This window comes from Candidatus Poriferisocius sp. (genome assembly GCF_965208355.1).
Taxonomy (GTDB): Bacteria; Actinomycetota; Acidimicrobiia; order Acidimicrobiales; family Bin134; genus Poriferisocius.
The window spans coordinates 1,548,336-1,606,006 of sequence record NZ_CBDBOM010000003.1 but is presented as its reverse complement, the minus strand read 5'-3'; the positions used below and the strand labels follow the sequence as shown (position 1 = coordinate 1,606,006).

The following is a 57,671-nucleotide window of genomic DNA, read 5'->3' as shown; positions in this document are numbered from 1 at the left end:
AGCTCGTCGATGTCGCCTTCCTCAAACTCTTCGTCCGGGATCTCTTCGTGTTCGTCAGGGTCTGTCATGCTCCCCTGCTACCTCCTCAGGCAAACCGATCAGCGCGGATCATAGACACCCTCACACCGGCCATGTGCGGACTTACCCGCAGAATTTTCTTCTCGCCCGAATTCAGCTCTCGGGCTCACGCCCGTTCTCGTACTTGGCGCCGCTCCTCAGCACGGCGCTCAGCATCAAGTCGCCCGAGCGGTGGCTCCTCGCTGAGGTCCACAAATCTCATCATTTCTGCCACTGCGACATGGCCGGCCTCATCGCGGATCAATCGCCACATCTCCTGACCGATTCCTCGGTAGACCGAGTGGCCTTGAGGAGTGGTGCGCAACTCGATCAAGTGCATCGCCGCCCGAGCGTTGATGCTCATGGCGAATCGAACCTTGTAGGCAAAGCTCACCGCATAGGAAGCCTGTTCGGGAAAATCCCGGTTCAGCAGGTCATACAAAGCAGCCGACCGATCCATGACCTCATCGAACACCGGAGTACAACCCGCGGCTCCCACCGACTCGGGACGGGTAAAGCCGTGTAGTGGGGTGAGTTTCTGCCACTCCAATGTCAGCATGCGATGGCGTTGCAAGTCCCGGAAGGCGCCATAGTCCGCCAGAACGTCAAACCGGTAGAAAGTTCGCTCCAAGGCCCGGCCCGGCTTATGGCGACGGTTGCTCCGATCACCCACATAGGCGCGCACCACCGAGAGGCGATCTTCGACCCCCATCGCCTCAACCTCCCGCTCCAGCTGTTCTTCAGGCAGATGGGTATAGGGATAGAGCATGGATGCCACCATCTTCTTTTCAGCATCAGGGTCGTAATCCACCAGCCGCACGGTCGGAGCGTTGTCAACCGGCAGGTCGGCCGGGAGCAGGTAGTCAACCACACTCTCCATCGACTCTTGGACGTCGCCCATATAGCGGGTCCATGCCACCCCCCGATCCTCCAGATCCACCCGCTTCAGGAAGGAGGGAATGACCTTGCGCAGCTCGTTCAGCATCATGTCGGCATAAGCCTGGACTTCGGGAAGCTCGTGAGCCCGCATCCGCAGCAGCAGCAGCTCATAGGACTGGCCCGTGCCATAAATGCCCACGTTGGAGACGGTTGCCGCCGGCAGCACGCCTCTGACCGAATCCAGTGCTTTAGCCCGAACCGCTTGGCGAAAAGCGAAATCAGAGGATTCTGAATCCCTTGGGGTGTGTTGGCGGAAGAATTCGGAGAGGGCGGGCAGGAGTTGGCCGTAGGCCTCGAACATCCGATCCATGTCTCCTACGTAGCGGCCCGACAAAGGTGACTCTCCGACCTCGGGATCGCGGTAATACCGATAGCGGCCGCCGATACGGGCCAGGTAGTCGATGTACCGGGTGGATTGCTCCAAGTACGACATCAGCCGACCCCACTCCAGCACCTTCGTCAGGATGTTTGAGGCTTGCTCGCAGGCCAGGTGGACGCCCCCCAACTGGGCCACCGAGTCGTCCCCATACTCAAAGAAGACCCTGTCGTACAGTTCTTCGGCTCGCCGAAGGCCCACAGTGGCGTCAATGGTCACATCCCCGCTGATGTCCAGCTCACCGACGAACTCGTCCAAGAACAGCCGCCGCAGCGACTTCGCCGAGCGGCTGTAACGGGCGAACAGCGCTCCTTTGACCACCTCCGGCAGGTTCACCAAGGCGAACACCGGCTGGTCGAGGTTGGTGAAGTACCGGCGGAGAATGTCCTCCTCGTCGACAGTGAATTGCTCGGCGACGTATTGGGTCATTGCCGGCTTTGGCCCAGTTCGTCGGCCGCCCGGTCCAGGGCCTCGGGATCAAGCCAAAGATCGGCGACCGTCATAGCCATGATCTTCGCCCCGTCGAGCACCGCCTGGTCGCCACTCTGCGATTTCGCATAGTGGGCGAATTCCGGCGAATGAATGGGCACATGATCAGGGGCCACCTTGATCATGGGATGGATCGACGGCACGGCGTAACTGACATTGCCCATATCGGTGCTGCCGACTACTGCATGAGATGATTGGGGCTCGCTCACAACTCGCCCGGTGGACATCGCATTCTGGGCGTAGAGGTCCAACACCACCTGGTTGTCGATCATGTCGGCATAGATTGGCGCCCTGCACTGGCATTCTATGCCAACTCCGGCCGCGGTCGCGCCGGCCTCCAGACAAGCCACCACTCTTTCTCGCAGCTCAGCGAGGCTGTCGAGCTTCGGGGATCGGACGTACCACTCCGCGGCGGCATCGTGAGGCACAATGTTCGGCTTGTCCCCGGCCCGAGTGAAGATGCCGTGGATACGCTCGTCCGGTCGGATGTGCTGACGGAGCGCGGCCACGTTCATATATCCCAGCACCGCGCCGTCCAGCGCATTGTGGCCCTTGTGGGGCGCGGCTGACGCGTGAGCTGATTGTCCGGTGTAGGTCACCTCCAGTTGCTCCACTGCGATGGCGGTCATCGTGGTGAGTTCGTGATTGGCAGGATGCACCATCATGGCCGCGCTGACCCCTTCAAATGCCCCCCGCTCCAACAAGTAGCACTTGCCTCCGCCGCCCTCTTCTGCGGGGGTGCCGACAATGCTGACGCGTCCTCCTAGCTGGTCGGCCAGGGTGGCTGCCGCCAGACCGGCTCCTAGGCCGGCGGCGGCTATCACGTTGTGGCCGCAGGCGTGTCCGATCTCGGGCAGAGCGTCGTATTCGCAGATCACCGCAATATGAGGTCCGCCGCGGCCAGCTCTGGCTACAAAGGCTGTGTCCAGGTCGTAGGCCGACCGCTCGACTTCAAGGCCTTCGTCTTCCAAGACGGTGCAGAGGATGTCGTGGGCGGCATGTTCCTCAAAGCAGAGTTCAGGGTTCTCGTGGATCTGGTGGGAGACGCTAAGCAGACGGGCTGCTCGAGCATCCACCTCCGAGGCCATCTGCTGCTTGGCCACATCGGGTGTCACGGAGCGAATGCTAGTGGCCTTCTAGGTCCCCATTGCGTATCTGCCCGTGCGGTGTTCAGACCACCACGGTGAGAGCGGACGGCTCCACCCGCATCGATAATTTGGAGGCCCGCAGGACCGGCTCCCCGTCCAACTCCACCATCAGCGGCCGCTGGAACTCGACCTGGAACGCGCCGGTACGATGGCCGCGAATCTGGGGATGGGGCAAGTGTTCACCGGTGCCGACCCGTCGCAATGCTCGCAGTCGGTCTCCTGTGGACAAGTGCCCGTGGGAGATGTCCAGCAGCCCATCGCCCGGGTGGGCTTTGGGACCTAGATTCCAGGTCCCTCGCCAAGCTGCATTCATAGCCACAAGGGCTTCGCCACCCCAACCCTTCCTGCGGGCAACAAGATGGGCGCAGAACCAGAACAGGCGACCGTCTAGCAATACCGCTCCCAGATCCACCTCGAACCGCCACGCCTCCGGTGAGCGAATTGCGTCGGCATCGCCCCTGCCTCCAAGGGTGCGGCACAAATCGCCGCCCAGCAGTCCAAGTTCGGGTAGCGGACGGTTGGTCCGGCGGGCCTCCTCTACCAGCCTTCGAGCCTCGGCATCGCTGTCAACTAGCACGCCGCTGGGTCCCAAGCCGCCGGTGTCGCCCCAGTCCTCCCCTCGACGGATTGGCATGCCGCTCAGTCTTCACCGAGAGAACCAGCCGGTGATGCCTCAAGGGCACTGTCGTCAGCCTCGTCGGATGTCTCGCGTCGAGCGCGACGGTCGCGCAGCCAGCCGATGACGATTGCCGCCTCGTAGAACAGGTACATGGGCACCGACAGCACCATCAGCGTGAACGGGTCTCCGCTGGGGGTTATCACCGCCACGAGGGCCACAATTCCGACAATGGCGAAACGCCGCCACCGTACGAGCTGCCGGTAGTGGATGATTCCCGCGAACTGCAAGAACACCAGCAGTATGGGGAACTCGAAGCCGATACCGAACGCGGCCATCATCTTGATCACGAACGACAGGTACTTGGCCGGCGAAAATCCGGTAACCAAGTCCTCGCCTCCAATGGTGGCCAGAAACTTGAGCGCTCGGGGAATGCTCCAGTAGGCCAAGCCGGCGCCAAGAGCGAACAAAAGGGCCCCAACCACGGTAAAAGCGGCCGCGTGGCGGCGTTCACGGGGATAGAGGCCGGGCTGCACAAACCTCCACACTTGCCAGAGAATCACTGGAATTGCCAGAGTCAACCCGCCATAGCCCGCGACGGTTAGCCGTACGGAGAATGGCTCCAGCGGATCAAGCACCAATAGCTCGCATCCTCCGAAGAGATTCTGTCGGGCGGCCTCCTCGGCCACGGCCTGTTCGGGAACGATGTCGCAATAGGGCTGGACCATCAAGTCCAGGATCTGGGGATAGAGCACCCAGCAGGCCACAGCCCCAGCCACTACCGCCAAGATGCACTTGATGAGCCTCAAGCGCAACTCCACAAGATGCTCCATCAAGGGCATAGTCCCGTCGCTTGAACGGGCGCGGCCCTTCTCCGCGTCGCTCACGGACTGCTTCGTGGTTGTTCAGAGGCCAGTGTTTGTCCCGGCTCGCTTTCCTCGCCGCCGGTCTTCTTGCCCTCTTCGACGGCAATCTGGCCTCGTCGGCGGGCCTCCTCCTCAATCGGCTCATCCAGGGCATTCTGCAACTCCTGCTGGAACCCCGTGGATATCTTGCGCACTTGTCGGATGACGTTGCCTATCTGGCGGGCCGCTCCGGGCAACTTGTCAGGTCCCAAAACAACAAGGGCCACCACGACTATCACCGCGATTTCAGCCCATCCGAGGTTGCCCACGCCCAGAGGCTACCGCTCCACTTGCTTTCTGAGGTTGTCCGAGCCGGAGGCAGCAACCAATGATGAAGGCGTGCCTCCCCGGATCTCTCCGCTTCGAATCCCGCCCATGGGATTCGCCCATCGGGGCGCTCGAGCCCACGAACGGGAAAACACCCTGGCTGCCTTCTCACTTGCCTTGGAGATGGGGGCTGCCGGCCTGGAGAGCGATGCCTGGGTGACCGCCGACGGCCAGGCGGTGCTCGACCATGACGGCCTGGTTCGCTCATCCCGTTGGCGTCGAAAGCGTCTTGTCTCCGATTGCCACCGCGACGAACTGCCCGACCACATCCCCGCCCTGGATGATCTGTTCATGGAGTGCGGCACCAACTTCGAGTTATCGCTCGACTTGAAGGATCCCGAGGCTGCATCGGCGGTGGTCGACAGTGTGGACGCGGCCGCCGCCGACGCCGGCGTGGCCCTCCGAGAGCGACTGTGGTTGTGCCACCCCGATGTCGACACCCTGGTCCTTCTGCGGAAGCAATGGCCCGACGTTCGCCTTTGCAATTCCACCCGGCTGAGTCGCATGGACGGTGGTCCAGAGCGGCGGGCTGCGGTGTTGGCCGAATCCGGGATCGACTCGGTGAATCTCCATCAAACCGACTGGACCGGTGGCCTGGTCACATTGTTCCACCGTTTTGGAATTCTGTGCTTCGGATGGGATGCGCAACAGCCCCGGGTGCTCAACGAATTGCTGGATATGGGTATCGACGGGGTCTATAGCGACCATGTCGATCGAATGAGAGGGGCGCTGGATAGCTGGTACCCTGACCGGTGATGAGCGATCACGCCACCTATTCAGGGGACTTGGCCACTCTGAACAAGGAACCCGTCGTTTTTGACGGCGTAGTGTTCAAATACGGCAACGGGCACATCGCTCTTTCTGGCATTAGCTGCCAATTCAAGCACGGAACCTCCACCGCTCTGGTAGGTGCCAACGGATCGGGCAAGACCACGCTGCTCCGAGTGATGTGCGGGCTGGCCCAGCCAACGCAGGGGACGCTCACCCCGGATCCCTCCAAGAAGACCATCGCCCTGGTGGCGCAACAGCACGGACAACGGGCTTGGATGCCTCTGACAGTGGCCAACGTTCTGCGCATGTCCCGATTCCGGGACCGAGGCTTGGTTAAGCGCTTCAGCGCGGCCGATCGGGTTCTTATCGAGGATTCGGCCGAGCGGCTCGAGGTGGCAGACCTGAAGAATCACCAGTTCCAAGAGTTGTCTGGAGGCCAGCGCCAGCGGGTCATGGTTGCCCAAGCATTGGCCCACGACGCTGACGTGCTGTTGATGGACGAGCCCATCACCGGCTTGGACATGCCCAGCCAAGAGACGATTCTCCGCATCATTGATGAGGAGCGCCAACGGGGCCGCATCGTGGTCATATCCACTCATCACATGGACGAAGCCGAGCTCTGCGACCAAGTGCTCCTCTTGGCTAATCGGATGGTCGCGGCAGGTGCACCCGGCGAGGTGCTCACCAACCAGAATCTCCAAGAAGCCTTCGGTCTCCGCATGGCCCACGGCGACGAAGACGACTGTGTTTTCCACGGAGAGCACGACAGCCACGAGGGCAGTGTTCCCCACGTGTTCAACGACCACGGCCACGGTCACGAGCACTTCGACCGTTAGTGGTCCGTCAGTAGCTACAGGCGCCCGAAGTCGGTCATCGGCCAAAGCCGCAGGAAGGCGTGACCGACAATGAGGTCCTCCGAGATCGGGCCGAACGTGCGGCTATCGGTGGAGTTGGGCCGGTTGTCGCCCATGACGAATACCTCTCCCGCCCCTATCAGACATCCATCATCCACGATCGCCGCGCACCCTGAGGGCATCTTGCCATTGGTTATTCCCGAAGAACTCAGATAGGGCTCATGGAGTCGCCGCCCGTCGATATACACATCCCCCTCGACAAAGGCGATGACCTCGCCGGGCAGGGCAATGACCCTCTTGATGAGATCGTCTTCTTGTCGGCCGCTGACTCCTCGGGGCCTCTCGAACACCACTAGGTCCCCGCGGTCGACATCGCCGATGTCGTAGCCCAGCTTGTTGACCAAGACCCGGTCGCCGTTGCCCAACGTGGGCTCCATGGAGGTGAACCGTATGTAGTAGGCCTGGAAGAGCACAGAGCGAAGCACCAGTGCCAGTACCAGTGCACCAGCCAAGACGGCCACCCATTCCGCAATGACACGGGCGGTGGACTTCTCCTTCTTTACGTCCGTCTCGCCGTCGTCTCCGTCACCAGGTGGCAACAGGGCTTCCGGGGACACCGGCTGTTCCGGCTGGTCGATGCTCATCGCCCTAATGTCCCCTAGCGGTACCTGGCCATCACCCGCTGGGCGGCAATTCGGGTTTGTTCAGGGGCAACCGGAGGCTCAGTACTCCGCAACTCAGCCTGGCGCCCGAGTTGCAGCAACAGCCGCTCAAGACGGCTGATTTGGCTCACTGGCATAGTGGCATCGATCTCCCCGGTGTCCAGGGCTACCTGTTCCTCGGTCGGGTACTTCTCAATGGCCCAAGAAGTACCCGGAGCCAGACGAAGCACAACCCGGGGGTCGCTCGAACGGGCCTCGAAGGCCGCCGGCTTTTGCGTCTCGTCAGGCACGTCGAAGAAGGCATCCAGAGCTTCGAGCGATCTGATCCGGTCGATGCGGAACACCCGAACGCCCCCGGCCTGCTGGCAGTGGCCCTGCACATACCAATTGCCCATCTCTGAGAAGACCCGGTACGGGTGGATGTCGCGATCGGACTCCTGTCCTCTACCGAAGCTGAAGTAGCGGATTCGAACTTGTCGGCGATCGGCGACCGCGGCCAGAAGGGGCTCAACCCACTCCTCAGCGGACTCCCCCAGGCTCACAGCCAAGTCCTCCCCTACGCTCACCCCCAGCCCTGCGGTCAGCTTGGCCAATCCCCGGCTCAACGGACCATCGGGATCGGCCCCCGACAGCAAGGCCTCTCCGGCCCCAATCAGCCCGAGGGCCTGGCCGGGCGTCAGCCGCAATGGGCGGGAGAAGTAGTCGGCGTTGCTGATTGCCACCCAACCGCCATTTTCCTCTTCATCCAACCCCATCACATATATCAGCTCGTCTGGTGTGAAGGGGTAGAGCCCCACCACGAACAGCACCCTCACCAAGTCCTCCCTCAGCTCGGCTTCGGGGTAGTCGAACCGCTGAGAAATCTCGGCCAGCTCCGCTCCGCCCTGGGACATCACCCAGGGAACAAGCTCCAGCATTCTGCGCAGCCGGTCCCCCGCACTCAATCGGCTCATCGGCTCAGTTCCTCGAGCCAGTCCACCATGGCGGTACGCAATTCCGGGGGGCCGACGATCTCGGCGTGGTCAAGGAACTCCAATACCAGCGACCGGAAGGCATCTTGACTGCGAACCACCACCTCGAACACCGCCGACCCGTCGTCGTCTTTGTCCAACGGCTCTTGTCCAAGGCGCCGGGCGGCCCACACGGCCTGTTCCGGGTCGACCCGAAGGCAGGCAATGACTGGCGCGTCGGACCCGAATTTCCACGGCTGGATCGGCACCCAACCAGGAGTGTCCTCAGGTTGCTCAAAGCCACCGGGCTGTCCCAGGGTCACATCACTTTCGATTCGGTCTACCCGGAAGGTGCGTTTGTCGTCGCGCGCCTGGTCGTGGCCGACCACATACCAGTGGCCTTGATCGAAGGCCAGGGTCCACGGTTCCACATCACGCATTTGCCCGCCATAGGCGAACTCGACCACCCGCTGTTCGGTGACACCTTGGAATAGGTCAGCCAATGCAGGATGCACCGGCACCGCGGCCAACTCGGCCTCGGTCCCCTCCCCTACTCTCCCGCCCAGCTTCCATAAGGCCTCTGATCCCGAGACCCCGTCGAATCGGACCGCGGTGGCTGCCCGGTGTAGAGCAGCAAGCTCATCGGCCTCGAAGTCCATCTCGGGAAGCGAGTAATCCTGCTTGCGAATTCGGTATCCCCAGGTCTCCCGTTCTTGACCGGGCACCGGGCCGGAAATCACCGGTATTCCGGCGTCGGCTAACTCATTCATGTCCCGATGAAAGGCCCTCTTGGCCGCCGCTCCGTTCTCCGGATAACCAGCCGAGTCGACTCCGCGGGAGATTCCCACCCTCTTGTGGATTTCCTCTATGGAGAGAAAGCGAGGCGTGTCAATCAGTGCGGCAATGAGTCGAAGCAACCGCTCCAGCCTGACTTGCTCCGGTTTCCTCCTGGAACTGGCAGCCATCAGAGCAACGCGGAGATCACAGGGATTCGATCAGCTTTTCCACCCGCTCGTCGTAGGCTCGGAACGGGTCTTTGCACAGGACAGTTCGCTGGGCCTGGTCATTCAACTTCAGGTGTACCCAGTCCACGGTGTAATCCCGTTTGCGCTCTTTGGCCCTCCGAATGAACTCTCCCCTAAGACGGGCCCTGGTAGTGGCCGGCGGGTTCTCCACCGCGTGGCTGATCTCGTCGTCCACGCATACCCGCTCGGCCATGCCCCGATTCTGCATCCGATAGAAGAGGCTGCGCGACCGGTTCACATCGTGGTATTGGAGATCCAGCAGGGCCACCCGAGGGTCGCTGAGCCTCAGGTCGTGGCGCTCCCGGTAGGCCTCAACCAGGTGGAATTTCATCACCCAGTCGCATTCCCGGCTGAGGCCGAGCGGATCAACGGCAATCTGGGTCAGGCAGTGCTCCCACATTTGCAGAGACTGCTTGTCTTGTGGCTCCAGTTCGCGACTTTCGGCGTATTTGAGGGCCCGGTCGAGGTACTCCGATTGAATCTCCAACGCACTGACCTCACGACCGCTGGCCAGGCGTATCCGCCGGGTGCAAGTCGGGTCATGGCTGATCTCCCTTATGGCCCTAATGGGGTTGTCCAGGGTCATATCCCGTAGTGCTACCGAGGGATCCTCGAGCATTCGCAACAGAATGCTGGTCGCGCCAGCCTTCAAGAATGTGGCGTACTCGCTCATATTCGAATCCCCCACGATCACATGCAACCGCCGGTAGCGCTCGGCGTCGGCATGGGGCTCGTCGCGGGTGTTGATGATGGGTCGGGATCGGGTGGTTGCGCTGGAGACGCCCTCCCAAATGTGCTCGGCCCTCTGACTCATGCAGTAGGTGGCCCCTCGGGCGGTCTGGAGCACCTTGCCCGCTCCGGCGTAGATCTGGCGGCTGACCAGGAACGGGATGAGCACCTCGGCATATTCGGAGAAATCATCCCGTCGGCTGGTGAGGTAGTTCTCATGGCAGCCATAGCTGTTTCCAGCCGAATCGGTGTTGTTCTTGAACAGGTAGATGTCCCCTTGTATCCCCTCTTCTCGGAGCCGCTGTTCTGCACTCTCGATAAGCGTCTCCAGAATGCGCTCGCCGGCCTTGTCGTGGGCCACCAGGTCGTACACTGAGTCGCACTCCGGCGTGGCGTATTCGGGATGCGAGCCCACGTCCAGGTACAGCCGGGCCCCGTTTACCAAGAAGACGTTGCTGCTGCGCCCCCAAGACACGACCCGGCGGAACAAGTACCGAGCCACCTCATCAGGGCTCAACCGGCGGTGGCCGCGAAGCGCGCACGTAACCCCGTATTCGTTCTCGATCCCGAAGATCCGCCGCTCCATGCCTAACCATTCCCCTTGCCGGAAGCTCGCCGTACCATCAGCCCAACAGCCCAGCCAGCTCGTCGCCTTCGATTCTCTGGAACGCCCGCCGCCCGGTCTCCCGCACCAAGATGGCCACCTCCAAGTCGTCGGCTTCCAGCGACCGTTCCTCCCCGGCAAGGGCCGACGCCGCGGCTTGAACCCCGTCGCCGACTTCCCAGTCCTGGTCGTAGGTCTGTCCCAGCCTCTCGGCGATGGAATCGGCCTCTCCCCCCAACACTGTGTAACCGGACTCGTCGTTCACGGTGCCGTCGTAGAGCACGTGGAACATCTGATCCCCATCGGGTTCGGTCGCCACCTCGGCCACCAGAATCTCCACTTCCATCGGCTTCATCTCGTGGGTGAAGGTCTGGCCCAGAACTTGGGCGTATTGGTTGGCCAGGCTCCGGGCGTCCACATCCTCGCGGCTGTAGGTGTAGCCCTTGAGGTCGGCGTGGCGCACGCCGGCGATGCGGAGTTGGTCGAACTCGTTGTATCGGCCCACACCGGCGAACGCAATGCGGTCGTATATCTCACTGACCTTGCGCAGGGTATTGGAGCGGTTCTCGGCGCAGATCAAGATGCCGTCGCGAACACTGAGCGCGGTCAGTGCCCGGCCCCGGGCAATGCCCTTGCGGGCGAAGTCGGCCCGATCCTTCATCAACTGCTCGGGCGCCACATAGAAGGGCATCGTCACTGCGACTCACCTCCCCGGTTCTCCAGACTGGCCAGCAGATCACGAAATCGGGCTTCGACGTCGGCATCGGCCACCCGTTGGAAGCCGTCGGCACCGATGACCGCCACCACCGGATATATCCCTCTCACCAAATCAGGACCGCCGGTAGCCGAGTCCTCCTCCGCGGTGCGGAACAGAGCCGAAACAGCCAAGTCGATCATCTCGTCGGCATCGGCGTCGGATCGGTAGCCCAGCTTGATCACTGTCCCCGCGTGGAGGCTCCCCGAGCCCCCCACGGCATACTCCCGCTCTTCGTAGCGGCCGCCGGTGACGTCGTACTGGAACAAGCGACCAGCTTCGCGGCTGGTGTCATAGCCCGCGAAGAGCGGGACCACCGCAAACCCCTGCATCGCCGCTGGAAGGTTGTTCCTTACCATCATGCCTAGCTGGTTAGCCTTGCCGTCCAGGCTTAGAGCCTTTCCTTCCACCTTCTCATAGTGCTCAAGCTGCAACTGGAACAGCCGAACCATCTCCATGGCGGGCCCAGCGGCACCGGCGATGGCCACTCCGGAGTAGTGATCGGCCGGGAATACCTTCTCGATGGTCCGGTGGCTGATGAGGTGTCCGGCGGTCGCCCGGCGGTCTCCGGCCATTACCACCCCCTGTTGGCAGCGAATGGCAACCACCGTGGTGGCATGGGCAATGGCCGTATCGGCAGCCGGGATGGCGGGCACTGGCGGGACCAGCCCTGTAGACCGCAGCAACTCCGCAAAGTTGGGGCCGGGGTCGCCCCCGGCTTCAAAGAGGGGCAACGTCACAGTTTGCAGACTACCGCTACTGTCCGCCCTTTTGGATATATGACTTCACGAAGTCCTCGGCGTTTGATTCCAACACTTCGTCGATCTCGTCCAGGAGCTCGTCGAGCTCGGCCTTCAACTCTTCGCCTTGTCCCGAAGTTGCGGGGGCGTCTTCAACCTCCGACTCCTCTCTTTGAGGTGCCGGCTTTTTGATCTGTTCTCGTTCTGCCATCTCATCCCTCTGGTACCCGGATGCGTGCCGATCACGATATCGCGCCCATCGCGAAGCGAGGACAATTTGTGGAGCTAGTGGTGTGTCGCAGGTTTAGCGGGAACCTGGTTCTCGCAGCCGGAACAACAGCTCGCTGGCGGAATCGCAATCAGCCAGGAGTTGGCCAACGTGGTCGACCGTCCCTCGGGTGGGCTCCATCATGGGAACCCGTCGCAGCGGTTCGTCGCCTACGTCGAACACAATGGAGTCCCAATTCGCCGCCACAATGCTGGGAGACCACCGTTTGAGGCACTGGCCTCGGAAGTAGGCCCGGGTATCTGTCGGCGGATCGGAGATAGCCGACCGGGCATCATCGGCGGAAATAAGCGATTCCAACCCCACTCGGGCTGCCACCGATCTCTCCGGTCGCAAGTCGTGGTACTGAAGGTCGAGAGCAGCCAGCCGGGAATCGTCGGGCCGCAGCCCGTGGCGCTGCGACAACCCCTGAATCAACCGATACTTGGCCACCCAGTCAAGCTGGCTGGCCAAGCTCATCGGATCGGCCTCCAACGAGGCCAGTACCTGCTCCCACCGGTCGATCACCATTTCTCCCACCGGGCCGCCCACTGCATCCAGCCCATGGCTGTCGGCGTACTTTCGAGCCTGGTCCAAGAGGTCCCATTGGATCTCCAGGGCGGTGGCGGAAGTTCCGTCGGCCAGTTCCAGGGGCTTGGTCAGGCTCACGTCGTAGGACACTTGCCGCATGGCCTGAACTGGAGCGCGAAAGCGGAACTCCCGGGGCAAGACGTTGTCCTCGACCATGGCCAGGACGATCGCGGAGGTCCCCACCTTGAGAAAGGTGGCCACCTCCGACATGTTGGCATCGCCGGTGATGACGTGCAGACGGCGGTAGTGCCGGGCGTCGGCGTGGGGCTCGTCCCGGGTGTTGATGATGGGCCGCTTGAGGGTGGTCTCCAGGCCAACCTCCTCCTCGAAGAAGTCGGCCCGCTGGGTGATCTGAAACGGCACCTCGGCAGTCGTGAGTCCGGGGGCCTCCGATCCGACCTTGCCCGACCCAGTGAAGATCTGACGGGTCACCAAGTGCGCGGTGGCATGAACCACGATCTGGAAGAAAGGCGTGGTGCGAGCCATGAGGTAGTTCTCATGGCACCCATAGCTGTTGCCTTTGCCATCCGAGTTGTTCTTGTAGACCACAAGCTCCTGGCCTTGGGGCAAGACTTGGGCGGCTGCCTCCATTGAGCGGATCAAGATCAGTTCGCCGGCTTTGTCGAAGCGGGTCACGTCCAAGGCGTTGCTGCATTCGGGAGTAGAGAGCTCGGGGTGGGCATGGTCCACGTAGTACCGGGCGCCGTTGGTCAGCACGGCATTCACCAGGTGCGTCTCTATTTCGGGGGCCAGCGATCCCAGTGGAGCAATGCCCCGGATGTCGTTGCCGGGCATCTCGTCTTCGAAGTCCCAGTTCACTCCGGCTGCTGGTCCTCCCTCTCCGGTGCGCTCCACCTCCGAGAGATAGGAGTTGATGAGCAGGGAGGAAGCCGAGATTGGGTTTGCATCCTCGGTGCCGGTATGGGCGATCCCGAACTCGGTCTCAATACCGCAGATCTTTGGAACCGCCATGCTCGGCACGCTACATGACTTGAGCGGGGCACCACATGACCTGGGCAGTATGACTTGGGAACCCAGTCAGGCGGTTCCCCAGATCAGAGATATTGGCCGGGGCCTATTGCCTCGATGGAGCGACCGCCCTGACTTGACTCCTCGTCGGAGAGCAGCGTGCGGACAAACACGATCCGCTCTCCCTTCTTGCCCGAGATCTTGGCCCAGTCGTCGGGGTTCGTGGTGTTGGGCAGATCTTCGTGCTCCCGGTACTCCTGGTGAACCGAGTCCAAGAGGTCGTTGATGTGAATTCCCGGGGATCCGCCCGCCAGCAGTCGCTTGATGGCCAATTTCTTGGCCCGCCGAACCACATTCTCGATCATGGCTCCCGAGGCGAAGTCCTTGAAATACATGATCTCCTTGTCACCGTTCTGGTAGGTGACCTCCAAGAACTGGTTGCGCTCCTCTTCCAAGAACATCTCGGCCACTGCCTGCTCGACCATGGCCTGGATGGCCTTGTCCGGATCGCCGCCGCCCAGTCCCTCTACCATTTCGGCCGAAATGGGCAGATCGGAGGTGAGATAGCGGGAGAAGATGGCGCAAGCCGCATCGGCGTCGGGACGCTGAATCTTGATCTTCACATCCAGGCGTCCGGGCCTCAGAATGGCCGGGTCGATAAGGTCCTCACGGTTGGACGCCCCGATGACAATCACGTTCTTCAGAGCTTCGACACCATCAATCTCAGCCAGAAGCTGAGGCACCACAGTGGATTCCATATCAGAGCTGATTCCGGTGCCCCGGGTGCGGAACAACGACTCCATCTCGTCGAAGAACACAATCACTGGCCAGCCCTCAGCCGACTTCTCCCGGGCCCGTTGGAACACCAACCTGATCTGGCGCTCAGTCTCTCCCACGTATTTGTTGAGCAGCTCCGGACCCTTGATGTTCAAGAAATAGGAACGCGCCTCTCGGTCGGAGCTGATTTCTGCCACCTTGCTGGCCAATGAGTTGGCAACCGCCTTGGCGATCAGGGTCTTGCCGCAACCCGGCGGGCCGTACAGCAGGATGCCCTTCGGGGCGGGCAGCTGGTACTCGGCAAATAGATCATGGTGTACGAAAGGAAGCTCGACTGCGTCGGTAATCTGCTCGATTTGCTCGTCAAGTCCACCAACCTGCTCATAGGTGATGTCGGGCACTTCTTCCAGCACCAGATCTTCCACCTCGGGCCGGGGCAGGCGCTCGACCAACAGGCCCGACCGGGAGTCCATTAGCGCGGTGTCCCCGCTCTTGAGGGGTTGGTCGATCAGCTCAGTGGCCAACTCCACCACTCGCTCCTCATCGGCCCGGCCGACAATGAGGGCCCGCAGACCGCCGGGCAGCAGCTCCTTTATGGTCACCACCTCGCCGGTTCCATCGCCTACCCGAGACAGAACGACATTCAGCGATTCATTCAACACCACCTCTTGTCCCCGGTTCAGCTCCTCCGACTCGATCTCCGGATGGAGGGCAACCCGCATCTTGCGGCCCCCGGAGAACACGTCAACCGTGCCGTCGTCATTGCGGCCCAGCAGCGTCCCATAGGCCGATGGCGGCTGGGTGAGCTTGTCCACTTCGTCTCGAAGGGCGGAAATATGCTCTCGGGCTTCCCGAAGTGTGTAGGTGAGCTTTTCGTTCTGAGAGACGGCTTTGGCCAATTGCCCCTTGGTCTCCAGCAGCCGCTCCTCTAGGGTGCGGACTCGCTTCGGCGCGTCCTGGAGCCGCTGGCGAAGGGTCGCCACCTCCTCTTGCAGCGCCTCCAGCTGCTCTGTCGGGGGGATATCCTCCTGCGGCCCTTCCGTTGCCGATGCCGCGTCGCCGTCTGCCATACCAGCCCGACTTTACACGTACTAGACCGCATTGCCGACGCAAGTTCCCGGCCGGACTCTTTCCCACCCAGGCAATTTTCTGCTGCGTGGGCGGAGATCGACTGTGCGTCGGTTACACTGAGAGCGCACCCAGCGTCTACCATGCTTGCCGTCCACTGTCAGTCAGGAAAGGGCCCCAGCACCGATGCAAATGAAGGTCTGGATCGATCAAGATCTCTGCACTGGTGACGGTCTCTGTGAAGAGATCGCTCCCGATGTCTTCACTCTGCTGGACGACGGTCTCGCCTATGTGAAAGAGGGCGACAAGGTTTTCAGCGAGCCAGGGGGAGTCGACGGACTGGCCATCGTCCCCGAAGGCCAAGAAGAGGCCACCATAGAGTCGGCTGAAGAATGCCCGGGAGAGTGCATATTCATCGAGGTATAAGCCTCGCGTTGTAGTCCTCGGAGTCAGCCCGCGAGGCGTCGAGCCGAGGTAATAAAGCCGGTGTGGCCCACCATTCGATGCTCAGGTCTGACCGCGTCGCCCCTGACGTGCCAGTCACGGTGGAGAACTTCCACGGTGGACACCGAAGCCCAGGGTCCGGGCTCGCAGGCTTCCCGCAGCTGTACCGCCTGCACGATGCTTGGCGTGTAGGCCACCAAGATGCCGCCGGGGTTCAAGGAGCTCGCCGCATGGGGCACCACCTGCCACGGTTCGGGCAAGTCCAGCACGACACGGTCCAGCCCTTCGGCGCCGATTCCCTGATAGCAGTCCCGTATCTCCACTTTGTAGCGGTCAACAGCCTCCGAGCCGAGAAAACTGGTCACGTTCTCGATGGCCCGTTGGGCGAAGTCCTCTCTGATTTCGTAGCCCTGCACCAACGCGCCGGCTCGCAACAGGCTCAGAGACAACGCTCCTGAGCCCACTCCCGACTCCAGCACTCGGGCGCCGGGATACACATCGGCCTGCATGAGGATGGCCGCGCTGTCCTTGGGATACACCACCTGTGCCCCCCGAGGCATCTTCAGCACGTAGTCGCGCAGGGTGGGGCGCCAAACAGTCAATTCGGCATTGCGGGTCGTCCGCACCTGCATGCCCTCGGTGCCGCCGATCAATTCGTCGTGGGCCACCAACCCCGCGTGGGTATGGAAATCCCGGCCCTCAACCAAATTGGTGAGATAACGGCGGCCCTTTCGGTCGGTGAGCAGGACAAGCTCGCCGGCCCTGAGCAACCGGCTCACTGTGAATCGTCGGGCAGATGGGAGATGTGGATGCTCTCACCGGGGCGGAGCTCCTCAACAAGAACAGTTCGCAGCCGACGGGTATTCGCCACCCGGTTCAACAGGCGGAGACCCCAGGCAATTCCCCCCAAGATGAGCCATCCCCGACTACCTCCCATGATGCCGCGCCTGATGGCTTGTCGGCGCAGGTATCCCAAAGGATCGGGCATGTCTGTTCAGACCCGGCGAACTTCGACCACAGTCCGGCTAGCGCGGCCGCGCCTGCGCCCCAACCAGAAAGCCACCGCCGCCAGTACCACGAGAGCTACCATTCCCGCACCCAGAACCGGGGTGCGAGCCGTTTCCGCAGTATGGTCGAAGCCCCCCTTCAGCTCTTCGAACTTGTCTCTGATGTCGTCCCGATCGATTGGACCGCGGTCCAAATTCCAATCACTCACGAGCGGTCTCCCTTCGAGAGCCGAGCTCTGACTACAAACGCCGCGGCCAGCACCGCTACGACACCGGCGAGCACCACCACATAGGGCAAGGCGCTCATGTTGCCGTCGAAGACACCAGATGCCTCAGTTTGGAGCAGGCGCAATCCGCCAATGACCAAAAAGATGAGTCCGATGCCGATGCTCAACGCGCCCAGCAGCCCGAGTTTCAGCGTCTTGCCGAGGCGCGTCAGCGGCGTCAGGATCTCCTGTCGGGCGTATCCGATCAACAGGTCCTTTAGCTCTTCGACCACCTTCTTTGGCGAATTGCCCCTCTTAGCGGCTGTTGAACGCTTCGACAATTGTCCTCCCGCGAGTTCTTCCGGCAAGTAGCCAGCCTACCCCGGTGGTATCCGCTACCCCATTTCGATTCTGGCTCGAATGATCTCTTCAGCAACAGTCAGGGAATCCCCCAACAGATCCAAACGGCGAGCAGCGTTCGCGGCCGTCAAAAGCCCCTGGCGGTCAAGTGGACCCATAGGAGACAGAGACGCGAGCTGCCAGACGGCGGTCAAAGGGTCATTAGACACCTCGAAGGTCGCCGGAGGACCGGGAACTCCCAATTCGGACTGCAAGGCCAGTACCCGGCGCCATGAAGCCACCACGGAGGGCAGACCAGCATCCATTTCGGCCCCCTCGTCGTAGCCGAGTTCATCATCAGGCCAGTCTTGTACCTCGGCCCGGGGATAGGGATCATCCTCCAGCCACCGGGAGACCCGAATGCGCCGGGTGCCTTCGGCCACCAGACCCCACCGACCATCGGGGAACTCCTGGGAATCGACAATTCTGGCCATAGTTCCGGCGTCTGTTCGGATGTCTCCACCACCTACCTCGCTGCCCCGCTCTATGAGCACCACCCCGAACTCCCGGTCACCGTCCAGGCAGTCTTTCGTCATCTGCCGGTAGCGGGGTTCGAAGACGTGGATGGGCACCACCATGGTGGGCAACAGCACCATGCCCAGCGGAAACATCGGCATTGGGGCAGCAGTCGTCATTCTCTCAGTACCGGTTGACCCGATCAGCCGGAGCGGAGCGGTTCTAGCTGGATATCGTCAAGGCTCGGCTTGGATTCGAGGGAGGCCAAATGGGTGACGATGCGACCTTCCAGTTCTCTGAGGGTCCGATTGTCCTGCACGCCTTGTTGGTTGGCGATGAATGCGAACGTCAACTCCTGGCCTCGGCCGATGTCGATATAGCCGACCATCGCGGTGGCGTTCGACGAGCCGCCTGAAAAGGCTCTGATCCGCCCGGGATTCTCGACCCCTGCAAATCGGCTCTGAAGCGAGGGGTCCTCAGCAGCGGTGGGCAGCAATTCATGGAAGAAGGGACTGAACTCTTCGCTGTCGAGCAGCGCAGTGAACACCGGGCAGGTCGCGACATTGGCCGGATCTAGGCCAGAGCCATCGAACTGGAGCAGTTGGAACTCTTCGACATCAACCCCGATACCCGCAAGGACGGTCTCCACAGCCCGAGACCCGGCCCGCGTGCTGCCCAATCCAGAGGTCACCTGACCGATCTCCTTGAGCAGCAGCTCAGTGGTCTCGATATCTCGATTGTCGAGAATCTGCTGGTAGTGATCCGATAGGGGGGCCGACTTGATGGTGGCCAAGACATAGACCTCTTCCTCGTCGGGGACTGCCTCAGAACGGGGACTGCGGCGAATGACCACGTCTCGGGCTTCCAGCATGTCATCGAAGAGGGCGGCGGCGTAGAACGGCGGATTCTCAGCGGCCTGGTAGCCGACTGCTTCTTCCGGAGCATCCTCGACCACTTCTTCGCCCTCCCCGGCCGGATCCGGAACTGGGAACTGCACCCAACCGTCATCGAATTGAAGAGCCAGAAGGGTGCCGATGTTCTCCGATGCGACCAGGCTCTCCGGCCAGGTGCCAACGTAGAGAAGATCGTCATAACGAGTGGCGTCGCCCACTACGGCTCCAGTCACCAAGGCCAAGCCATCGTCAACCAGTTGCTGGGCCAGATTCTCGACCGTGGTGTGGAGTCGGTTTTCACCCGGCTCCAATGTGGCCGCGAACTCTGGGGTCAACAGCAAAGGATCTCCCCCGCCGACCAGATAGATGTCGCCGTTAACTACGCCGCCTTCCATCGGAACGACCGACAGCACGGAGGTGGAAAAAGCGTGATCGGGTCCGAGCTCCCGTTGAGCGGTGGCCAAAGTGAGCAGGAGAAAGGCCTCAGTTGGCATCACCTGGATGCTCGCGTTGCTCTCGTAAAACGCAGGGCCTCGGTCGTCGAGGGTCACGTGGACACAGGCCGACGAAGGCGCAGTTGCCATCAGTTCGTCCAGGGTGTCAAAGAAATCAGGCTTGGTCAGCGACGGAGCCAGCAGCGGGGTGAGTCGGCGGGTGGAGACGAGAGGGGTGCCGACGCCCGGTGGCACTGAGTCATCGGTGGCCACCTCGCCCAAATTCTCGTGAAGCTGATCGTTGAGGTAGTTGGAGCCGAATAACGCCGCGAAGGCCACTGCAAGCAGCAGAACAGGCATAACGATTCGACGCACTGCGGTCATCCTAGGTGCCGTCTGCGCCACCGGGCGTGCCACCACAAGTGGTGCAGGGCTCGCACGGCGCGGTCGGCGGAAGGAAAGCAATAGCGGCTCTCAGCAGCCATTGTGGCCGGGCCGGCATTGCCCGGTTGGGTGACGGCCAATTCGGTGGCAGCCAATATTGGTTTGCCGGTCCGCCGGGAGGCTTCGGCCGCGGCTGCTGCAAAACGGCCGTCTTGGCGCTCGTGGTACTCGCATATGCGGGCTAGATCAGCTGACTCGAAAAACGGGCCCGAACGCAGATGGGACGCGGTATTGGCTTGGATGCCCATGCCGAGATAGATCACCGCGTCGACCTCCGGGTGGTCGGCCACCAGATTGATGGCTTCCGGGATGGTGTCGCGGCTCTCGCCTCCGGCCAGGTCGATCGGATTGTTGCGGCTCCAGCGGGGCGGGACGAGGCCGTCAATGGCCGATTCCAAGTCGGCGGGCAGGGAGATCAGCTCCAATCCCGAATTGGAAACCGCGTCGGCCGCTATCACTCCCCACCCGCCTGCGCTGGAGAGCACCAGGGTGCGGGGGCCTGTCGGCAAAGGCTGGGTGGCAAACGCAGCCACCGCGTCGTAGGCCTCCTCGATGGTGGCGGCTCTGATTGCTCCGCATTGGCGAACCATGCCGTCGAATACCCGGTCGTCGGTGGCCAGTGCCCCGGTGTGGCTGGCCGCGGCCTGAGCTCCCCGCGGGGTAATTCCCCCTTTGACTAGGACAACGGGCTTGGCCTCGGCCGCCTCCCGGATGGCCCCCGCGAATTGCCGGCCGTCGCCAACACCTTCGACATAGGCGGCCATCGCCTTGGTGAAGGGGTCCTTGGCGAACCAGCCTAGATAGTCAACCACTCCCACCATTGCGGCATTGCCCGCGCTCACTGCTCGGCTGATGCCCACCCCGCTATGGACGGCATAATTCATGAAGGCCGATACCAAATTGCCTGATTGGCTGGCCACGGCGATGGGACCAGGAGGCGGCACTGGGGCCACTATCTGGGCCGCGAGTTTGGCCGGAGTGGAGATCAACCCTTGGCCGTTGGGCCCGGCTACAACCATTCCCAGCGAATCAGCCAGCTCGATCAACTGCTCTTCCGCTTGGGCTCCCTCTGCCCCCGCCTCTCGGAATCCTCCAGAGGCAATGAATGCCGCGCCGATTCCCCGGTCTGCCGCCGACCTCAAAATGTCGGGGCACGTAGAGGGCGGAGTGCAGACCATCACCAGATCGGCAGCTCCGTCTGGCACCTCATCGACCGAGGACAAGGTGTTGATCCCCAGAATGGTCGGCTGATCAGGGTTGGTCGCGAATATTCGCCCGCTGAATCCGCCTGCCAGCACGTTGTGGAGGGCCACGAAGCCAAACTTCCCGGGGTGAGTGGAGGCTCCGGCCACCACAATTCCTCGGGGATTGAAAAGGAGGTCAAACGGGGTCGAAGTCATGGAGCGCTCATCACGACCAAGCCATCGACCGCCACGGGTCGGCCATCTCGAATCACCAGGGGATTAACGTCGATGGCCTCGATCTCGTCCTCGCAGCCGGCCTGAGCCAGACCAAACAGGGTGGTTACCAGAGCATCTCGGTCTACTGCCGGCTCGCCCCGCAGTGGAGCCAGAAGAGCAGGCGCGCCCAAGTCCTCGATCATGTCTTGACAATCGGCTTTGCTCACCGGCAGAAGCCGGAACACCACTTCCCCCACCGCTTCGGTCAGCACTCCGCCCAAGCCGAGCATGAGCGCGGTCCCGAACTGCTCGGTGCGAACCACCCCGGCAATAAGCTCCCGGTGCCCTTCGACCATTTCCGATATCAGCAAGCTCACCTCTCCGTCTTCTTCGGTGGCCAGGGCCAGCAGTTCCTCGGCCGCAGACCGCACTGTTTCGGGTCTGTCCAGCCCCAAACGCACCAGCCCTCTCTCGCTCTTGTGGGCCAGCGTCGGACCGCACAGCTTCACTACTACCGAGCCCCCGATTTCCGCCGCTGCATTCACCGCTGCTTCCACTGAATGGGCCAGCGTGTCTCGGCTGATCTCAACACCGTGGCTGGCCAGCAACCGCTTAGACTCGAATTCCGACAACACCCCCATCCCGCCCAAGCTATCTTCCAACACCCGGTTCGCTCACTCCGGCCACCGCCCAATACCCTGACCTGCAGGGGGATCTGTTGGGGCAGTACCGTTGAGCGGGCCTCAACCTCATGTAACCCCCGTCCGTCCTCTAGGGTCACACTCGTGGCTGCCGCAATCGGCGGTCGTGCCTGACTCGTTGGGAGTTCAATCAGTGCAGTTTGTGATCGCGATCGTGGTAGGAATCGCTCTCACCCAGTTGGCCAATCTGGCCACGACGGTGTACCTGCACCGGGATTTGGCCCATAAGGCTGTGCAGCTCCATCCCGCGCTTCGCAGCACCTTCAAGGTGTTTTTGTGGATGGCCACCGGCATCTCCGCTCGACAATGGGCCGCAGTCCACCGCAAGCACCATGCATACACCGACGCCCCTGAAGACCCCCACTCCCCCGCCCGGCTGGGCTGGCTGCGGGTTCAGCTCACAAACGCCGCCCTCTACCGGAGATCGGCTCGCGATCCCCTCACCACGGAGCGCTACGCCAAGGACATCCCGGTTACCAAGCCCGATCGTTGGCTGCTCAACCGCGGGATTATCGGATTGGTCCTGGGTATAGCCATCCTCGTTTGGTGGCTGGGCGTACTGCCCGGCATCGTGGCCGTGGTGGTCCACACCGTGGGCTATATCGGACTGGGAGGCTCGGTGAACGGAGTGGCTCACACATTCGGTCGCCGACCATTCGACAACAGCGCCACCAATGTCACCTGGCTGGCGTGGCTCACCTGCGGTGAGGGATACCACAACAATCACCATGCCGCGCCAACGTCGGCCCGCTTCGCTCGCCGCTGGCATGATTTCGACCTGGGCTGGTGGTTCATCAGCGTGGCCAGCATGCTGGGATTGGCTCGAATCCGCCACGCCGACGTTGACACCCTGGCCGCTCGTACCACCACCTCAGTCCAGGTTTGATCCCGGATTTACTCCGGGGTGATGTAACATAGCGTTTTTTCCGCTGCCAGCGCCTCCTGCCGGGCTAGCGTGCAGGTAGTGAGCAGGTATGGGGCCGCTTTGTCGGAGCATCCCGATTCGGCCAGCGCCGTTGGCGAGGTGCTTGGTGAGATACTCGAGGCAGTAGGCCCTTCTCCTGATTTGGCCGTGGTGTTCACCTCTGCGTCACACCGCGAGGCAATCAGCGAGGTGGCTGACGCAATACACCAGGTGCTGACCCCGTCGGCCCTTGTCGGGGCCACCGCGATTTCGGTGATCGGCGGGCCTCTCGAGGTGGAAGAGCGTCCAGCCGTGTCCCTGTGGGCTGCTTCCCAGTGCCCTGCCCAATCGGTTCGGCTCGAAGCGGTTCGAGGCCCTGACGGCTGGGCCGTGGGAGGGATGCCGGCCAACGCCGCAGGAACCCTCCTAGTGCTCCCCGACCCCTTCACCTTTCCCAGCGATGCCCTTCTGAACACGGGCAGTGAGACGACGGTAGTGGGAGGGCTGGCTTCGGCTGCCGGCCGACCGGGAGGCAACCGCCTGATCCTGGGTCGGCAGGTCTTCGATGACGGCGCGGTGGGGGTTCTCCTCGATCCCCAAGTCGAAGTTCGCACCGTCGTTTCCCAGGGTTGCCGTCCCATAGGCCAGCCGTTCACGATCACCAAGTCGGAGGGCAATATCGTCTCTGAGATGGGGGGCCGACCGGCGGTAGACCGCCTGCGGGAAATTCTGCTGGGGTTGGATGATGCCGAGCGGGCGCTGGTGTCGAAGGGCCTGCACATCGGAATCGTCATCGACGAGCACAAGTCCGAGTTCGATAGGGGGGATTTCCTGATCCGCGGACTGATCGGCGCTGACGAGGACTCCGGAGCGCTAGCCGTGGGCGATTCTCTGGAAGTGGGGACCACGGTCCAATTCCAAGTCCGGGATGCGGCCACCGCCGACGAAGATCTCCGCGAGCTTATGGCCGATGCCTCGGCTGCATCCGCTCTGGTGTTCACCTGCAATGGCCGGGGCACCCATTTGTTCGAAGGGCCTGACCACGACGCTGCCGTGGTCTTTGAAGCCCTGCAAAGAGCACCCGTGGCGGGAATGTTCTGCGCCGGCGAACTCGGCCCGATTGGCGGCCGCAATTTCCTTCACGGGTTCACCGCTTCGGTGGTGCTGTTCCCATGACCACCTGAAAGGATCGATACTTCTATGGCTGCGTTTCCCGCTGCTCTCGAAGCCCAAGGCATCAGCGTCATCCGCGGTCTGGCCATGGACGCGCCCCACCAAGCCCGCTCCGGGCATCAGGGAACGGCCATGGCCATGGCACCGCTGGCCCACGTCCTCTGGACCCGCATCATGCGCTACGACGCTGACGACCCGGGGTGGCCCGACCGAGACCGTTTCGTGCTCAGCGCCGGTCATGCGTCCATCCTCTTGTACACCATGCTCCACCTGACTGGTCAAGGACTGTCCCTCGACGACCTGCGGGACTTCCGCCAATGGGGCAGTCGCACTCCCGGACACCCCGAAACCGGCCACACCGCGGGCGTTGAAGTCACGACCGGCCCGCTTGGGCAGGGCATAGCCAACGCGGTGGGAATGGCGGTTGCCGAGCGCTGGCTGCGCCACCGATTCGGGACCGAGGTCTGCGACCACCGAGTGTTTGCCCTGTGCAGCGACGGCGACCTCTCCGAGGGAATCAGCCATGAGGCTTCCTCGCTGGCCGGCCATCAGCGACTTGACCGGCTGACCTGCATATACGACGACAACCGGATAACTATCGACGGATCCACCGATCTCTCCCTGTCCGACGACGCCGCCCAGCGATTTGCCGCTTATGGCTGGCACGTTGTGAATCTGGGAGAAGCGGCCGAAGACCTCGACTCCCTCGAAGCCGGGATCCGCACCGCTATGGCGGTTGACGACGCTCCGTCCCTGATCATTGTGCGCAGCCACGTCGCCTATCCCTCCCCCGGGCAGACCGACAACCACGAAGCCCATGGCTACTCGCTGTTCGAAGAGGAGATTGCCGCCACCAAGGCAGTCATGGGATTGCCGGCGGACGAGTCGTTCTATGTTCCTGCCGACGTGGTCGACGCCTACCGGGCTTCCGGCCGCCGGGGCGCTCACGAGAGAACCTCGTGGCAGCAGCGGATTGAGGCCCTAGGTCCCCAACGCTCGGAGTTCGAGGCCTGCCTGGCTGGCCGAGGCCTGCCTGGCTGGGAGAACAAGCTGCCGTCTTGGCCAGCGGGTGAGTCGGTTGCCACCCGCAAGGCCAGCTCCGCGTGCCTCAACGCCATGGCCGACGTGGTCCCTGGCCTGGTGGCGGGGGGAGCTGACCTCACCGGTAATACCGGCACCAACCTCGCCGACACCGAGCCGCTGAACTCAGCCCATCCTGCGGGACGCCAGCTCTACTTCGGCATTCGAGAGCATGCCATGGGCGCCCTGCTCAACGGGGCCGCCCTGCATGGTGGCTTGGTGCCGGTAGGCGGGACATTCCTGGTGTTCAGCGACTACATGCGGCCCGCAGTTCGCCTGGCCGCGCTGTCGGGGGCCCACAGCATCTTCGTCTGGAGCCACGACTCGGTGGGCGTGGGCGAGGACGGCCCCACTCACCAGCCGATCGAGCAGGTCATGTCGCTGAGAGCCATACCCGGCCTGCGAGTATTTCGCCCGGCTGACGGCAACGAGGTAGCCCAGGCATGGCGGCTGGCCGTCGATAACGACGGCCCCAGCGCCATGATCCTCACTCGCCAGAATGTGCCCACCCTGGAAGGTTCCTCGGCCTCCGACGGAGTAGCCCGAGGCGCCTATACCCTGGCGGACTGCTCTGAACCCGATGTGATTCTGGTAGGCACGGGCAGCGAGGTGTCGGTTTGCGTGGACGCGGCCACTGCTCTGAGCCAGCAGGGCATTGCCGCCCGAGTGGTCTCCATGCCCTGCTGGGAACTGTTCGCTGAGCAAGATCCGACCTATCGAGACGCCGTGCTGCCGGCCAGCGTGCCCAAGCTGTCGGTGGAAGCCGGGGTGACGCTGGGCTGGGAGCGGTGGGTGGACCTTCCCGTCGGCATCGACCGTTTCGGAGCATCGGCTCCTGGGTCGGTCGTGCTGGACAAGCTGGGCATGAATCCGGCCAATGTCGCCGCACAGGCTATGTCGCTGGTCAACAGCAAGGAGTAACGACAATGAGCAGTCTCCATGACTTGTATCGCGACTACGGGCAGAGCCCATGGCTGGACAATCTGCGCCGTGATTGGATCAACAACGGAGAGCTCTCCCGTTGGGTAGAGCGGGGAGTTCGAGGACTGACCTCCAATCCCAGCATTTTCCAGAAGGCCATGACCTCGGGAGACGAATACGACGAGCAGTTCTCCAGGCTGTTGGCCGATGGCATGAGTGTTGCCGATGCCTACTGGGAACTGGTTCTGACCGACATTGGCGGCGCGCTCGACGCGCTGGCCCCAGTGCATGAGGAAAGCGACGGGATTGACGGTTTCGTTTCCGTGGAAGTCGATCCGAAGCTTGCCCGCGACACCGACAGCACCCTGGCCGCGGCCCGAGCCCTCAACCAGCGCGTTGACCGTTCCAATCTATATGTGAAGATCCCCGGAACGGCTGAGGGTTTGCCCGCCATTCAATCCATGACCGCCGAGGGTCGAAGCGTCAACGTGACCCTGCTGTTCTCCTTGTCCCGCTATGCCGACGTCATCGAGGCCTACCTCTGCGGCTTAGAGGAATGCGAGGGCGATCTGTCTGCGGTGTCTGGGGTGGCGTCGTTTTTCATTAGTCGCACTGATACCGAGGTAGACCGCCGACTCGAGGCCATCGGAACCCCCGAAGCCCTGGCTCTGCGGGGCCAAACCGCGGTGGCCCAAGGCCAAGTGGCCTATCAAATCTTCAACCAGAAGTTCTCAGGCCCCCGCTGGGAGGCCCTGGAGGCACGGGGAGCGCGCGTCCAAAGGCCCCTGTGGGCTTCCACTTCCACCAAGAACCCGGCTTATCCTGACACCCTCTATGTCGACCAGCTCATCGGACCCGACACCGTGAATACACTGCCCGATGCCACCCTGGAGGCGTTCTTGGACCATGGCGAGCTGGCCCGCACCGTGGATGCCGACCCAGCCACTGCCCAAGCGGTCCTGGATAGAGTCACCGACGTGGGTGTGGATCTGGAGGCAGTGGCCCACCGCCTGGAAGACGAAGGAGTGTCGGCTTTCGTGAAGTCGTTCGATGACTTGATCGAGAGCCTGACCGCCACCGCTGACCGATTGATGGAAGGCCAAGTCGCTGAAGCCCAGCGTCGTGACCATTTGAAGGGCAATCAGTGACCATCGCCGATCAGGGCAGCCGGGACTTGTTGGAGCTGGACCTGGCCGAGCTGATGGCCCGAGCCCGGTCGATTCGCGATCGGGCCCACGGGTCGCGGGTCACCTATTCCCCCAAGGTGTTCATCCCCCTAACCATGCTTTGCCGCGACAAGTGCGGCTATTGCACCTTCGCCCAACCGCCCGCCCGCCTGGAGTCGCCCTATCTGAGCGACCACGAAGTGATGGCCATCGCGGAGGCCGGAGCAGCTGCCGGCTGCCATGAGGCTCTATTCACCCTGGGTGAGCGCCCTGAGTTGCGCTATCCGGACGCGGCAAAATGGCTTACTCGTCACGGCTTCGAGTCCACGGTGGACTATTTGGCCCACGCCACCCGACTGGTGGTGGAGAAATCCGGGTTGCTGCCCCACGCCAACGCCGGTGCGCTCTATCCCGAGGAACTGGCCCTTCTCCGCAAGACCGCGCCGTCACAGGGGATGATGCTCGAGACGCTGGCCGATCTGGACTGTCACCGGGGATCGCCCGATAAAACCGCCGAGCGGCGTCTGGCCACCCTTGACGCCGCAGGAGAGCTGGCCATCCCGTTCACCACGGGCATCCTGGTGGGCATAGGAGAGACCCGGGTTGACCGCGTCGACGCCCTTGAGGCCATCGCCGAGTCGCATCGGCGCTGGGGCCATGTCCAAGAAGTCATCGTCCAGAATTTCTTGCCCAAGCCGGGCACGGCCATGCACAGCGCCCCGGCCTGCCCGTCTGAGGAGTACTTGGAGGCCATCGCTCTTGCCCGCCTGATCCTTCCCGAGGGAATCCATCTCCAAGCACCTCCCAACTTGTCCGACGATTTCGGCCAGTTGCTGGACGCGGGCATCGACGACTGGGGCGGCGTATCCCCGGTCACCGCCGATCATGTGAACCCCGAGTGCCCGTGGCCGGCCGTCGACCGCTTGGCCGCAGTCACTGAGGCCAAGGGGTTCACTCTCGCACCCCGCTTGACTGTGTACCCGGAGTACGCCCTCGATCAGGATCGTTGGCTCGATGCAGACATGAGGTTCCCGGTGCTCGACCGCAGCGACGCCGAAGGGCTGGGTCGCCCGAACGACGGCGGCTGGTACTCCGGGGCCGACGCCGCGCCTCCTATCCTGTTGGCCCCACCGAACCAAAACGGCTCTGCCAGCGGCCTCGCCATCGCCAACGGAGCGGTAGGTGAAGTGCTGGCTGGGGTGCGCTCTGGCCAAGAGGTGGGAGTGGGCGAGATCGTCACCCTTTTCAGCGCTCGGGGGCCCGAGGTGCGAGCGGTCGCCTCGCTGGCCGACGAACTGCGCCAGGCCGCGGTGGGCGATGAGGTCACCTGGGTGTCCAACCGCAACATCAACTACACCAACGTGTGCACGTTCAAGTGCCGGTTCTGCGGTTTTTCCAAAGGGCCACTGTCGCTCAACTTGCGGGGCGACCCCTACCTGCTGACGCTGGACGACATCGCTGAGCGCACCGCGGAGGCGGCTGAAGCAGGTGCTACCGAAGTTTGCCTGCAAGGTGGCATCCACCCCAGCTTCGACGGCGACTATTACATCGACGTCACCCGGGCGGTGAAAGACGCAGTGCCCGACATCCATGTCCACGGATTTACCGCCCTCGAAGTCACCGAAGGCGCTCGCCGACTGGAGGAGCCCCTGGCTGACTATCTGCGCCGCCTGATGGACGCCGGCCTGCGCTCGCTCCCTGGCACCGCGGCCGAGATTCTCGATGATGACATCCGGCAGGTGATCTGCCCCGACAAGATCGACACCGACGAATGGCTGGAGGCTCATCGCACCGCTCACGGCCTCGGCTTGCGGTCCAACGTGACCATCATGTTCGGGACAGTCGAGCAGCCCATTCACTGGGCGCGCCATCTGGTCCGCACTCGCGAGCTCCAGAAGGAGACCGGCGGGTTCACCGAGTTCGTACCCCTGCCCTTCGTCCACATGGCCGCCCCCATCTACCTGCAAAAGCGCTCCCGGCGGGGCCCCACCTTCAGGGAAGCGCTGCTGATGCACGCCGTGGGCCGCATCGCCTACCACGGTTGGATACACAACATTCAGGCATCGTGGGTGAAGTTGGGCATGGCCGGGGCGGCCCAGATGCTTCAGGCCGGGGTCAACGACCTGGGCGGCACCCTCATCAACGAGAACATCTCCCGCGCGGCTGGCGCCTCCCATGGCCAAGAAGTGACCGAGAGCGACCTGCGCGAGCTGTGCGCTCCATTGGGCCGTACCTTGCGCCAGCGGACCACGCTCTACGACGCGGTGGCTGTCTAATCCCCCAAGATCGAGATCGCCTTTTCGACTGACCGGCGAGCTCGGGTCAGCCTCTTCTCTTCCTCGGGCCTCGACGTCGCTCCCTCCTCCACCGCATCGCGCAGCACCGACATAGCCAAATCGTCCAGTTGCTCGGCGATTTGTTCAAGCTGCTCGCGTATGTGCTCAGCCGTCATGGTCAATCGCCTCGTCCACGATTTCCAGGGGGTGGCGCACCACGACCCCGGCGTTGGCCAAATGGATGGTGCAGCCGGGATTGGCACTGGCCACGATGCGCGCTCCGGAGCGCTTGATGGCCTCCACCTTGCGTTCTCGAATGGATGCCGCCAGCTCAGGCTGCATAGCCGCGTAGGCTCCGCCCGCTCCGCAGCACAGTCCATCGTCGTCCAAGGCCACCACGGTAACGAAGCGGGCCAGCACCTCGGCCACCGGCTGGTGGGCCCGCTGAACATGGCGCAAATGGCAGGGATCGTGCACCGCCACCACCGCGTCCGAGCTCCTCACCGCCACACCTGGCAGCTCTTCGAGGCGTGGTGCCAGCCACTCGTGCACGTCCATGACCCGGCGGCTGAATGCAGCGGCCTCCGGAGTGCCCACCAGCTCGCCGTACTCCTTGAGCGCGGCACCGCAGCCGGCTGAGTCCACCAGAATCGGCGCTGAGCCCTCCAGCGCCCTCATTGTGCGAATCGCCAGGGCGAGGGCATGGTCCTCCAAACCGGCGTGCAGCGATAACGCTCCGCAGCATCCCGCGGCGGCGCCGGGCAGGGAGACGCCGACCCCGGTGCCCTCCACCACTCGCTTGACCGCGGCATGGGTTGACCGCTGCCAGGCATCCATCACACAGCCGGTGAACAGCCACACGTCGTCGCCTGAAGCTCGAAGCCGACCTTGGATCAGCGGGATAGCAGGCAGTCCCAGCCGCCTAGAGGGGATTAGCCGCAATCGCTGGGCCACAGCCAAGATTCGCGAGAGCAGGTTCAACAGCCGCGGATGGCCGAGCACCCGGAATCCCCACCGGCGCCAGTCGATTCGCCTCCTCCGGGCCAAACCCGCTTGGGTGGCCTCCATCATGGACCCGAAAGGAACCCCCGACGGACAGGCCGGTTCGCAGCCTCGGCACTGCACGCAGGTGTCCATCGACGACAAGAACGCCGTATCCACCGCCGCACCGTGGTCCTGCACCTCGCGCATGGCGCTTATGCGTCCACGGGGCGACGCCCATTCCTCTCCGGTCACCCGGAATGTCGGACAATGAGGCAAGCACAGCCCGCACGACACGCACGAAGCCAGTTCCTCAGGGTCGATCCCTAAGGTGGGCCTTGAGGCTGATCCTTCGGGGTCGATCCCCAGAGAGACCTTTGCGCTCATGTCGCCACCAACGGGTCCCGCCCGGGATTCAGCCGACCGCGGGGATCGAATTCCGCTTTCAGTCGCCCATGGAGAGCTACAACGGCCGGATCAGGGCCAGGAACCGGGAAAGGCTCGTGTACATAGGCCGACCCGGTGCCGAACTGCACCAAATAGCCATCGGAGAGTCTCCCGGCTTCCAAAGCCGCCGTGGGCACCCGATGGGCCGGCAGCCTCGGGGGGCCGTCGGTCAGGTTGCAACCCAGCGACTGCGCCAGTTCGGCCTCAGACTCCACGTCCGACTCATGGCCCTCGAGATGAACCCACGACGTCTGGCCGTCCCACAAGATGGACGAGGGCCAATACAGCTCCCGGCGAAGCATTGCTGGGTCGCACGGACCCGACAACCATTGCTGCACAGCCGGCCGAGGCCAGGTGCGCAGGATCACCTCGCCCACCAGCCCCAACGTGCCCAGCGATCCCACGAGCAGCCGGCAAAGGTCGAACCCCGACACGTTCTTCACTGTCGGGCCACCGACTTTGACCAGCCGGCCGTCTTCGGCCACATAGACCGCCTCTAGTAGGACATCTCGGAGCCTCCCCCGCCCCAGCGCGTGTACGTCGTCGCGGCCGACTACCAGCACGCCACCTACAGTGGCCCCCGGCACCATCGGCAGGTTGGCTCGCTGTCCGGCTTCGGCCAGAACTGCGTCCAGCTCTTCTACCAGAGTCCCGGCCCCTACTCGAATGGTCATGTCGGCGGGATCAAATGAGCGCACCCCACTTGGGGCCCGCACGAGGCGAGTCTCATCCGGGCAGGGTCCGCCGACCTCCCAGTGGGTGCGCCCCCCTACCACGGCCACCGGACCAGCTGATCCCACCTCGGCGGCAAATGACTCCAGCGCCGCTCCGGTCTCCTCGTTGGGCACCTATCCCCAAACTCCTTCGGGGACCTTGTCCAGCGCGTTCACATCGGCGCAGCTTGCCCCGGTGGGCAGCACCTTGCCGGGATTGGCCATCTCATCGGGATCGAACGCCCGCCGCAGTCGGGCCTGGGCGTCCAAATCGGCCTCGCTGAACATCAAAGGCATGAAATCGCGCTTTTCCATGCCGATGCCGTGCTCGCCCGACAGCACCCCACCCACGGCCAGCGAGGCCTCGATGATGGCTGCCCCCGCGGCATGAACCCGGGGCATTATCCCTGGCTCACGGCGGTCGAACAGCAGCATTGGATGCAGGTTGCCGTCACCGGCGTGGAATACGTTCATCACTTGCAGCTCGTGCTCTTCAACAATCTCGTACACCTGTTTCATCACCTCGGCCAGGCGGGTCCGAGGAACCACCGTGTCATGCAGGTAGTAGTTGGGCTTGATACGGGCAATGGCGCCGAACGCGCTTTTTCGCCCTTTCCACAAGAGCGCCCGCTCCTGGTCGTCGGCGGCCCGGCGGACACTCCCGCCCAACCCCACGGCCAATTCCGCTACGCGGTCGGCTTCGGCTGCCACCCCACCAGGCAAGCCGTCCACTTCAACGATGACCACCGCGGCCGCGTCGGTGGGAAACCCCGCCCCCACGAACTCCTCCACTGCCCTGATGATGTTGTTGTCCATCATTTCTATGGCGGCAGGCACAATCCCATCGGCAATAACCGCGCTGACAGTCTGCGCCGCGGAGTCCACCGAGTCGAAGGCCAGCAGCAGGGTCTGCACCGCCGGAGGATCGGGGGTCAGGCGCACCGCTATGGCAGTGGTTATGCCCATCATCCCCTCCGACCCCACATATGACCCTCGGAGGTCCAAACCAGGGGCCCATCCATCAGAATCGCCCAACACCACGGCTTCACCTGACGTAAGCACCACCTCCACCGCAAGCACGTGAGCGCTGGTTACCCCATGGGCCAAGCAATGAGGCCCTCCGGCGTTGGTGCCCACGTTGCCCCCCAGAGAGCACACCTGTTGGCTGGAAGGATCGGGAGCGAAATGCAATCCATAAGGTGCGGTGGCCCGGCTGAGATCCAGATTGATCATGCCCGGCTGCACCCAGGCCATCCGCCGGTCGGCGTCCACCGACAAAAGGCGGTTCATTTTGGTGGTGACCACAACCAAAGGCTCTTCCAGGGGCACCGCTCCCCCGGCTAACCCGGTGCCCGCTCCTCGGGGAACAACGGCCCGGTTGTGGCGCCGAGCAGCATCCACACAACCCTGCACCTCCTCGGTACTGATCGGGAAGCACACCGGCCCAGCCCGGCCCCCCTCGAAGATCGAGGCGTCTCGGCCTAATAGCGATCGCTCCAGCGAAGCTGACCTAATCCGGTCGGCAGGAAGCACTCGCCGAAGATCTCGCACCAAGGGGTCATCAGTGGTGGTCCGCCAAAACCTCATCGGCCAGTAGGATACCGCCAGTGAGTCGAACAGGATGCAAGCGCTCCAAGCTCTGTTAGGAGGCAGGATCGCCCGGTCGGGAGTGGAGCTGCTGGCCTCCTTCCGACCACGACAGGCCTTCCCCGCAATGATGGTGCTGTCCATCATCACCGGTGCCCTGGTAGGACTTCTGGTTGCCGGGTTCGAACAGCTCACTGTCGAGGTGCTGTTGAAGCACCTCCTGGACGGTCCCCTGTGGTGGCAGGCAGCCGCACCGGCCGTAGGGCTAGCTGCCGCATTCACCATTCTGCGTTACATCGGCCGAGGGGCCACACCGTCAACCTCTGACGAATACGTCCGGGCCTTCCATGAGCGCCATCCCCGGCTGCCCTTGTCCCAGCTCCCGGCCAAGCTGATGGCCGGTGTGGCCACCATCGGCCTAGGCGGATCGATGGGTCTGGAAGGCCCCTCGGTGTACGCCGGTGCGACGGTCGGCCACAGCACCCAGGGACTCTTCGGCCGGTGGCTGCGCCGGGAAGAGACCAAGATGCTGCTCACCGCGGGAGCAGCCGCTGGCATCGCCGCAGTGTTCAAAACACCGGCTACCGGGGTCATCTTCGCTCTGGAGGCCCCCTACCGCGACGATGTTGCCCGAAGAGCGCTATTGCCCGCGCTGATGGCTTCGGCATCGGGGTATCTGGTGTACGTGGCCGTGCTGGGAACCGACCCGGTCATCGATCTGGGCAGCCACGACGGCGGTCTCAGCATTATCCACTTGGGCGGGGGAGCACTGCTCGGCCTGGTTGCCGGTCTAGGAGGCCGAGGATTCGCATGGCTGGTTCGCCAGGCCAAGGGACTGGAACAGCAATTCCCCATCGGGGTCCGAATCCTGATTGGCGGGGCGGTGCTAGCTGGATTGGTGTTGGCCACTGAGGCGATCTTTGACCAGCCGTTGAGTCTGGGGCCAGGGGTGGAAGCTACCGAATGGCTGCGAGACGGCGATAACACGCTCTTGCTGATCGGCTGCCTGTTGGCCTTCCGAGTCGTTGCCACTCTGACCACCGTGGGTGCCGGAGGCACCGGCGGGCTGTTCATACCACTGGCCGTCCAAGGGGTGATTGTGGGCAGCTTCGTGGGCCAAGCCCTGGGAACAGCCGACATTGGGCTGTACCGCACACTGGGACTGGCCGCCTTCTTGGGCGCCGGCTACCGGGCTCCCATCACCGCGGTGATGTTCGTAGCCGAGAGTACTGGCACCTCCGCGTTTGTGGTTCCTGCACTCATCGCCGCCGCCGTTTCACAGCTTGTGGCCGGATCCAGCTCGGTGGCCTCTTACCAGTTGGACAAGCGAGAGGGGCTGGTTGAGCGTCGGCTTGCGCTTCCCCTCACTTCCGCGCTCACCACCGACACCCTCACCGTGCCCCCCGACGCCACGGTGAGCGAGCTGGTCTACATCCACCTGCTCGGTCGACGGGAGCGGGAAGTCCCAGTGGTCGACGGCGGGGTCTACGTCGGTATGTGCGGACTGGAGCAGATGAGCGATCTGGAGCGCGACGCGTGGAACGACACGCTGGTGGAGAACATTGCCCGGCGCGACCTGCCCACGGCTCGGCCGTCATGGACGCTGCGCGACGCGGTCGCCCAGATGGATGCCAACGACACCGACCTGCTCCCGGTGACGGACGACGACGGAACCTTCATCGGGGTGGTGCGTGCCGACGATATTCTCCGGCTGGACGAGATCCTCGACGAGACCGAGGGGGTGTGACCGAGATTTGGTCAGACAGCCTCAGTTGGGAAATAGCTCGTCGACGCTGTCATCGGTAGGGGTGTCCCGGTATTCGCACCAAGGCTTGGCCCCCACTTTGACGAGTCGGCATTCCTCGCCGGGGATGGCTCCACACTCCACGCATGGATCCTCGTTCTCTTCGAACATGACGTCGAAGTCGTCGCTTGTGTGCTTCAGCGCACGAGCTTCTTCGTAACGACGGTGGCGTCCCTTTTTCATGGGCGGCTCCGCAATATCAAGCCAGCAGCCCTTAGCACTGGCAGCAGGGGGAACTCCGCCCCCTAACGTCTCATGGCGGCCAGTCTAGCCACTCCATTCAGCCATATGGCACACCGCCGAATTCAAGACGGTGCCCGAACAAGCCAGTTCTCAGGCGTCCAGCACCTTGTGGCGGGCATCTTCGGCGCTTACCAAAGGCCGATCGGTTGACCACGGAAAATTGATCCACTGATCGGTTCGCCTCCACACGTAATCGCTCTTCACCAGGGAGTGCGACTTTTCGTAGAGCACTGCCGAGCGCACATCACCCACCCGCTCCACACAGAAGTCGTAGACCATTTTGAGGGTATGGCCGGTGTCGGCAACATCGTCGGCGATAAGGATCTTGGAATTGCGATGATCCACTAGGTCGACGGCGGGGGGCAGCATCACCGGAACAGGGAGGCGCTCGTCCACCCCGGTGTAGTACTCGCAATTCATCACATAGATGTTCTTAATCGACAGCGCATAGCCCAGTGATCCGGCGCAGAACAGGCCTCCCCGGGCAATGGCCAAAATCATCTCCGGTCGATAGCCGTCGTCGGCCACCATCGCCGCCAATTCCCGCACAGCCCGGCCGTAGGAATCCCAGTCGAGCCATTCCCGTTCAGTCGCCTCGCTCATGTGCTTCCTTTCGATGAATCAGCGGAAATCGGTCGCCCTGACCGCTCTTCAAGGGTGAGCTTGCCCTGGTCGTCGAAGGCTACCGCTGCGGTTCCCTCCAATAGCTGTTGGACTGGCGCGGCAATAATTTCTGCCCGCCATCCCTTCAGGGCTCGACAGTTCGGATCGCCCCTCAACAGGGCCTCAATGTCGCCGCGGGTTGCCACCAGCGCCGGGTCGAGATCGGCCTCGGCGGCGTGCTGAGCGGCCCACGATGTGATGAGGCTGACCGCCGGCTTCAGCGCAGGATCCAACTTGGGCGGTTTGCTGGCCGGCTCCACCACCAAATCAGCACCCCTGATCTCCTTGAGGAAGGCCAGCAGCTCCTTGTCGGCACCCTTGCGGAGATTGCGGGGCTCCACTCCCCTGATCTCTCGCAATTGGTCGAGGGTTTTCGGCATGCGTTGAGCTACAACAGCTACTCCGAGGTCAGACAGCACATGGCGTACGGGCTGGTTCTGTCGGGCAGCGTACTCCTCTCGCCATCGAGCCACCGCTTGGGCCAGCGCCCGCGGTCGACCCTCCATTCGGCGCACCTCCTTGATTCGGAGCCAGGCGGTTTCCGGAGATCGGCCGGAGTCAGCCCGCTCCAACAAAAGTGCGCATTCCTCCTCCGCCCACTCCAGACGGCCTCGGGCGTGCAGCTCCTTTTGCAGTATGTCGCTGATCTCCAGCAGCCGCTCCACATCGGCCGCGGCGTAGGCCAGCATATGATCAGGCAGCGGCCGCTGAAACCAGTCGGACAATCGAGCTTCTTTGGCCAACTCCACTCCCAGCAGCCGCTCGTGCAGCGTGGCCAGCGACGGCGAGCTGTACCCGATGAACCCGGCCGCGATCTGCGTATCGAAGATTCGCCGAGGCCTTGTCCCGCATTCGTGGTAGAGAACTTCTAAGTCCTGCTCAGCGGCGTGCAGTACTGCGATGCCGTCGCCCTCCAGCAGTCGGGCCAGCGGGGTAATGGGCACCGCCAGGGGGTCGATAACGGCGAGCTGGTCGTGCCAGGCGATCTGGACGAGCGCCAATCGGGGGTAGTAGGTGCGCTCTCGATGGAACTCGGTGTCGAGGGCGTAGGCATCGGCGGTTGCGGCGTCAGCCACCACCGCCGACAGCTTGCGCCGTGTGGTAACCGGCTCGGGAAGGCTGGCCTTGGAACTCAATCGACAGGGGGCCCGGAGTCGTAGGAATAGCCGGCCTCCACCCATCCATTGGTGCCTCCGGCCACATTGGTGCAGGCCCAGCCGCGGGCAGTCAGATACTCCGCTGCCTTGAGGCTGCGCCCCCCCAAGGCACAGATCATGTACAAGTGCTCGCCGGGCAGTTCTGAGATGCGCTCGGGGATGGTGTCCAGAGGAATGAGCACCGCACCGGGCACACGAGCTTCGGCGTACTCGTCGGGCTCCCGCACGTCGATGAGCACAACATCCTCTGAATGCAGCTCGGCAAGCTCTGTTACGCCGATCTCGGGGATTTCCACCCCGTTGAGGTTAGTGGGCCAATCACAGGTCTTCGGGACTGTCGACATCTGCCACCGCCGAAGGAGGCGCGGGAACGTCGGCAACGGCCACTTCATCCAGAAGCGAGGCCACTGCGCGCTGACCCGACTCGAACAAGCGCTCGGCCAGCGTCCCCGAGCGGGTATCGATGGCCAGGGGCAGATAATGACGGCGGTGGTCAGTGAATACCGCCGCCGAAGGAGCGGGGCTGGGAGGAGCCTCGCGGACTGCTTTCACCAGCACTGCCACATCCTCAGCGCTGATGGCCGGAAGATCGCAGGGCAAGATCACGGTCACAGGATGGCGAGCAAGGCCCAACGCGGTGGCCACTGCCCCCAGTGGGCCCTCTCCGGGCCAGCGATCAGCCACATGTTGAGCACCGGTGGCAGCCGCGGCCTCCGCCAGCCTCGGATCAGTCCCACCGACGATGAGATGTTGCGAAGCGCCGGCCAGTGCCTTCAGCGTCCTGATTACCAGCCACCGGCCCTCCACCTCGATGAACGCCTTGTCGGTGCCCATGCGCTGACTCATTCCCCCAGCCAGCACAACACCCGTGAACCCTCCCTCGATGTCTAGCCCCCGTAGTTCATGCGGGTGTCCTCCATACGCAAAACGGGAGTGTCCTCGTCGTGCTGAAAGCCGCAATCAACCACTTCGCCGATGAACAGAGTGTGGGCCCCGGTGACCACCGAGTCGCGAACCTCGCAGTCGAGATAGGCGGGAGCGCAGTCCAGAATGGGCGCGCCGGTGACACCTTCATGGAAGGCGAAGCCATTGAGGGTCATGGCCGCCAAATCAACCTCGACCGGCTTGGTGAATTTGCGCACAATGGCCCGGTCCTCCCGGGCGACCGTGCACAGGCTGAACACCCCACCCTCAGAGATGAGCTCGTGAGTGTAGGCAGGATGCTCGACCCCGATGCCCACCAGCTTCGGCTCGAATGCCAGCTGAGTGGCCCAGTTTAGGGTCATGCCGTTGCGCCGTTCCCCGGCCCGCGAACCCACCACGTACAGCCCATAGGGCAGGCTCCACAAGACCCGCCTGCGCAGCCGGTCGTAGGCGTCTTGGGCCTCGGGGTCGTCCCCTACACGATCCGGGAACGGGCCAATAGTTCCGGTTCCGCCCGGCGCTGCCATATCTCACTCTCTCCAATCGGTGGGGGGCCAGGACGGATCGAGCTGGTGCAGAAAGTGCAGGCAGCGCTCCTCTTCATCCCTCTCACCGATGGCTGCCGCGGTGGCCTGCAATCCGGCAAGGGCTCGCAGAAAGCCCCTGTTCACCTCGTGAGTCCAGCGTACGTAGCCCGAACCCCGCCACCCGTTTTGGCGCAACCGGTCCAATCCTCGGTGATACCCCACTCGGAAGGCGGCATAGGCCTCGGCATGGTCGCGGGCCAGTAGGCCCATTCGGGCCCAGCCATCGAGAAAACGGGGAAATCGAGACACCACTTCAGCCACCGCGGCCCGCCTTCGATCTTCAGGTTGGTTCATAGCCTTGGCCAATGCGGCCACTGCTTGAGGCGGCTCCGGGTCCAAGATCGTTTCGGGAGGACCCGATCGGGTCAGATTCACCGGCGCATCGGTCATGGGCGCAATCCTTCTATGGTCAGCGGACGCGCACCAAGCGCAGCACATCGGTGGCTTCGGCCATGCCAGCCACCACCGCAACCACATCGCCAGGCACAACGTGCCCCGCCTCCTTGGCCAGGTTCAGGGCCTCGTTTACCCGGGCTTCGTAGGTGCCAAATTCAAGGGCCAGCATCGGCGTGACCCCCCAGCTAAGCGTCAGCTGCTGAACGGTGCGCTCCGTGGTGCTGAACCCCAGAATGGCCGTCTGGGGGCGGAATCGGGCCATCGAACGAACAGTGAATCCCGATGCCGAGATGCACACGATGGCGGCCAGGTTGAGCTCGTTGGCGGTGGTCGCGGCGGCGCCGGTCATGGCATCGGTAACCGATTTGGGCGCATCCACATCGGTCATGCGCAGCCGCCGGATGTTCTCCCCCCAACGGACATAGTCGAACTCATCATCAGCTCGCTCAGCGATTCGAGCCATGGTGGCCACCGTGGCCACGGGGTGGGCGCCAATGGCTGTCTCCGCTGACAACATGACCGCGCTGGTGCCGTCGAACACCGCGTTCGCCACATCCGATACCTCGGCCCTCGTTGGCGTTGATGCCTGGACCATTGAGTCCAGCATCTGGGTGGCGGTTATCACCGGCAGGCCGCCGGCGATGCAGTCGCGGATTATTCGCTTCTGAAGGTGAGGAGTCTCCTCCATGAGGCATTCGGTGCCCAGATCACCGCGGGCCACCATGATGCCAGCCGACGCCTCGATAATGTCCTCGAGGTTCTGTACGGCTGCTTGGGTCTCAATCTTGGCGATCACCAGCGGGCCGTGGGGATGGGGCTCCACATTTACCCGCCGAATGTCGTCACCCGACCGAACGAATGAGATGGCCACCATGTCGACGGACTCTTCAACGAACGCATCCAAGCCTTGGAGATCTTCTGGTGTCGGCGTTGACATGCTGAGTCGGTCGGAGGGAATGCGGAATCCAGGACGACCGTGGATCACATCGCCGTGAAGAATGACTCCGGTCGCCTTGTCGGCGCCAACGTCGACAACTTGCAACAACACTTGCCCGTCCCCCAGGGCAACTTGGTCGCCGACTGCGATGTCGTGGAGGAGGTTCTCGTAGTCAACCTCCACCACACCAGCGGTGCTCTTGGCATCGCCCACTCTGATCTCAACCTCAGTGTCCACCCCCAAGAACACGCCGTCTTGGCCAAAGCTGGCCGTGCGCACCTTCGGTCCGGGCAGGTCCACCAATACCCCCACGCGACGGCCAGCCTCCAAGGCCACCTGGCGCACGAGACGCATCCGACCAAGAGCTTCGTCCAGCGTTCCGTGAGCCAGCCCGATGCGAGCTACGTCCATGCCCGCGTCCACCATGGCCCGCAGCGTTTCCGGCTTCTCCGAAGCCGGGCCGATGGTGGCGATGATCTTGGTACGGCGGGGCACGGTCTTTAACGCTACCGCCCGATAGGGCTGATTTCGCGGTCCAAACGGGCTAGTTGGTTGGCCCTAGTTCATGCGTGCTCGAGCCAAGGTGGCCAACCGCTGAAGCTGCTCCTCGTCATCATCCTCGGCAGTTTGGGCCAACTGCTCGAACCGACGGGCCGCTTGATCGAATCGGCCCCGCTCCATGTTGATCATCCCCAATTGCTTCGCCTCGCCAGCTGGGACCGATGGGCACATCGTCCTTAGTTCCAGCACCCATTCCAGATTGGCGTAGTCCTTGCTTTGCGCGTAGATGGCCCGGAGGTTGCCCAGCATCCGCTCCATGATCGACGAGTGGTCCACCGGTGCCAGATACGCGGGGTGGAAGCCCTTGTCCCCTCCGGTGATCTGGTGGAACAGCTCCTCGCAGCCCTGGGCGTCAAGCAACGCGCCCCCCGCGAACACGTCGATGAACATGTCGGGTTCGTTTCGGTCTCTGATCATGAAGTGTCCGGGCAATCCAATGCCCTCGAACTCGTAGCCGATGCGCTCGCCGATGGCGATGGTGAGAACCGCCAGGCTTATCGGTATCCCGGTGCGCCTGCGCATGACCTCGTTCAGAAAGGAATTGCGGGGGTCGTAGTAGTCCCCCCGGTTGCCATGAAATCCCAGATCGCCGAAAAGCGACAGCAGCATCTGCTCCCGACTGGAGCGGTCGCAACGGTCAGCCAGTGCATCCAGCCTGTCGAGCTCGGCTACGTAGTCCATATCCGGGCAACCGTGGGCGGCAATGCACAACGCGCCCTCACTGAGCGCGAACGCTCCGTCTTGGAGCAGTTGCCTGAACTTCTTTGCGGGATCCCAAGCCACGAATAGTGAATCTATCCCCAGCAGGTACGCTCCCGCTGGTGTCTGCTTGGCCATTCCTGGATCACGTTGGCCCGATCCCCATAGCCCACCGGGGTGGCGCCGCCGAGAATCCCGAGAACACCATGGCAGCGTTCGCCGCCGCGATCGACCTCGGTTACCGATATGTCGAAACCGACGTACACGCCACCCGCGACGGCGTGCTGGTGGCCTTCCACGACGAGGGCTTGCAGAGACTGAGTGGGAGGCCCGAGGCCATCGCCGACCTAACGTGGCGAGATCTGGAGACGGTCCGGGTCGGAGGCGGCCACGCCATCCCCCGTTTTGAGGAGCTGCTGGAAGAGTGGCCCGACCTTCGGATCGCGGTCGATCCCAAGCATGACCAGGCCACCGAGCCGCTTGTTGGAACTCTCCGACGTGCCGAGGCCATCGACCGAGTCTGCGTGGGATCATTTTCCGGGCGCCGATTGACCACGGCCCGCCAACTAGGTGGACCACGGTTGTGCACTGGGCTCAGTCCCAAAGAGGTCGGACAGCTCCAGGCAGCATCAGCCGGACTGCCGGTAAGAGTCAAGGCCGGTGCCTGTGCCCAGGTTCCCCCCTCGGCAAAGGGTGTGCCATTGGTCCACCAGCGGTTCGTGGATGCCGCGCACTCCCAGGACATCGCGGTCCATGTTTGGACCATCGACGACGCCGATCAGATGCACCAACTGCTGGACATCGGGGTGGACGGCATCATGACCGACCGGCCTACGGTGCTTCGTGATGTGCTCATGGAGCGCGGCACATGGAACTGAGGGGTCATTTCAGACCGAAAATCGAGTTCTGCCCTGTGGTTAAATCGAGGTTTCTTGGGGATTTCTAGTCACATCAGTGGAAAACCCTGTGGATTTTGGTTTTCCGCTTGACCTGGGTTTTTTCCGCGCTATGGTATGCCCACCTACCAGAGACAAGCGGAGGTAGCTGGCCGAGCAGGAGCCCGAAAGGGCAAGGGTTCGACAGAGTTCCGCAGGGTCGCTGAAACGGGCCGAGGAAGTCGGTGGCACCACCGAAAGCCAAAGTCCGGGAAGGCGATCAGGTGCCGTGAGGATCTGGGGGGTAGGGACCGGGAAACCGGGGGGCGCAAGCCAACCGGAGGACCGAGACCGAACGGGACGGCCCCGAGAAGTCGACCGGTTTCGGCCGGGAGGTTACTCGGGGCCTCCTGCTTTTCTCCGGCGCTTCGCTTTTCGCTCCTCACCCGTAAGTATTCTGAGCGCCGTGAGCGGACCCGCGGTCGCATTGCTGCACGGACTGGCCGGCTCGGCCCGAAGGACTTGGGGAGACAACGCCTGGTTCGACTTGCTGGCCGACGCGGACCGGGAAACGATCGGCGTCGATCTCATGGGCCATGGGACCGCCCCCAAGCCCCACTATCCCGAGGGCTACGCCGACTTCGAGCAGCATGTGATCGACCACTTCCCTAACGAGCCCATCGACGCCATCGGATTTTCGCTGGGGGCCTACACCCTGTTGTCCATCGCCTCCAAGACTCCGGAGCAATTCCACCGGCTAGTGGTGTCCGGAGTGGGCAAAAACCTGTTCGAGCGGGATGAGGACCACAGTCGCATGATCCTTCACGCCGTCACGGGGGAACCTGACCCCGAGAACCCCGAAGCACTTCACTTCTCCACTTTGGCTGACGATCCCGAGGCCGATCGGGAGGCGCTCGCCGCCCTTCTAGCCAGCCGCACCGCCTTCAACACCGACTGCCTAGCCGATGTCGCCGTGCCCACCCTGGTAGTCGTGGGCGACAAGGACTTTGCCTACCCTGCCGACCAATTGGTCGATGCCCTCCCCGACGCTCGCCTGGTCGTCCTCCGCGGCGTCGACCATTTCGCCACCCCCAAGTCCTTCGACTTCATCGACGCCGCGCTTGACTTCCTTGACGCCCGACCCTTCTAGAGAGTGGTCCGTTAGCGGAGTTGCTGGGCGGTTGGGACCAAGGGGACGGGTAGGAGAGTGTCGCCGCTGAGATACTCGTCGACCGCGGCGGCACAGGCCCGCCCTTCGGCAATGGCCCACACGATCAGGCTCTGACCGCGGCCGATGTCGCCGGCCACGAACACGCCAGGCACCGTGCTCATCCAATTGTCGTCGCGGGCCACGTTGCCTCGGTCGGTGATCTCCACCCCCAACTCATCGAGCAAACCGCCCGTCTCGGGACCTGTGAAGCCAAGGGCCAGAAGCACCAGGTCAGCCTCGAACTCCCGTTCCGTGCCCTCGATTGGGTTGAAGCTCATGCGCCCGCCCTCGAACGACTGCTCCACATCAATGGTGTGCAGCGCCTCCACCTTGCCGCCTGATCCGGTGAACTCCACGGTATTGATGGCGTAAATCTGAGTGCCGCCCTCCTCATGGGCCGACGACGACCGATACATGAGCGGCCAAGTGGGCCACGGCGTGGACTGGTCCCGATCATCGGGCGGACGGGGCAGGATCTCGAACTGGTGGATGGAGGCCGCCCCGTGGCGATGGGCGGTACCCAGGCAGTCAGCACCGGTGTCGCCTCCGCCGATGATGATCACATGCTTTCCAGCGGCTGAGAACGGGTGCTCTTCCAGATCGCCCTCCTGCACCCGGTTGGACGGCGGCAAGTACTCCATGGCCTGATAGATGCCTTCAAGCTCTCGACCGGGAATGGGCAGATCCCGCCATTGGGTGGCCCCCCCGGCTAGCACCATCGCGTCGAATTGCTCGGTGAGCTCAGCTGCGCTGATATCGACACCGACGTTCACCCCGGTCTTGAACACCGTGCCCTCGGCTTCCATCTGGTCCAACCGACGGTCAAGATGGCGCTTCTCCATCTTGAATTCCGGAATGCCATAGCGCAACAGCCCCCCGATGCGGTCGGCCCGCTCGTACACCACCACATCGTGGCCCGCCCGAGTGAGTTGCTGGGCGGCGGCCAGTCCCGCCGGACCCGACCCCACCACTGCAACCGAGCGGCCGGTGCGGTCGTCGCAGACCACCGGGGTGATCCACCCCTCCTCCCAAGCTCGGTCCACGATCTCCACCTCGACCTGCTTGATGGTCACCGGATCCTCGTTGATGCCCAGCACACAGGCCGCTTCGCACGGCGCGGGGCACAACCGTCCGGTGAACTCCGGGAAGTTGTTGGTGGCGTGCAGCCGCTCGATGGCCTCTCGCCAATTGTCCCGATAGACGAGGTCGTTCCAGTCGGGGATCAGATTCCCCAGCGGGCAGCCGTTGTTACAGAACGGAATGCCGCAGTCCATGCAGCGTGACGCTTGGGTGCGCACTGACTCGGCATCAAAGTCCCGGTAGACCTCGTTCCAGTCTTTGATCCGCACCGGCACCGCCCGGCGGACGGGCAGCTCGCGCCCGTGCTTGATAAATCCCCGAATATCACCCATGAGCGGCCGCCTTCAGGAGCGGAAACAACACCCGTTCACGATGGGTCTCCTGCCTAGTCCTATCCATGGGAGGCCGCCATGATGGCTGCTTGCGCGTCAGTGCCGGTTCGCTCGGCTTCGGCCAGCGCTCCCAGCACCCGCTTGTAGTCCTTGGGCATCACCTTCACAAAACGGTCGGCCTCGGTGGCCCAGTTGGCCAATAACCGCTCAGCCACTGTGGAGCCGGTGTTCACCATGTGTTGGCTGACGCGATCTCGAAGCCATTCCCGGTCTCCGTCGTCGGGCGTTTCCAAGTCCACCATCTCCGGGTTCACTTTGGGGGGGAACACACCGTCGGGGTCGTGCACATAGGCAATGCCGCCCGACATACCGGCACCGAAGTTCCGCCCGGTGGGACCGAGCACCACGGCCCGGCCACCGGTCATGTACTCGCAGCCGTGGTCGCCCACTCCCTCCACCACCGCGACGGCCCCGGAGTTGCGGACGCAGAACCGCTCCCCCACCAGCCCCCGCAGGAAGAGCTCGCCGCTGGTGGCGCCGTAGCCGATCACGTTGCCCGCGATCACGTTCTGCTCGGCCACGAACCGGGCCTGCGGGTAAGTGGTGACAATGATTCGCCCGCCCGACAGACCCTTGCCCACATAGTCGTTGGCGTCGCCGGTCAACTTCATGGTGATGCCCCGCGGCAGGAATGCTCCGAAACTGTTGCCGGCCGACCCGGAGAAGTCGATGCGAATGGTGTCGTCGGGCAGGCCTTCGGCACCCCACTTGGACGTCACCTGATGGCCGAGCATGGTGCCTACCGTGCGGTTCACGTTGCCAATGGGAAGCTCAATCTCTACCGGCAGGCCGTCTTCCAGAGCGGACTCGGCCATCAAGATGAGCTGCTGGTCAAGGGCGCGGTCCAGTCCGTGATCTTGGGGTTGCGTGCAGTACCGGTCGTCTCCAGGATCGATATCAGGGGCGTACAGGATGGGCGACAGATCGAGGCCGGACGCCTTCCAGTGGTCCACAGCGTCGCTCACATCCAAGCAATCCACGCGGCCGATGGCCTCGGCCAGGGTTCGGAAGCCAAGGATGGCCAGCAGTTCGCGCACTTCCTCGGCGATGTACTCCATGAAGTTGATGACGAATTCAGGCTCGCCGGTGAACTTCTTGCGCAGCTCGGGATCCTGGGTGGCAACTCCCACCGGACAAGTGTCCAGGTGGCAGACCCGCATCATCACGCATCCCATAACCACCAATGGAGCGGTGGCGAACCCGAACTCCTCGGCCCCTAACAGGGCGGCAATCATCACATCCCGGCCCGTCTTGAGCTGGCCGTCGGTCTGCACCACTATCCGATCTCTCAACCGGTTCAACAGCAGGGTCTGCTGGGTCTCGGCCAGACCCAACTCCCAAGGGGTGCCGGCGTGCTTGATAGAGGTGAGCGGCGAAGCGCCGGTGCCGCCGTCATGACCCGAGATCAGCACGACATCAGCGTGGGCTTTGGACACCCCGGCAGCCACCGTGCCCACGCCCAGTTCCGACACCAGCTTCACATGTATGCGGGCCGTGGGATTGGCGTTCTTCAGGTCGTGGATGAGCTGGGCCAGATCCTCGATGGAGTAGATGTCGTGGTGGGGCGGTGGGGAGATGAGCCCCACTCCGGGCGTGGAATAGCGAACCTCGGCGATCCACGGCCACACCTTGTGGCCGGGAAGCTGCCCGCCCTCGCCCGGCTTGGCGCCCTGGGCCATCTTGATCTGGATGTCGTCGCTGTTGACCAGATACTCGCTCGTCACCCCGAAGCGACCCGAAGCGGCTTGCTTGATGGCCGAGCGGCGCAGATCGCCGTTGGGATCGGGGACATAGCGAGCGGGATCTTCGCCTCCCTCGCCGGTGTTCGACTTGCCCCCGATGCGGTTCATGGCAATGGCCAGCGTCTCGTGAGCCTCTGCCGAGATCGATCCGTATGACATGGCTCCGGTGGAGAAGCGGGCGACGATGCTGGAGACCGGCTCCACCTCCTCGATGGGAATCGACTCTCGCAGTCCGGCGCGGAATCGGAACAGCCCCCGGAGAGTGGCCAAGCGCTCTGACTGGGCGTCGACCTTCTCGGTGTACTGCTTGAATATGTCGTAGCGCTTCTCCCGGGTGGCGTGCTGGAGCTTGAACACCGTTTCGGGATTGAACAGGTGGTACTCCCCTTCGCGGCGCCACTGGTACTCCCCTCCCCCTTCCAGGGTTCGGTGGGCCCGCTCATCAGGGTTCTCCGGATAGGCGATGCGATGGCGAAGCCGTACTTCCTCGGCAAGCTGCGGGAAGCCGATACCGCCCAGACGGCTGACCGTGCCGGTGAAGCACTCCTGGATAATGGGGTGCCCCAGGCCGATGGCCTCGAAGATCTGGGCCCCCACATATGACTTCACCGTGGAGATGCCCATCTTGGACATGACCTTCAGCACGCCCTTGTCGCAGGCCTTGATGTAGTTGCGATGGGCCTGATCCCTGTCGTCGTCGGGTGAGAAGCCGCAGAGGTTCTCGTCGATCATCTGGTCGATGGTCTCGAACGCCAGATAGGGGTTGATGGCGGTAGCCCCGTAGGCCAGCAACAGGCAGATGTGATGCACCTCCCGGGCGTCTCCCGTCTCCACCACCAAGCCCACTCGGGTACGGGTCTTCTCCCGAATGAGGTGGTGATGCACTGCCGCAGTGGCCAGCAACGAGGGGATCGGGGCCGAGTCGGAGTCGGCACCCCGGTCCGACAGCACAATGATGTTCTTGCCCGCCTCGATGGCCCGGCTGACCTGCTCTCGAATGCGCTGGATGGCGACGCGCAGCCCCGGCCCACCGTCGTCCACTGCATACAGACACGGGACCACCTCGGTGGACCAATGGTCGTGGCCACCAGGCCCGTCAACTTCCACCAGGTTGGCCAATTCCTGATCAGTGATAACCGGGTGGGGGGTGAAAATCTGGCGGCACGAATCGGGCTGGGGATCGAGCAGATTACCCTCGGGGCCGAGCCAACCGCAGGTGGCGGTGATGATCTCCTCCCGAATGGCGTCCAAGGGCGGATTCGTCACCTGGGCGAATAGCTGCTGGAAGTAGTCGTACAACAGCCGCGACCGATTGGAAAGAACGGCCACCGGGGTGTCGGTGCCCATTGACCCCAGGGCCTCCTTGCCGTCGCGGGCCATCGGAGCCAACAGGATCTTGAGCTCCTCGTGGGTGTAGCCGAACATTTGCTGGCGAATCAGCAGCGGCGTCTCGTCCGGCTCGGGCAAGGGCCGATCGACCAAGCCGTCGAGGTCAACCTGGTTGTCGGCCAACCACTGCCCGTATGGATGGGCTGAAGCCAGTTTCGCTTTGATCTCGGTGTCCCGCACGATGCGGCCCTCCGAGGTGTCGATCAAGAACATGCGTCCCGGCTGCAAACGGCCCTTCTCCACTATGGCTGCCGGGTCGACGTCCATCACCCCCACCTCGGAGGCCATGATCACCAGGTCGTCGTCAGTCACCCAATAGCGGGAAGGACGCAGCCCGTTGCGGTCGAGGACCGCGCCGATAAGGGTGCCGTCGCTGAAGACGATGTCGGCCGGGCCATCCCACGGCTCCATCAGCGAGGCGTAATACCGGTAAAAGGCCCGAAGCTCCGGCGACATCGACTCATGGTTCTCCCATGGTTCGGGGATCATCATGAGCACCGCCTGGGGCAGCGAATAGCCGCCCATGTACAGCAGCTCCAGCACCTGGTCGAAGCTGGCGGTGTCGCTCACTCCTTCGGCGCACACTGGGAACAGTCGCTCTAGGTCGCCGGGCAGATAGGGCGAGTTCAGCAGCGCCTCCCGGGTCCGCATCCAGTTGCGGTTGCCCTGCACGGTGTTGATCTCGCCGTTGTGGGAGATGAAGCGGTAGGGATGGGCCAAGGGCCAGGAGGGGAAGGTGTTGGTGGAGAACCGGGAGTGGATCATGGCCAAGGCGCTGGTCACCCGAGTGTCGCTCAAATCGGGGTAGAACTCACCGAGCTGGGGCGTGGTGAGCATGCCCTTGTACACGATGGTCCGGTTGGACAGGCTGGCAAAGTAGCCGTAGGTCAGCTTGCGGGTCTTCGAGCCCAGTGCACCGACATCGGCCTGGTCATCGGTCTCATAGGCGACCTCGTTGCGGATCCGGGTGCGCACAATGTAGGCCCGCCGCAGCAGCGCGTCGACGTCAAGCCCATCTCCTTTGTAGAAGGGCTGCCAGAACGACGGCATCGTGGCCAGAGCGCCGGCCCCCAGCTCATCGGGATAGGTCGGCACCTCTCGCCATCCCAGCGAGGTCAGCCCTTCCTCCCGGGCGATGGCGTCCATGGCCTCCCGGGCGTGGGCGGCGGCCTCGGGAGCGTCGGGCAGAAAGCCGATGCCGGTGGCATAGTGCCCCGCAGGAGGCAGATCGAAGTCGCACACTTGGCGGTAGAACTCGTCGGGCACCTGGATCAACAGCCCGGCTCCGTCGCCAGTGTTCACCTCTGCTCCCAGAGCCCCCCGGTGCTGGAGGTTGCACAGCGCCCCATAGCCCACCGACACGATCTCGTGGCGCGGCCTACCCTTCAGGTCCACCAAGAACCCGACCCCGCAGCTATCGTGCTCATTGCGGGGGTCGTAGAGGCCCTGGGGATGTGGCAGCTGCGGCCAGTTCCTCATTGCGTCCTTTCCAGCGTGTTTGCGGTGCGCGCCGAGACAGCGTTGGCCAGCGGCAGGGATGTAATTTTACCGCCGCAGTTCGGTCCCCTTCCAAGTCTGTTCTGCCCGGGAGACTCCCAAGAGGCATGATTGCGGGGTGGAATCGTCTGTTGATGCTGGGGCTGAAGTAAACGAAAACTACGGCGTCAAGAGTCTGCTCGACTTCATCGACGCCTGTCCGACGCCATTCCATGTGGTCGATCGGGTGGCCGACGTCCTGCGGTCTTCCGGGTTCATTGAGATGGACGAAACCGTAGAATGGCCCGTTACTGCCGGCAGCCGCTTCGTGCGCCGCGGCGGGAGCCTGCTGGCGTGGCGGCACCAGACCTGCGATGCGGGCTTTCGGATTATCGGTGCCCATACCGACAGCCCCAACCTGCGCGTAACCGCCCAGCCCGACACCGGCCAGGCCGGCTACCGGCAACTGGGGGTGGAGATTTACGGCGGAGCGCTGCTCAACAGCTGGCTGGACCGCGACCTCGGCGTAGCCGGCCGGGTCGCCACCCCGTCGGGCACCCGGCTGTTCCGCATCGACAAGCCCTTGCTCCGTGTGCCTCAGCTAGCCATCCATCTCGACCGGGAGGTTAACCAAAACGGATTGCTGCTAAACCCCCAAACCCACATTGTCCCGGTGTGGGGCTTGGGCCTGCGCACCCCCGGAGAATTCGCCTCGGTAGTTGCCGAAGCTGCTGGCCTCAACCACGACGAGGTGTTGGCTTGGGATGCCATGCTCCACGACCTCACCCCTTCGGTGGTCGCGGGCATCGACAACGAATTCGTCCATGCCCCCCGAATCGACAATCTGGTGTCGTGCTGGGCCGGGCTCCAGGCTCTGATCCATGCCCCGGCGGACTCACCGCCCAGCTCAGTGCTTTGCCTGTTCGACCACGAGGAAGTGGGCAGCACATCAGCCCAAGGGGCGGCGTCAACAATGCTGCCCGCCCTGCTGGAACGGATGGCCGGTAGTCGTGAAACCCTGCATCCCGCACTAGCCCGGTCGCGGATTGTGTCAGCCGATGGGGCCCACGCCACCCACCCCAACTACCCCGAGCGCCACGAGCCCGACCATCACATCGCCATAGGCGACGGTCCGGTGATCAAGCGCAACGCCAATCAACGCTACGCCACTGATGCAGTGGGCGAGGCCGCATTCGCCGCGGCGTGCGAAAAGGCCGGAGTGGGCCACCAGGTATATGTCCACCGCGGTGATATGCCCTGTGGCAGCACAATCGGGCCGTTCGCGGCGTCGGCCACCGGGGTGACCACTGTGGATGTCGGCGTGGCCCAACTCTCAATGCACTCTGCCCGTGAGATGTGCGGAGCCCAGGATCCCCTCGACTTCGCGCTGGCCCTCAGCGCGTTTCTCAGCGTCGCAGATTGACTCGGGCCAGCCGACGGGTTCGCTCGAAGGCCGACACCGCCACCAAGAAGATCGCAAAGAACTCCAGGCGGCCGATGAGCATGAGCGCCATCAGCACTCCTCGAGCTGGACGGGTGAAAACCAAGTAATTGGAGGTGGGCCCGGCATCGCCCAAAGCAGGTCCCATGTTGCTCAACGCGCTGATGGCCCCTGACGAGGAAGTGATCAGGTCCTCACCCAGCGCGGCCAGCACAAAAGTGGCCACCAGCGCCGACAGCGCGTAGAGGGCCACCAGCCCCGCCACCCGCTGGAGCACCGGTTCGGACACCGCCATTTGACCCAGCTTCACCCGGGCTACCACCTGCGGGTGCTTCACCCGCAATAGCCCCACCCGCATGTACTTCGCCATCACCTGGGCTCTCAGTACTTTCAGCCCACCAGCAGTGCTCCCCGTCATGCCCCCCATGACCATCAGCGGCAGCAGTAGAGCCTGCGCGCCTGGGGTCCAAGCGGCAAAATCACCGCCCGGATTGACATCGGAGGCGTTGGCGAATCCTCCGCTGGTGCTCAGGGTGACAGCACCAAAGAACCCGTTGCGAATGCTGTTGGGCAGATCGGACAGGTCGTCCGCCCAATTCAACAGCGACATAACCACCGCCGCCGCCACGACCGCTATGAAATATGTGCGGAACTCTGACGACCGCCCATAAGCCCGGGGATTGCCTGACATGGCCCGCCAGTGGAGGGTGAAGCTCACCCCGCCTATCAGCATTCCGGCCATCATCACCGCTTCTACCGCCGTGCTGTCGAAGTGTCCGATGGAGTGGTCGTAGGGCGAGAAGCCGCCGGTGCCGGCGGTAGTGAAGGCGTGGGCCACTGCGTCATACAGACTGAGACCGGCAATCATCAAGGCTGCCGCTATCGCCACGGTGATTCCTCCGTAGAGCGCCCACAGCCGCCGGGCCGTGGAGCTCACACGAGGCGCCAGCCGGTCGGAGGTGGGTCCAGGGGCTTCCACAGTGATGAGGCTCAGCCCGCCGACGCCGAGGAACGGCAGAATGGTCACCGCCAGCACCACCATGCCCATGCCGCCGTACCACTGCATTATCTGGCGCCACATGAGTACGCCTCGGCCCGTCCCTTCGATAGGACTGAGCACGGTGGAGCCGGTGGCGGTCATACCGGACACCGCCTCAAACAGCGCGTTGTCGAAGCTGCCCAATGCACCTGAGAACCACAGCGGCAATGCCCCGAAAAACGAACAGCCGATCCAGGTCCATGCCACCGCGGCGAACACCGACGCGGGCGGCAAATCCTCATCCAGCCGGGTGAAAGTCACCAGCAGCACCCCAGCAGCCACCGTGACCAGCGCTCCCAAACCAAGGGCCACCTCGCTGTTGGATGTTGACGACCCCCACTCGATCAGGGTGGCGAGCAGCATCCCCGGCACCAAGAACAGCAATCCGAGGCCCACCACGAATCCCACCCGGCTGGTCACATTCCAGGGCCGGTCCACAAGCAGCTGGTGGACGGCCCCTTTGGCAACCGCCCTCGCCCACCGGGCCGTCGACAACACCGCCGTCATTAACGCAGCCTCATAGCCGCAGCCTCATAGCCGCAGCCTCATTCGCTGAACTTCGCCTATACCCCAGCCGACCACCACCACTACCGGGTAGATCGATAGCCGGCCCAGGAACATCAAGGCAATCACGACCCCCCGGGCTGGTGCGGGCAACACCGTGGCGTCGGCGAAGCCCGAAAGGTCTCCCAAGCCAGGTCCGGCGGTGGCCAGTGCGGATATTGCCCCCGACACCGCGGTGGGCATGTCTCCCCCCAGTGAAGCGATACCGAACACTCCGAAGGCGATGGCCAACACCCACAGGATCTGAAAGTTGTGGACACGAGTGAGCGATGCCTCCGACGCCACCGCCCCCGACACCCTCACCGGGACCATCGCCCGGGGATGGAGTTGCATCACCAGTTCTCGCCGGACGATGCCCATGATCTCGATCACCCGGAGCAACCGGAAACCTCCGCCGGCCGAGCCCGCCATTGAACCCATGCCGATGAGCACCAGCAGCAGAATCTGGGGTGCAGCCACCCAATGGCCCCAATCAGCGGCCCGGTAGCCGGTAGTGCTGATAGACGAGGTGACGGCAAAGAAGGACTCCCGAATGGTGTCCCCACCCCCGCCAGTGTCGATCCAGGTCCACGCCGTAACCAGTACCGTTGACCCCAAGATCAGCCCCGCGTAGAACTTCAACTCCGTCGATCTCCACAGGGCTTGGACCTTCCCTCGCACCATCCAGAGCAACACGGCCACCGAAACGCCGGCCAGAGCCATGGCTCCGGCGCCCACCCACTCGATTGCCGCCGAATCGAAGTGGGCGAATGAGTCGCGGTAGTTGGCGAATCCACCGGTGGAGGCTGTGGTGAGACTGAAGGTGGCGGCATCGAAGGCTCCCATACCGGCTGCGGCGTAAGCCGCAAACACCAGCACCGTGAAGCCCACATAGGCTGAGACCACTCGTTGGGTGTTATGCGACCATGTCCTCGCCAGCACCGCCTTGCGGCCCCGGCCCTCGGCCACCTCGCTCAACCGCCGCTGTCCCCCGAAGGCGGGCACCACCACCAGGGCGAACGCCAAGCCACCCAACCCTCCCAGCCACTGGGTCAATGCCCGCCAAGCGAGCAGCCAGGCGGGCATCGCCTCGGGGTCCACCACAGTGAGCGAGGTGGTGGTGAACCCGGCCATCGACTCGAAGATGGCGTCGTCTAACCGGGATATCTCGCCCGAGGCCAGATACACCACCGTGGAGATCACCACCAATGAAGCTGCCCCGGCCACCACGGTGGTCAGCACTCTGACCGCGGAGCGGTGCCAGGGAAAGCGAACCCGAGATGGGTCGCTCATCGACGGCTCACCCGAAGAAGCGCTTCACTTCGTCCACCGTGTCCGGCCGGGCTGTCGCCACTGTGCTCACCCGAAAAAGCGCTTCACTTCGTCAATGGTGTCGGGACGGGCAAAGACCACAATGTGATCTCTCTTGCGAAGCTGGCTGCGGCCCCGGCCGATCTGCGGCTTTCCGTCGCGCACGTAGGCGCCTATGAGTACATCTTTGGGCAGGCCCAACTTGTTCACCACTGCACCATCGGCCGCCGACCCCGACTTGATCTCGGCCTCAATGATCTCGAAATCGCCCGACAGGTAGGTAGCCACCTGGGCCACCTCACCCCGCACATAGCGGAGCACGCCGTTGGCGCTGGCCGTGCGGGGCGACAACGCCACATCGATTCCCACATCCCGCAGCAGAGTGCGCAGGGCCAGGTTGTGGAGCACGGCGATGGTTTCGTCCGCTCCCATCGACTTGGCGTACAGGCAGGCCAGAATGTTGGCATCGTCCTTGCCGGTGAGAGCGATCACCGCGTCGAACTTCCCGATGTCCTCGGATTCCAACAGCTCAGCGTCGGTGATGTCGCCGTGGATCACCAGCACTGCGTCGAGCTCCTCGCTTAACTGTTGGGCCCGCTCCAGATTCCGCTCTATGAGCACCACCTCGGCGTGGCGCTCGCTCAGCCGACGGGCCACGATCTCGGCAGTCCGGCCCCCGCCCAGCAGCATCACCCGGCGGTGGGTGCCCGGCGCCAATCCCAGAAGCGGAAGCAGGGTGTCCCTGGCCCGCCGCTTGCACACCACCCGCAGGAGGTCGCCGGGCTCCAGGGTGGTATCGGCTCGGGGAATTCGGGTTTCGCCCGCCCGGGTGATCACCGCCACCAAGAAGTCCCAATCGGGCTCGTACTCCTCAGCGATGTCGGCCAGACGCCGGTTGGCCCAAGGAGCGTCGGGGGTGAGCTTGGCCCCCACTACGAACACCTCGCCCTCGGCCATCACTGTCACGTCGGTAGCCCCTGGATATGACAGCAGATCCATGATCTCGTGGGCGGTTTCTTCGTCGGGATCGATGATGGTGTCAGCCTTCATCGCCTCTCTCAGCTCACGGGCGTCCTTCTCCCACAGGTTGCGCGACTGGATGCGGGCGATGGTGCGCCCCACTCCGTGCTGCTTGGCCAACAAGCAGGCCACCAGATTCACCTCGTCGCTGGCGGTGACCGCCACCAATAGATCGGCCTTGCGGATACCCGCCTCTCGCAGAATGTGGGGGTGGGAGCCGCTTCCCTCAACTGCCAGCACATCAAGGTCCTCGGCCAAGTCGTGGAGCTTCTTGGCGTCGACCTCCACCACCGCCACCGTGTTGCTCTCCTCGCTCAGAATCTGAGCGACATGTGATCCGACCTCGCCGGCACCAACGACCACGATGCGCACTGCTACATCCTTACTGAAAATCAGGGAGGGTGCGAGCACTCCCCGAGGTTGTGGGTTCGGCACCTATCACGCCCGGCTCCGGCGCGATAGAGCCGAGCTGAACACCCGTACCCGCTCTTCGGTCACCACCGCGTCCATGGTCACGTCCCCGGGATGCGAGGGCACTCCGTCAACTAGCTGGCACTCGTAGGCCAACCCCACCACCAGGGGTTTGGCCGGTCGGGGGCCATTCAGCAAAAAGGACAGAGCCCGGTCATAATAGCCCTGGCCCCGCCCCGCCCGATGCCCAGCGGCGTCGAAAACCACGACAGGGGCGAACACCACATCAAGTTCCCGAGCCGACACCAATGATTCGGCGGCGACATCGGGTTCGGAAATCCCAAAGCGATTGGACACAAAGGGAGTATCAGGTCCGGCGGGGGCAAACAGAATGGGGGCGGGGTCTCGCATCACCGGGAAGTACACGTCGATGCCCCGCAGCCGACAGGCAGTTACCAGTTGGGCCGGGTCGAGTTCGCCGTCGTCGGCCACGGTGGCCGATACCCGCTCCACTCCATCAAGCCACCCGAGCGAGGTCACCGCATTGGAAACCGCCCGAGCCGCTCTATGAGGATCGGAAAAAGTGCGACGAGCCTCCCGGGCTTCGGCCCGCATCCGGCTGAGGCTGACCACTACTTCAGATTATCGCCAATGATCCGAATTTGGGTATCCCAAATGGCAACCTTGGCAGGTCGTATTTTCGCTGGCTAACTTCGCCTAGTTCTCTCATACAGGGGGTCAATGTGGACGCCGTACCGTACCTTGCCGGATTGAGCGCGATTCTTGCGCTTGCCCTCGCTTTCTTCTTCTACAAGCTCGTTAAATCGGCCCCGCCGGGCAACGACCGCATGGTCCATCTCATGACCGAGATTCAGTCCGGCGCGAAGGCCTTCCTGAAGCAGGAGTACACCTGGGTGGCCGGATTCGTGGTCATCATGGCGGTCCTCATTCCCCTGCTCACCGGGGTGGAGCTGACCTTCGTCAGCTACATCCTGGGCGCGGTGCTCTCTGCTGGCGCCGGCTACGTGGGCATGACCGTGGCCACCATGGCCAATGCCCGCACCACCCAGGCCGCTACCGAAGGCCCGGCCAAGGCTTTGCCGCTGGCCTTCCGGGGCGGCGCGGTCATGGGCTTCTCGGTGGCCGGACTGAGCCTGTTGGGCCTGGCCTTCACATATTTGCTGTTTGTGGAATGGCTGAGCGTAGAGATCCATGACGGCTTTGAAGTGTTCACTGCATTCGGCTTGGGAGCCAGCTCCATCGCCCTGTTCTCCCGCGTGGGCGGCGGCATATACACCAAGGCCGCCGACGTTGGGGCCGATTTGGTGGGCAAGGTCGAGGCCGGAATACCCGAAGACGATCCCCGCAACCCGGCCACCATCGCCGACAACGTAGGCGACAACGTGGGCGACGTGGCCGGCATGGGGGCCGACCTGTTCGAGAGCTACAGCGGGTCGATAATCGCCCCTATCGCTCTAACTGCCTTCTCTCTCGGTGCCCTCGACGCCACCGGCACCGATATCGGACTAGCTCAGCTTATGTTCCCCTTGGCCGTGGCCTTTGTGGGGATGCTGGCGGCCATAGTGGGCTCGTTCGCGGTGCGGGGCAGCGCCCACGCCGACGTGAAGAGCCTGTCGCGTCAGCTCCACATGGGCACCAACGTGGCCATGGGCCTCACCGTGGTAGGCACGATCCTGGTAGGCCTGTGGTTTTTCTCTGGTGATGAGTTTGAGAACTGGTGGGGACTACCCATTTCGGTGATCGGCGGCCTCGCGGTGGGCTGGGCCATCGGCAAGGTGGCCGAGATCTGGACCAGCGACCACTACCCTCCGGTCAAGAAGATCGCCCAGCAGTCAGAAACCGGTCCGGCCACCACCGTGCTCTCGGGCATCAGCGCAGGCATGGTGTCGGTGGCCGCCTCGGTCATCTTGATCGGCGCCGGCGTGCTGGTGGCCTACTGGGGCGGCCAGCAAACGCTCGCTGGAGATGATGCAGCCAATGGCATCTATGGGATCGCAGTAGCCGCCATCGGGATGCTGGCCACCACCGGAGTGGTGGTGTCGGTGGATGCCTACGGCCCCATCGCCGACAATGCCGGTGGCATCGCCGAGATGGCGGAGTTAGACCCGGAGGTGCGGGGGGTGACCGACGCCCTTGACTCGTTGGGGAACACCACCGCCGCCATCGCCAAGGGCTTCGCGGTGGGATCAGCCGCCCTTACTGCCCTAGCCCTATTCAAGACCTTCGAAGTAGCGCTCAAGTTGGAAGGCCATGTGCTCTCTCTGGATGTGGGTCAAGTAGACGTGTTCATCGGCCTGTTCCTGGGGGCCATGCTGCCGTTCTTGTTCGCCGCTTTGACCATCGACGCGGTGGGCCGAGCGGCCAACAAGATGATTGAGGAGGTCCGCCGCCAGTTCCGAGAGATTCCCGGACTGCGGGAGGGTGCTGAAGGGGTACACCCCGACTCATCTCGGTGCGTGGCCATCTCAACGCAGGCCTCTTTGCGGGAGATGCTCGTACCAG

Annotated in this window: 54 protein-coding genes (2 of these 54 cut by a window edge); 13 read left to right on the top strand and 41 right to left on the bottom strand. The window is 63.3% G+C overall.

Annotation, left to right across the window (positions count from 1 at the left end; all coding sequences use genetic code 11):
* The 6 genes from ACOGXH_RS08745 to tatB all read right to left on the bottom strand — a co-directional run.
* Positions 1-68 carry the beginning of a hypothetical protein gene (locus ACOGXH_RS08745; protein WP_419928724.1) on the bottom strand. 424 nt of this gene lie to the left of the window's left edge, so only the first 68 of its 492 coding nucleotides appear in the window; its start codon is at positions 66-68; the stop codon falls past the left edge of the window.
* 116 nt (positions 69-184) lie between these two features.
* Positions 185-1,801: an FAD-dependent thymidylate synthase gene (locus ACOGXH_RS08740; RefSeq protein ID WP_419928723.1), complete on the bottom strand. Its 1,617-nt coding sequence runs from the start codon at positions 1,799-1,801 to the stop codon at positions 185-187.
* On the bottom strand, positions 1,798-2,976 hold the full coding sequence (locus tag ACOGXH_RS08735) for a M20 family metallopeptidase (protein ID WP_419928722.1): 1,179 nt from the start codon (positions 2,974-2,976) through the stop codon (positions 1,798-1,800). The genes ACOGXH_RS08740 and ACOGXH_RS08735 overlap by 4 nt, the downstream gene beginning before the upstream one ends.
* A gap of 55 nt (positions 2,977-3,031) precedes the next feature.
* Entirely contained in the window at positions 3,032-3,643 is a 612-nt protein-coding gene (locus ACOGXH_RS08730) for a diacylglycerol/lipid kinase family protein (protein ID WP_419928721.1), read from the bottom strand.
* 5 nt (positions 3,644-3,648) lie between these two features.
* Entirely contained in the window at positions 3,649-4,458 is an 810-nt protein-coding gene (gene tatC / locus ACOGXH_RS08725) for a twin-arginine translocase subunit TatC (protein ID WP_419928720.1), read from the bottom strand.
* Between the two features lie 50 nt (positions 4,459-4,508).
* Positions 4,509-4,799 carry a Sec-independent protein translocase protein TatB gene (gene tatB, locus ACOGXH_RS08720; protein ID WP_419928719.1) on the bottom strand — a complete coding sequence of 97 codons (291 nt, stop codon included), beginning with the start codon at positions 4,797-4,799 and terminating at the stop codon, positions 4,509-4,511.
* Positions 4,800-4,905: 106 nt separating this feature from the next.
* On the opposite strand from tatB, the gene ACOGXH_RS08715 reads away from it, so the two are divergent.
* Positions 4,906-5,613, top strand: a complete 708-nt coding sequence (locus ACOGXH_RS08715; RefSeq protein ID WP_419928718.1) for a glycerophosphodiester phosphodiesterase — start codon at positions 4,906-4,908, stop codon at positions 5,611-5,613.
* Positions 5,613-6,464, top strand: a complete 852-nt coding sequence (locus ACOGXH_RS08710) for a metal ABC transporter ATP-binding protein (protein ID WP_419928717.1) — start codon at positions 5,613-5,615, stop codon at positions 6,462-6,464. Before ACOGXH_RS08715 ends, ACOGXH_RS08710 begins: the two co-directional genes overlap by 1 nt.
* 14 nt (positions 6,465-6,478) lie before the next feature.
* Here the strand turns inward: ACOGXH_RS08710 and lepB are convergent, their stop codons facing one another.
* The 9 genes from lepB to arc all read right to left on the bottom strand — a co-directional run bounded on the left by lepB (position 6,479) and on the right by arc (position 15,618).
* A complete protein-coding gene (gene lepB / locus ACOGXH_RS08705) occupies positions 6,479-7,126 on the bottom strand; it encodes a signal peptidase I (RefSeq protein WP_419928716.1) in 648 nt (215 codons plus the stop codon).
* A gap of 14 nt (positions 7,127-7,140) precedes the next feature.
* Complete coding sequence (locus tag ACOGXH_RS08700) at positions 7,141-8,097, bottom strand: helix-turn-helix transcriptional regulator (RefSeq protein WP_419928715.1); 957 nt, start codon at positions 8,095-8,097, stop codon at positions 7,141-7,143.
* Complete coding sequence (locus tag ACOGXH_RS08695; RefSeq protein ID WP_419928714.1) at positions 8,094-9,011, bottom strand: helix-turn-helix transcriptional regulator; 918 nt, start codon at positions 9,009-9,011, stop codon at positions 8,094-8,096. The genes ACOGXH_RS08700 and ACOGXH_RS08695 overlap by 4 nt, the downstream gene beginning before the upstream one ends.
* 64 nt (positions 9,012-9,075) lie before the next feature.
* A complete protein-coding gene (gene pafA, locus ACOGXH_RS08690; RefSeq protein WP_419928713.1) occupies positions 9,076-10,434 on the bottom strand; it encodes a Pup--protein ligase in 1,359 nt (452 codons plus the stop codon).
* Between the two features lie 37 nt (positions 10,435-10,471).
* Positions 10,472-11,143, bottom strand: coding sequence for a proteasome subunit alpha (gene prcA / locus ACOGXH_RS08685; RefSeq protein WP_419930347.1), 672 nt, complete (start codon positions 11,141-11,143; stop codon positions 10,472-10,474).
* A 2-nt stretch (positions 11,144-11,145) separates the two neighbouring features.
* Positions 11,146-11,946: a proteasome subunit beta gene (gene prcB, locus ACOGXH_RS08680; RefSeq protein WP_419928712.1), complete on the bottom strand. Its 801-nt coding sequence runs from the start codon at positions 11,944-11,946 to the stop codon at positions 11,146-11,148.
* Positions 11,947-11,962: 16 nt separating this feature from the next.
* Entirely contained in the window at positions 11,963-12,157 is a 195-nt protein-coding gene (locus tag ACOGXH_RS08675) for a ubiquitin-like protein Pup (RefSeq protein ID WP_419928711.1), read from the bottom strand.
* Between the two features lie 93 nt (positions 12,158-12,250).
* Positions 12,251-13,774 (bottom strand): depupylase/deamidase Dop, encoded by a 1,524-nt coding sequence (dop, locus tag ACOGXH_RS08670; RefSeq protein WP_419928710.1) that lies wholly within the window; start codon positions 13,772-13,774, stop codon positions 12,251-12,253.
* 83 nt (positions 13,775-13,857) lie between these two features.
* Positions 13,858-15,618, bottom strand: a complete 1,761-nt coding sequence (arc, locus tag ACOGXH_RS08665; RefSeq protein WP_419928709.1) for a proteasome ATPase — start codon at positions 15,616-15,618, stop codon at positions 13,858-13,860.
* 190 nt (positions 15,619-15,808) lie between these two features.
* On the opposite strand from arc, the gene ACOGXH_RS08660 reads away from it, so the two are divergent.
* Positions 15,809-16,042 carry a ferredoxin gene (locus tag ACOGXH_RS08660; RefSeq protein ID WP_419928708.1) on the top strand — a complete coding sequence of 78 codons (234 nt, stop codon included), beginning with the start codon at positions 15,809-15,811 and terminating at the stop codon, positions 16,040-16,042.
* A gap of 23 nt (positions 16,043-16,065) precedes the next feature.
* Here the strand turns inward: ACOGXH_RS08660 and ACOGXH_RS08655 are convergent, their stop codons facing one another.
* The 7 genes from ACOGXH_RS08655 to ACOGXH_RS08625 form a co-directional block, all read right to left on the bottom strand.
* Positions 16,066-16,839 (bottom strand): tRNA (adenine-N1)-methyltransferase, encoded by a 774-nt coding sequence (locus tag ACOGXH_RS08655; RefSeq protein ID WP_419928707.1) that lies wholly within the window; start codon positions 16,837-16,839, stop codon positions 16,066-16,068.
* Positions 16,836-17,048, bottom strand: a complete 213-nt coding sequence (locus ACOGXH_RS08650) for a hypothetical protein (protein ID WP_419928706.1) — start codon at positions 17,046-17,048, stop codon at positions 16,836-16,838. Before ACOGXH_RS08650 ends, ACOGXH_RS08655 begins: the two co-directional genes overlap by 4 nt.
* Before the next feature lie 224 nt (positions 17,049-17,272).
* Positions 17,273-17,566, bottom strand: a complete 294-nt coding sequence (locus ACOGXH_RS08645) for a hypothetical protein (RefSeq protein WP_419928705.1) — start codon at positions 17,564-17,566, stop codon at positions 17,273-17,275.
* 102 nt (positions 17,567-17,668) lie between these two features.
* Complete coding sequence (locus tag ACOGXH_RS08640) at positions 17,669-18,289, bottom strand: LON peptidase substrate-binding domain-containing protein (RefSeq protein ID WP_419928704.1); 621 nt, start codon at positions 18,287-18,289, stop codon at positions 17,669-17,671.
* Positions 18,290-18,330: 41 nt separating this feature from the next.
* Positions 18,331-19,830: a D-alanyl-D-alanine carboxypeptidase gene (locus ACOGXH_RS08635; RefSeq protein ID WP_419928703.1), complete on the bottom strand. Its 1,500-nt coding sequence runs from the start codon at positions 19,828-19,830 to the stop codon at positions 18,331-18,333.
* 5 nt (positions 19,831-19,835) lie between these two features.
* A complete protein-coding gene (locus ACOGXH_RS08630; RefSeq protein WP_419928702.1) occupies positions 19,836-21,299 on the bottom strand; it encodes an acetate--CoA ligase family protein in 1,464 nt (487 codons plus the stop codon).
* The gene (locus ACOGXH_RS08625; protein ID WP_419928701.1) at positions 21,296-21,940 is read right to left on the bottom strand and encodes an acetate--CoA ligase family protein; all 645 of its coding nucleotides are present in this window, start codon (positions 21,938-21,940) and stop codon (positions 21,296-21,298) included. Before ACOGXH_RS08625 ends, ACOGXH_RS08630 begins: the two co-directional genes overlap by 4 nt.
* 193 nt (positions 21,941-22,133) lie before the next feature.
* Between ACOGXH_RS08625 and ACOGXH_RS08620 the strand changes: the two genes are divergently transcribed.
* The 5 genes from ACOGXH_RS08620 (at position 22,134) to cofH (ending at position 29,520) form a co-directional block, all read left to right on the top strand.
* The gene (locus tag ACOGXH_RS08620) at positions 22,134-22,886 is read left to right on the top strand and encodes a fatty acid desaturase (RefSeq protein ID WP_419928700.1); all 753 of its coding nucleotides are present in this window, start codon (positions 22,134-22,136) and stop codon (positions 22,884-22,886) included.
* Positions 22,887-22,964: 78 nt separating this feature from the next.
* Positions 22,965-24,080 (top strand): FIST signal transduction protein, encoded by a 1,116-nt coding sequence (locus tag ACOGXH_RS08615; protein ID WP_419928699.1) that lies wholly within the window; start codon positions 22,965-22,967, stop codon positions 24,078-24,080.
* A 24-nt stretch (positions 24,081-24,104) separates the two neighbouring features.
* The gene (tkt, locus tag ACOGXH_RS08610; protein WP_419928698.1) at positions 24,105-26,078 is read left to right on the top strand and encodes a transketolase; all 1,974 of its coding nucleotides are present in this window, start codon (positions 24,105-24,107) and stop codon (positions 26,076-26,078) included.
* 5 nt (positions 26,079-26,083) lie between these two features.
* Positions 26,084-27,226 (top strand): transaldolase, encoded by a 1,143-nt coding sequence (gene tal / locus ACOGXH_RS08605; protein WP_419928697.1) that lies wholly within the window; start codon positions 26,084-26,086, stop codon positions 27,224-27,226.
* Between the two features lie 53 nt (positions 27,227-27,279).
* Positions 27,280-29,520, top strand: coding sequence for a 5-amino-6-(D-ribitylamino)uracil--L-tyrosine 4-hydroxyphenyl transferase CofH (cofH, locus tag ACOGXH_RS08600; protein ID WP_419930346.1), 2,241 nt, complete (start codon positions 27,280-27,282; stop codon positions 29,518-29,520).
* On the opposite strand, the gene ACOGXH_RS08595 is transcribed toward cofH, so the two are convergent.
* The 4 genes from ACOGXH_RS08595 to ACOGXH_RS08580 are packed head-to-tail and all read right to left on the bottom strand — an operon-like array spanning position 29,517 to position 33,248.
* Positions 29,517-29,696, bottom strand: coding sequence for a hypothetical protein (locus tag ACOGXH_RS08595; protein ID WP_419928696.1), 180 nt, complete (start codon positions 29,694-29,696; stop codon positions 29,517-29,519). The genes cofH and ACOGXH_RS08595 overlap by 4 nt on opposite strands.
* Positions 29,686-30,888 carry a (Fe-S)-binding protein gene (locus ACOGXH_RS08590; protein ID WP_419928695.1) on the bottom strand — a complete coding sequence of 401 codons (1,203 nt, stop codon included), beginning with the start codon at positions 30,886-30,888 and terminating at the stop codon, positions 29,686-29,688. Before ACOGXH_RS08590 ends, ACOGXH_RS08595 begins: the two co-directional genes overlap by 11 nt.
* Positions 30,885-31,796, bottom strand: coding sequence for an FAD-binding protein (locus ACOGXH_RS08585; protein ID WP_419928694.1), 912 nt, complete (start codon positions 31,794-31,796; stop codon positions 30,885-30,887). The genes ACOGXH_RS08590 and ACOGXH_RS08585 overlap by 4 nt, the downstream gene beginning before the upstream one ends.
* Complete coding sequence (locus tag ACOGXH_RS08580; RefSeq protein WP_419928693.1) at positions 31,797-33,248, bottom strand: FAD-linked oxidase C-terminal domain-containing protein; 1,452 nt, start codon at positions 33,246-33,248, stop codon at positions 31,797-31,799.
* A gap of 34 nt (positions 33,249-33,282) precedes the next feature.
* On the opposite strand from ACOGXH_RS08580, the gene ACOGXH_RS08575 reads away from it, so the two are divergent.
* Complete coding sequence (locus tag ACOGXH_RS08575) at positions 33,283-34,995, top strand: chloride channel protein (protein ID WP_419928692.1); 1,713 nt, start codon at positions 33,283-33,285, stop codon at positions 34,993-34,995.
* Positions 34,996-35,016: 21 nt separating this feature from the next.
* Here ACOGXH_RS08575 and ACOGXH_RS08570 read toward each other — a convergent pair whose 3' ends face one another.
* From ACOGXH_RS08570 to ACOGXH_RS08530, 9 genes are all read right to left on the bottom strand, one after another.
* A complete protein-coding gene (locus tag ACOGXH_RS08570) occupies positions 35,017-35,235 on the bottom strand; it encodes a hypothetical protein (RefSeq protein ID WP_419928691.1) in 219 nt (72 codons plus the stop codon).
* A 150-nt stretch (positions 35,236-35,385) separates the two neighbouring features.
* On the bottom strand, positions 35,386-35,898 hold the full coding sequence (locus tag ACOGXH_RS08565) for a phosphoribosyltransferase (RefSeq protein ID WP_419928690.1): 513 nt from the start codon (positions 35,896-35,898) through the stop codon (positions 35,386-35,388).
* On the bottom strand, positions 35,895-37,094 hold the full coding sequence (locus tag ACOGXH_RS08560; RefSeq protein ID WP_419928689.1) for a ribonuclease D: 1,200 nt from the start codon (positions 37,092-37,094) through the stop codon (positions 35,895-35,897). The genes ACOGXH_RS08565 and ACOGXH_RS08560 overlap by 4 nt, the downstream gene beginning before the upstream one ends.
* Complete coding sequence (locus ACOGXH_RS08555) at positions 37,091-37,411, bottom strand: rhodanese-like domain-containing protein (protein ID WP_419928688.1); 321 nt, start codon at positions 37,409-37,411, stop codon at positions 37,091-37,093. The genes ACOGXH_RS08560 and ACOGXH_RS08555 overlap by 4 nt, the downstream gene beginning before the upstream one ends.
* Before the next feature lie 22 nt (positions 37,412-37,433).
* Positions 37,434-37,976, bottom strand: coding sequence for a molybdenum cofactor guanylyltransferase (gene mobA, locus ACOGXH_RS08550; protein WP_419928687.1), 543 nt, complete (start codon positions 37,974-37,976; stop codon positions 37,434-37,436).
* A 26-nt stretch (positions 37,977-38,002) separates the two neighbouring features.
* Entirely contained in the window at positions 38,003-38,566 is a 564-nt protein-coding gene (locus tag ACOGXH_RS08545) for a flavin reductase family protein (RefSeq protein WP_419928686.1), read from the bottom strand.
* A gap of 3 nt (positions 38,567-38,569) precedes the next feature.
* Positions 38,570-39,016, bottom strand: coding sequence for a DUF3151 family protein (locus ACOGXH_RS08540; protein ID WP_419928685.1), 447 nt, complete (start codon positions 39,014-39,016; stop codon positions 38,570-38,572).
* Positions 39,017-39,035: 19 nt separating this feature from the next.
* A complete protein-coding gene (pyk, locus tag ACOGXH_RS08535) occupies positions 39,036-40,454 on the bottom strand; it encodes a pyruvate kinase (protein ID WP_419928684.1) in 1,419 nt (472 codons plus the stop codon).
* Between the two features lie 63 nt (positions 40,455-40,517).
* Complete coding sequence (locus ACOGXH_RS08530) at positions 40,518-41,303, bottom strand: SirB1 family protein (RefSeq protein ID WP_419928683.1); 786 nt, start codon at positions 41,301-41,303, stop codon at positions 40,518-40,520.
* A 38-nt stretch (positions 41,304-41,341) separates the two neighbouring features.
* On the opposite strand from ACOGXH_RS08530, the gene ACOGXH_RS08525 reads away from it, so the two are divergent.
* Together ACOGXH_RS08525 and ACOGXH_RS08520 are read left to right on the top strand one after the other, a co-directional pair.
* Positions 41,342-42,097 carry a glycerophosphodiester phosphodiesterase gene (locus ACOGXH_RS08525; RefSeq protein WP_419928682.1) on the top strand — a complete coding sequence of 252 codons (756 nt, stop codon included), beginning with the start codon at positions 41,342-41,344 and terminating at the stop codon, positions 42,095-42,097.
* Positions 42,098-42,560: 463 nt separating this feature from the next.
* Entirely contained in the window at positions 42,561-43,244 is a 684-nt protein-coding gene (locus ACOGXH_RS08520; protein WP_419928681.1) for an alpha/beta fold hydrolase, read from the top strand.
* A gap of 11 nt (positions 43,245-43,255) precedes the next feature.
* Here the strand turns inward: ACOGXH_RS08520 and ACOGXH_RS08515 are convergent, their stop codons facing one another.
* Positions 43,256-44,716 (bottom strand): glutamate synthase subunit beta, encoded by a 1,461-nt coding sequence (locus ACOGXH_RS08515; RefSeq protein ID WP_419928680.1) that lies wholly within the window; start codon positions 44,714-44,716, stop codon positions 43,256-43,258.
* Between the two features lie 59 nt (positions 44,717-44,775).
* Positions 44,776-49,368, bottom strand: coding sequence for a glutamate synthase large subunit (gltB, locus tag ACOGXH_RS08510; RefSeq protein ID WP_419930345.1), 4,593 nt, complete (start codon positions 49,366-49,368; stop codon positions 44,776-44,778).
* A gap of 154 nt (positions 49,369-49,522) precedes the next feature.
* On the opposite strand from gltB, the gene ACOGXH_RS08505 reads away from it, so the two are divergent.
* Positions 49,523-50,806, top strand: coding sequence for a M18 family aminopeptidase (locus ACOGXH_RS08505; RefSeq protein WP_419928679.1), 1,284 nt, complete (start codon positions 49,523-49,525; stop codon positions 50,804-50,806).
* On the opposite strand, the gene ACOGXH_RS08500 is transcribed toward ACOGXH_RS08505, so the two are convergent.
* From ACOGXH_RS08500 to ACOGXH_RS08485, 4 genes are all read right to left on the bottom strand, one after another.
* Positions 50,790-52,370: a TrkH family potassium uptake protein gene (locus ACOGXH_RS08500; RefSeq protein WP_419928678.1), complete on the bottom strand. Its 1,581-nt coding sequence runs from the start codon at positions 52,368-52,370 to the stop codon at positions 50,790-50,792. The genes ACOGXH_RS08505 and ACOGXH_RS08500 overlap by 17 nt on opposite strands.
* 24 nt (positions 52,371-52,394) lie before the next feature.
* The gene (locus ACOGXH_RS08495; RefSeq protein WP_419928677.1) at positions 52,395-53,699 is read right to left on the bottom strand and encodes a TrkH family potassium uptake protein; all 1,305 of its coding nucleotides are present in this window, start codon (positions 53,697-53,699) and stop codon (positions 52,395-52,397) included.
* Between the two features lie 66 nt (positions 53,700-53,765).
* Positions 53,766-55,109: a Trk system potassium transporter TrkA gene (gene trkA / locus ACOGXH_RS08490; RefSeq protein WP_419928676.1), complete on the bottom strand. Its 1,344-nt coding sequence runs from the start codon at positions 55,107-55,109 to the stop codon at positions 53,766-53,768.
* A 66-nt stretch (positions 55,110-55,175) separates the two neighbouring features.
* Positions 55,176-55,781 carry a 5-formyltetrahydrofolate cyclo-ligase gene (locus ACOGXH_RS08485; RefSeq protein WP_419928675.1) on the bottom strand — a complete coding sequence of 202 codons (606 nt, stop codon included), beginning with the start codon at positions 55,779-55,781 and terminating at the stop codon, positions 55,176-55,178.
* A 110-nt stretch (positions 55,782-55,891) separates the two neighbouring features.
* Between ACOGXH_RS08485 and ACOGXH_RS08480 the strand changes: the two genes are divergently transcribed.
* On the top strand, positions 55,892-57,671 hold the 5' portion of the coding sequence (locus tag ACOGXH_RS08480) for a sodium-translocating pyrophosphatase (RefSeq protein WP_419928674.1). The gene runs 314 nt beyond the window's last position; the window shows 1,780 of its 2,094 coding nt (coding positions 1-1,780); it begins with the start codon at positions 55,892-55,894; its stop codon lies beyond the right edge, outside the window.

Bases quoted from the DNA above. Each gene is read 5' to 3' on its own strand.
- ACOGXH_RS08740 (WP_419928723.1), bottom strand. From the start codon at position 1,801: ATGACCCAATACGTCGCCGAGCAATTCACTGTCGACGAGGAGGACATT.
- ACOGXH_RS08730 (WP_419928721.1), bottom strand. From the start codon at position 3,643: ATGCCAATCCGTCGAGGGGAGGACTGGGGCGACACCGGCGGCTTGGGA.
- tatC (WP_419928720.1), bottom strand. From the start codon at position 4,458: ATGGAGCATCTTGTGGAGTTGCGCTTGAGGCTCATCAAGTGCATCTTG.
- ACOGXH_RS08715 (WP_419928718.1), top strand. From the start codon at position 4,906: ATGGGATTCGCCCATCGGGGCGCTCGAGCCCACGAACGGGAAAACACC.
- ACOGXH_RS08710 (WP_419928717.1), top strand. From the start codon at position 5,613: ATGAGCGATCACGCCACCTATTCAGGGGACTTGGCCACTCTGAACAAG.
- lepB (WP_419928716.1), bottom strand. From the start codon at position 7,126: ATGAGCATCGACCAGCCGGAACAGCCGGTGTCCCCGGAAGCCCTGTTG.
- ACOGXH_RS08700 (WP_419928715.1), bottom strand. From the start codon at position 8,097: ATGAGCCGATTGAGTGCGGGGGACCGGCTGCGCAGAATGCTGGAGCTT.
- pafA (WP_419928713.1), bottom strand. From the start codon at position 10,434: ATGGAGCGGCGGATCTTCGGGATCGAGAACGAATACGGGGTTACGTGC.
- prcA (WP_419930347.1), bottom strand. From the start codon at position 11,143: ATGCCCTTCTATGTGGCGCCCGAGCAGTTGATGAAGGATCGGGCCGAC.
- ACOGXH_RS08675 (WP_419928711.1), bottom strand. From the start codon at position 12,157: ATGGCAGAACGAGAACAGATCAAAAAGCCGGCACCTCAAAGAGAGGAG.
- dop (WP_419928710.1), bottom strand. From the start codon at position 13,774: ATGGCGGTTCCAAAGATCTGCGGTATTGAGACCGAGTTCGGGATCGCC.
- arc (WP_419928709.1), bottom strand. From the start codon at position 15,618: ATGGCAGACGGCGACGCGGCATCGGCAACGGAAGGGCCGCAGGAGGAT.
- ACOGXH_RS08660 (WP_419928708.1), top strand. From the start codon at position 15,809: ATGAAGGTCTGGATCGATCAAGATCTCTGCACTGGTGACGGTCTCTGT.
- ACOGXH_RS08650 (WP_419928706.1), bottom strand. From the start codon at position 17,048: ATGCCCGATCCTTTGGGATACCTGCGCCGACAAGCCATCAGGCGCGGC.
- ACOGXH_RS08640 (WP_419928704.1), bottom strand. From the start codon at position 18,289: ATGCCGATGTTTCCGCTGGGCATGGTGCTGTTGCCCACCATGGTGGTG.
- ACOGXH_RS08630 (WP_419928702.1), bottom strand. From the start codon at position 21,299: ATGACTTCGACCCCGTTTGACCTCCTTTTCAATCCCCGAGGAATTGTG.
- ACOGXH_RS08625 (WP_419928701.1), bottom strand. From the start codon at position 21,940: ATGGGGGTGTTGTCGGAATTCGAGTCTAAGCGGTTGCTGGCCAGCCAC.
- tkt (WP_419928698.1), top strand. From the start codon at position 24,105: ATGGCTGCGTTTCCCGCTGCTCTCGAAGCCCAAGGCATCAGCGTCATC.
- tal (WP_419928697.1), top strand. From the start codon at position 26,084: ATGAGCAGTCTCCATGACTTGTATCGCGACTACGGGCAGAGCCCATGG.
- cofH (WP_419930346.1), top strand. From the start codon at position 27,280: ATGGCCCGAGCCCGGTCGATTCGCGATCGGGCCCACGGGTCGCGGGTC.
- ACOGXH_RS08595 (WP_419928696.1), bottom strand. From the start codon at position 29,696: ATGACGGCTGAGCACATACGCGAGCAGCTTGAACAAATCGCCGAGCAA.
- ACOGXH_RS08590 (WP_419928695.1), bottom strand. From the start codon at position 30,888: ATGAGCGCAAAGGTCTCTCTGGGGATCGACCCCGAAGGATCAGCCTCA.
- ACOGXH_RS08580 (WP_419928693.1), bottom strand. From the start codon at position 33,248: ATGAGGTTTTGGCGGACCACCACTGATGACCCCTTGGTGCGAGATCTT.
- ACOGXH_RS08575 (WP_419928692.1), top strand. From the start codon at position 33,283: ATGCAAGCGCTCCAAGCTCTGTTAGGAGGCAGGATCGCCCGGTCGGGA.
- ACOGXH_RS08570 (WP_419928691.1), bottom strand. From the start codon at position 35,235: ATGAAAAAGGGACGCCACCGTCGTTACGAAGAAGCTCGTGCGCTGAAG.
- ACOGXH_RS08565 (WP_419928690.1), bottom strand. From the start codon at position 35,898: ATGAGCGAGGCGACTGAACGGGAATGGCTCGACTGGGATTCCTACGGC.
- ACOGXH_RS08545 (WP_419928686.1), bottom strand. From the start codon at position 38,566: ATGGCAGCGCCGGGCGGAACCGGAACTATTGGCCCGTTCCCGGATCGT.
- ACOGXH_RS08540 (WP_419928685.1), bottom strand. From the start codon at position 39,016: ATGACCGATGCGCCGGTGAATCTGACCCGATCGGGTCCTCCCGAAACG.
- ACOGXH_RS08515 (WP_419928680.1), bottom strand. From the start codon at position 44,716: ATGGGTGATATTCGGGGATTTATCAAGCACGGGCGCGAGCTGCCCGTC.
- ACOGXH_RS08500 (WP_419928678.1), bottom strand. From the start codon at position 52,370: ATGACGGCGGTGTTGTCGACGGCCCGGTGGGCGAGGGCGGTTGCCAAA.
- ACOGXH_RS08495 (WP_419928677.1), bottom strand. From the start codon at position 53,699: ATGAGCGACCCATCTCGGGTTCGCTTTCCCTGGCACCGCTCCGCGGTC.